The following is a 55301-nucleotide window of genomic DNA, read 5'->3' on the forward strand; positions in this document are numbered from 1 at the left end:
GATCCACGCCAAGCGCAGATGTATTGAAAATACAGCATGTGAGCCATGATTATATGTTTCCATGCTCCCAGCTTAACCTAAGTTCCGCTGAAGCTGCCACCTGAAGGTGGGGGTTTTAACCCTCCCAAGTGAGGACAATAACTCCACCCACTCCAGCGGCGGCGAGTGCCAGCGTAATGCGAAACACCATGTATTGAAAGGCGGTCGGCTTCGGAAACCATACGGCCAGTACCAGCATTATCACGGCAAAACACAGGCCAAAGAAAAAGGCAAGCAGCTTGGTATGGGCTTCTAAGACTGCCAGAAACTCTGCAACTCTGCCGCGTTCTGGCTGCTTTTTCGCCATTCTTTTGGGAGTCGCCATCTGTTATCCTCTCAAAACAAGAATCGCTGCTTCATTCTCTGCAGTGCCTTGCGCTTCTGCGGGCATTTTGCCAACGCCCAAGCATTGTAAAAGAAAAATCGTTCGCTGGCACCGTTAAAAAGCGTGGTTGCCAGGCGTTCTGCTGCGCAGGAGGCTGAGAATAGCACGTTTTGGGCTGAAAACGGGAAAAATGCGGCCTGCAATGCCTCATTGTAAGCCTGCAACGAGGCGTTGCTGACTTGCAACGAGGCAAAGTAAACTTACATCGTCTTTTTTAGGCTTGCATCGTGGCATTGTAAGCCTACGATGAGGAGTTGCTGACTCACAATGAGGCAAAGTAAACTTACATCGTCATGTTTCATGCTTGCATCGTGGCGTTGTAAGCCTACAACGATGCGTTGTTGACTTGCAACGAGGCAAAGTAAACTGACATCGTCACGTTTCAGGCTTGCATCGTGGCGTTGTAAGCCTACAATGAGGCGTTGTTGACTTGCAACGAGGCAAAGTAAACTTACATCGTTGCGTTTCAGGCTTACATCGTAGCGTTGTAAGTCTACAATGAGGTGTTGTTGACTTGCAACGAGGCAAAGTAAACTTACATCGTGGCGTTGCAAGCCTATAATGAGGTTATGCTGACTTAACACAGTGCTCTGAAAAAGGGAAGCGCAGTTTTTTCTGCTGAAAATTTGCTCGCTTCAGGATAATCTGGCCTAGGCAAGACTCGTTTTGCCCTGACACCCCATCCTCACCAGCTCCCAGTATTCTATGGAACAGCCTATTCAAGAAGCAATCAAACAGCGGCGAAGCATCCGGGAATTCACCGAACAACCTGTAGAGCGCGATCTGCTGGAACGCATCATCACCGCAGGCATCTGGGCACCATCTGGCCTGAACAACCAGCCCTGGCGATTCGTGCTCATTCGTGATCAGGACATCCGTACCCAGCTTGCGCAATTGACCCACTATGCGCATATTGTCAAAGCTGCATCTGCCCTTATTGCCGTTTACCTTGATCAGGAAAAGATGTATGATCGGGTAAAAGATCATCAGGCTGCCGGGGCTTGCATCCAGAATATGCTTCTTGCGGCGCATGAACTGGGTCTTGGTGCTGTTTGGCTCGGCCAGATTCTTGCCAACAAGGAAAAAGTGAATGAAGTGCTGCGGCTCGACAGCCATTACGAGCTTGCGGCCTTGCTTGCCTTGGGATATCCACAGCATCGGAATCAGCAGTCGCAGCGGCTGCCGCTGGAAACCTTTATTTTATACGAATTCGGAGGAACTAACTCATGAAACAAGGCACTTTGTCTGTGAAAACCGTGCTGTTTGCCCTGCTCCTTTCCCTTTCTGGCTGCGTTGTTCCTGGCACTTCTATGCGGAATGATTTCTACGGCCTGCCGCCCATCCCTAATTTCGCTGATGACATTCACGACATCATGATGCCTGCGGAAATGGAATGGGATCGGACAAAATCTATGGCAATTAAGACGGAATCCTTTCACGGCGGGGTTTGGCATTACACTGGCAAGGTTGAGGCAATGTCGCTCAAGGATTTTATGCTCAGTTCCATGCAGGATGCCAAATGGAAGCTGGTTGGCGAAGCAGCCTCAACAGATATTATGTTCGCTTTTGTTAAACCGCACAAGACCTGCATGATGATCATCTCCGAAGGAGATTTTGGTAAAGCGGGTCTAACGCTCTATGTGACCATTGATAAGAGTGCGGCTGTGAAACTGAATCCTTTTGGCGAACCAGCAACAGGCAGCAGGCAGCGGCAGGAAAAGATGCCATCCATGCCCCAGGTGCAGCAGCTCGATCAGGTTCAGCCCATGGAGCAGATGCCGCAGAACAATTTTGAGTACTAGAGCAGGCCGTCATGTGCGTTTCCCTGGGCAGTAGAAAAATTCTCTTTGGGGTTTGCGGTTCTATCGCTGCCTTTAAGGCCGCTGCTTGGGTTCATGCTTTGGCCAAGGAAGAGGCGCAGGTAACGGTAGTCATGACCACAAGCGCAACCCGTTTTGTCGCGCCGCTCACTTTTGCCTCACTGTCTGGAAATCTCGCCTACACAGACATGTTTGCCGAAGGCATGGCCCACATTGCCCTTTCTGCCACAGCCGATGTCGTCCTGATTGCCCCAGCTACTGCCCAGACCATTGCTCGTTTAGCGCATGGGATGGCTGATGATTTGCTTTCGGCTTCTGTGCTGGCGAGTGCTGCACCAGTATTGATCTGTCCGGCCATGAATTCGCGAATGCTGGCGCATCCAGCTACGCAACGCAATCTCGCAACCCTGCGCGGTTTCGGTTATAAAATCGTTGAGCCGGAATGCGGGCGATTAGCCTGCGGCGAAGAGGGTGCAGGCCGATTGGCAGAATGGGACACCGTGCGCGAAGCCCTGCTTGGTCTGCTGGCTAACCAAGATATGGCTGGGCAAGAGGTGCTCATTACGGCTGGGCCAACACGGGAGCCGCTTGATCCCGCCCGTTTCCTCAGTAATCGTTCCAGTGGCAAGATGGGTTACGCGCTTGCCCGCACTGCAAAACGACGAGGCGCAGCTGTTACCCTGATTTCTGGCCCTGTTGCCTTGGAGCCTCCGCCTGGTGTACATCTCGTGCAGGTAGAAACCGCTTTGGAAATGGCTGAAGCGGTCAGTCGTTCTGCTCAAGCTGCTTCGATTGTGGTGAAAGCCGCAGCCGTGGCAGATTTCCGGGCAGCAGCTTTTTCTGCTCAAAAAATCAAAAAAACAACAGCCGAACCATTGCTGGAATTAGCCGCCAACCCGGATATTCTTGCCTCATTGGGCCGCAATCGACGGCCTGATCAGTTGCTGATCGGCTTTGCCGCAGAAAGCGGTAATCATGAAGCAGAAGGCAAGCGCAAACTGCTAGCCAAAAAGGCTGACTTAATCGTGGTCAACGACATCCTGGGTAGCAACACCGGCTTTGACGCTGACACCAATCAAGTCACCCTCATCACCTTAGACAACGTGGAGACACTCGAGCTGCTCTCCAAAGAAGAAACTGCGAACCGGATTTGGGACAAAGCAATGTCCCTGCTGGTCGGTAAAAGGAGACAGCATGGAACTGAGCAGGTCTGAACAGAAGCGGAGAATCAAACAACTTGAAGAGCTAACCGAGGAGCTGGCAGTTCTTCCCCCTGCTCTGCTTGATCAGCTGCCTGCGCCTGAAGAGGTGCGGATGCTGCTGAAGGAAACCGCTGATCTAGGAAGAGATGGCGCGAGGAAGCGACAGATTAAGCACATCACCAAACTGTTGCGGGAGGAATCCAGCGACGCGCTCTACCAGTTTCTCACAAAACGCAAGGGCGCAACGCTGCTCAAAAAGAAGCAGCAGCACGAGCTTGAGCATCTGCGCGATGCCTTGATTGAGGAGGCGATTGCTGTCCGCCGCAAAGCGAAGGAGCAGCAGGAAGATCTCACCGAGAACTGGTCTTCTGCGGTGGCTGAGGAGATCGCAGCAACGCTGCCTGCGGCGGACAAAAAGGAGCTGGTCCGGCTGGCCTTTTTCTTTGCCGTGAGCCGTAATCCCCGCCACAGCCGCGAGCTGTTCAGGATGCTGCAAGCAGCGCAGGGCGAGGCAGACAGAGAGATCAGCAGGCAGCTGGAGCAATAAACCGAGTTATTATCCAACATTCCGCAGCTTGCGGAAGACATGTCTGGCTCGTTTATAGAGGAGTTTGGCTCGGCCAGAAAGGAGTTGTACTCGGCAGAAGAGGAGTTCAGCTTGGCCAAACTCCTTGCCAAGTAAGCCAGAAAGGAGTTTTGCCGACCAAAACTCCTTTCTTAGTCGGCCAGACTTCTTTGCAACCTAGCCGGACTCCTTTCCTACTCGGCAAAACTCCTTTCTGGCCGAGCAAGACTCCTTTGTGAGTCGGCAGAACTCCTCTCTTGCCAAGCCAAACTTCTTGCCAACCGAGTAGCATTCCTTGGCAACAAGGATGGAGAGGAGACGATGAGGGCAAGATAGCTCTTACACCTGCTTGTTAACGAAAAGAATACGCTGCAATTTGCCGAAAAGGTCTGCATTCTAAAGTAATACCGGTTGTGGTGCAAGTCATTGTTCCCTGTTCTCTCGTAATATGCACGGGTATTCTTTTTTCCTGCCAGAGAATTTGATTTGCCGCTGCGGGAAAATATTTCTGCCGGGCTGATCGTCCAGCTGAAACCACAATCAGATGCGGCTGCACTGCTGTGAGAAAATCTTCGCCCGTTGAGGTACGGCTGCCATGATGGGCAGCTAGCAGTATATCTGCCTTCAGCTCTATGCCTTGTTGCAACAAAATGTCCTCACTCTGCTTGCCAATGTCGCCTGGCAGGAGAAAAGCCCGTTTGCCGTGCTGATAGCGCAGCACCAGTGCCGCATCGTTCACTTCTCCTGAGTGCCCCAGCAAGCCAGTCATACCTAAAACGGTCAGGGCAAAGTTGGTGCCGTGTGCTAATCTGCGGCCATTTTCAGGAATCAACACCTGAACGCCCTGCCCTGCCGCTTGATCGAGAATCTGCTGATAATTTTCCTCTCGGTGCGGGTCGCCATTGATCCAGAGGATTTTTGGGCGAAAATGGCGAAGGATAAAATCCATGCCGCTGAAGTGGTCGCGGTGTGGATGGCTGATCAGCACCTGATCAAGCCGCCAGATGCGCTGGCTCCAGAGATAGGGCGCGATGACCTGCTCGCCGATGTTCTGTCTGCCGATGTTGCCTGCGTCCGCAAGGATGCGGGAGCCGTCGGGTAGATGCAGGAAAACGGACGAACCTTGGCCAATATCGAGAAAGGCGACGGTACTCTTGCCCGGCTGCGGCGGAAACCAGAGTCCCCAGGTGAAATGGAGCACCAGCAGCACGGCTCCGATGAGGGCTGTCTGCCGATATTTGAGGCTCCAGAGCAGAAGGAGCATTCCGTAAAAGATAATCTCCGCTGCATTCGGGCTGATCATCCAGACAGAGGCCCAGGGAATCAAGCTGGCTAGGGCATTACAGCGCAAACCCACCCAAATGCCGAGGCTGCCGATCTTCAGAAGCAATGCCGCTACTGGCGGATAAAGGAAAAGGCAGGGAATGGCGAGCAAACCCCACGGCAAAGCCCAGAGACAGAGCAGCGGCTCGACGATGAGGTTCAACACAGGGCCGAGCAGGGGCAGGCGGTGGAAATAGAAGAGCTGAAAAGGCAGCGTGCCCAAGGTCGCAACGACAGAAACTAGCAAAGCGGCGAGGAGAGAGCGGGCAATCTTGAGCAGCAGCTTGGGCGGCTCATCGCTTTCGGCAGTTGGCGGCATGATCTGCGGCAAGAAAAGGATCAGGGCGGCAGTCGCACTGAAAGAAAGCTGAAACGAGGCGGTGAACAGGGGCAGCGGATTGCAGGCTAGCACCAGCAAGGCGGCGGCAGCCAGCAGATGCAGCATATCGTGTCGCCTGCGCAGGATGAGCGCGGCCAAGACTGCGGTTGCCATGAGCATTGCCCGCAGTACTGGCGTGTTCAGTCCGGCGATAAAGCCGTAAACCAGCAGCAGCGGCAAGGTGCCGAGCAGAGCCAGCGTCGGCACATGCGTGTGCAGCAGCAGCCACTCTGACCGCCGGAGCAGCCAGTTGAGGAGCAGGCCGTTCATCAGGCCGAGTAGGCCCATGTGCAGACCGGAAACCGAGAGGATATGCAGTGTGCCTGCGTCCCGGAACTGTTCCAGAAGCTGCGGAGACACGGCGGCCTGGCTGCCAATGAGCAGGGCTTGATACACGCCCGCCAGCTCCGGGCTGAGATGCTGGCGAAGAAAGCGGCCTGCCTTCTGCCGCACCTGTTCAGGCAGCCAGCGCAGGTTGGGCTGGCGTTGGCGATCGAGCAGGAGCACGTCCGCCCGCCCGTCAATCCAGCCGCTCAGGTAAATGCCTTTTGCCGCCAAGTGACCCTGATAGTCAAACGCGCCCGGTGTGTTGAAACTCTCCGACGGGCCGACTTTGGCCAAGAGCATCAGCGACAGACCGGGCCGTAGGTCGTCCGCTTGGCCCGGCATAGCCAGCCGCACCCGCCCGCGCACCGCCTGCCACGTTTTGTCGAGCAGTACCTCTTCCGTCTCCAGCTCAAAACGGGAGATGATTTCGCCGTCCTGCTCGCTTTCCTCGATCATGCTCGCCAGCGTACCGACAAGAGTGACGCGCCGCTCCTCAGTGAGCAAGGCCGCGAGCTGCCCGGCGGTGTGCGGCTTTGCTAAATGATGGAGCAGGTTGATCTGTCCGACCAGGAAGAAGATGGGCAGGCTGAGAAAAAGGGCGGCGCGGGGCTGGCGGTGATGAAGGAGAAGGGCGGCTCCGATGAGCAGAACCAACGCGATGATGAGCACCTGCTCAGGCAGGAAATGCGAGCGACCCGCGCTGATGCCGAGGATGAAACAGATCGTGACTGGCAGGAGGATGTTGTATTCGCACCAGCGGAGGACGGCTGCTGCTGGGGTGGGCATTGATCACTGGAGATCGGAGAGCATCTTCTGGAGGGTTTCCGAAAGCGGCGGAATATGTTTTTCACAAACCCAGAAGATTTCCTCGGCATCCACATTGAAATACTGATGAGCAATAATATCCCGCAAGCCTTTTGTACCCTTCCAATCAATTTCAGGGTAGTTTTTCAAAAGTTCGCCCTTGGTTATTTTGTCTATATTCTTCAGGCTCTCGCCAATTGCTATCAGCAACATACAAATCGAATCCAGCCTCTCCATGCCGAATTCTGAGTTCGTGAAATCGGCAACGTTGTTAATTTTCTCAAAACGCCGGGTTATCTTTTCTGTTGCCTCCAAGGTTTGCTTCAGAATATCAAGAACAAGCTCCTTATCATACATACTGAACATCTCTGTCTATCCGTTTTTTCAGGTAAGGATTCATGGTAGCCCGGATGCGGACGAGATCAACAGGTTTATTAAAAATAGCTTCAAGTTCTTCTTTGATGTGAACTAATATATATAGATCAGGAAGTTGTGTTTCGAGAACAATATCAATATCACTCGCATCTGTTGCCTGTCCGGTGGAATAGGAGCCGAATATTCCTATATTGTTGATGCCGTATTTTGCAGAGTTCTCCCGTTTGTACTGCGCTAAGATTTTCAAGATTTCCGAGCGAGTCATATTTGTTTCCTTCAGAGTTGAGCGCGGCAGGAATGGACTGCATGTTGGTTTGAATGCGCTTTTAAAGGAAAGCGGCCTGGATGTCTGATGTTTTCGAGGCTTAAATCAACATCAAGATCAGGCCAGTAAAAATGTCCCGGTGATACCTCCTGCATCTTGAGGATTTTATTAAGAGTCGCTTCTTTAAACCAAGGAAATTCATCGTATGACATAAATAATTCTTGGTCGGATGTCAATAGCCATACGCCATGACTTGAAACGTGGGTAATCTCAGGTGTGAAAGTGCCTTTTCCAAGCATCTGAAAGCTGCTCATAATGCGCCTCGATATTTGCTCGATATATACCTGAGCGAGTCATAGTGGCTTTCTACAAGATGAACTCGGCAGGCAGTGAAACTAATATTTCGCTGCAATGCATAACGATCTATCTGCTATGAGCTTTGTTTATTGTATTAAGAACTATTTTGTATTCATCCTCTTCATGTTTCTGTCTCAGAATGAACTGTATTGCTTGGCGAACCAGAATGAAATTCTCTCTACATTCTTCTTCAGACAATTCATGTATTCCTTTGCTCAAGATACTATAGAGATTCGCAGAGCCTACGAGCCTTGCAGGAAGATAATTTTTTAATATTATTATCTTCTCATGCATTCTTGCTCGGTCAAACTCCTTGATATCTATGGCCGATTCACCTTCGGCTTGCGCCCGTGCTTCATCTACCAATTTTTCAAATATCCTACGAAGGTAAACAAAAGAACCAATTCCAACACCGTGAGCGAACAAGCCTATAGCAGTTCCTAATTCTTTGCGAAGTTCTGGCGAAAGTCTCTTGTAAGACTCATCGAGTTCACCAAAATCTGTATCTGCTTTCGATGGATATTGACCAATTTTTACCAAATTATCTTCTTTTCTGTCAAACAGAGCATAGAAATTATGATTACATAACATTGCCGGGTAAAGTTTTCTTTGCCTAGTACATTGACCTTGAACAACTACCAATCCGTACTTTTTTGTTTTCTTTGCTTCATCTGCCAACTGGTAAGCTGGAGGCCCAACTATACGAAATACGCTTTTTGATTCACACTCAGAACAATAAGCATCGATTGTTCCACTCTTCGTTAATCGAAAAAAAGTTGCATCATCTACCCCTGATAAATCGTATTCAGTATAAATAGGATCATCTACGAATACTTTCTGATTATTATCAAACTTTTTCGCCGCTGCTTTCATTCTGTCCCGTAAATAGAAAATACAAAAAGATCGAGAAACTCTCTCCAATTCCTCTCTATTAGAGAGAGAACATTACCCACGCCGCCCGTAAAAATCAAGTCCATTCAGCACCCCAGCAGCTCCCTCACCGCCTGCACATGCCGCTCCACGCCGCCGCGCTGCTGCTCGACCAGCGTCCGCGCTGCCTTTGACATCTCCTCATGTAGCGTGTCATCGCGGAGGATAGCGGCGGCGGTTTCAGCCAGAGTCTCCGCTGTGACCATCTTCGCTCCACCGCTGTCAGTTAAATTGTGAGCAATCTCGGCAAAATCCTCCATGTGCTGGCCAAAGAGCACCGGTACGCCCTGCGCCGCCGCCTCAATCGGGTTGTGGCCGCCCTCATCCACCAAACTGCCGCCGATAAAGGCTAATCGAGCGAGACCATAGCAAGAAGCCAGCTCACCGATGGTATCTAAGATAAGAACAGGGCTTTCTGGCTCTATGCTGCCGCTGCTGCGGAGAGTTGCACTCAAGCCAAAGCTGTGGGCTAGTCTGACCAATTCTTCTCCCCGCGCGATCTTGCGCGGTGCAAGGATCAAATGTAGGGGCGAACCCCTGTGTTCGCCCTCTTTGTCAGGGCAGACACGGGGGTCTGCCCCTACATTTTTGAATGCGGCGAAAATCAGCTCCTCCTCACCGGGATGGGTGGAGCCGCAGACCCAGATGCTTTTGCCGTTAAAGGCGGGATAGTCAAAGGGAACAGCGCGGCTAACTGATAGATCGTATTTCAAATTGCCGAAGCAGACGACCTGCTCTGCTGGGATGCCGAGCGCGAGCATTTTGTCCCTGTCCTGCCCGGTTTGCATGGAGAGCAAGCTGAAGCAGCGGAACATCGGCTGAAAGAAGAAGCTCAAGCGGTGATAGAATGCGAAGGACTGCTCGGAAATCCGGCCATTGACCAGCATGACCGGCACTTGCTGCCGCTTGAGTTGCTGGAGCCAGTTCGGCCAGAAGTCGGTCTCAACGAGAATGAAGCAATTCGGCCTGATGACAGCAAGATATCGCCGGATAGCAAACGGCACATCCAGCGGGCTGAACAGGACAAGATCAACATGCGGGGCCATCAGCTGTTCCGCCAGCTCCTTGCCACTGCGGGTTGTCGCGGTGAAGACGAGCGTAGCCGGGCGGATGCTCTCTCGGATGGCCTTAACTAAAGGCAGGGCGGAAGTAACTTCGCCAACAGAGAGGGCATGAAGCCAAATAACCGGCCCTGATTGAGTGGCAGATAAGTGCGCCTTAATCTGCTGCGTCTGGAAGCCCAGCCGTTGCAGAGTGCAGCCACGGTATTTTTTCTGGAACAGGATGACAGGCAGAATCAGCGGCAGCAGAAGCAGAATGAGAACAGCAAGCAGGGCATTGTAAACCAGGAACATGGACAGCTTTCAGATGGCAGTCTCTTAGACCTGTTGCATAAGGCCAATAAGGGCTTCGTACTTGCCCCTGGTGGCCGCAAGCAAGGCACGGGAAGCTCGCCTTGCCTGAACAAGCTCTGCGCGCCGCCTTTGGAAAGCATGCAGGCATAGCGTATTGCGGCATGCAGGCATAGCGTATTGTGGCATGCAGGCATAGCGTGTTGCGGCATGCAGGCATGGCGTATTGCGGCATGCAGGCATAGCGTATTGCGGCATGTAGGCATAGCGTATTGCGGCATGCAGGCATGGCGTGTTGCGGCATGCAGGCATGGCGTGTTGCGGCATGCAGGCATAGCGTGTTGCGACATGCAGGCATAGCGTGTTGCGGCATGCAGGCATGGCGTGCGACCCTTTCTTCATACCACCTCGATGCCCTCGCCCTCATCCGCAAAACTGGGCCGCTGTTCTGGGGAATAGGCCACTCTCCCCTTTTCGGCCAGCAGCTCCTCAAAGCGGAGCAGGTCATGTTCATCAGACAGTTCGTCTAACCCAAGCTGTTCAAAACGGCAATCACAATGAATGAGCTGGCCGCCACACCAAGGGCAAAGCTCCACAGGACAGCCGAGTTCGTGCAACTCACCGGTGCTGGCCTGACAAGCAGGGCAAAGATCCATATCTGTTTGCAGCGGCTGGTATTCAGGGAAATTGCTGATGCTCTCAGCAAGCGACTTGAACTCCTCAGCTGAGGCAAAACCGAAAAAGTCGAGCAGGTCGCGGTCAAGCCAGCCTTCCCGCAAGCTGCCATTGAATTCAATGCCCTCGCTGGAAACGAGATAGAGATAGGTATCCACTGCGGTCACAGCTGCTATAAGAAACACGCCCTGCTGCCTGCTGATGGTGCGCAGCTCCTTGATCCAATCGTTCTCTGCCTCAGGCAAGCGACTGTAAAACTCCTCGAAGACCAAGAGGGCAGTGCGGTCTTCGCCAAAAACCAGCAAGAGGTCTAGGGCTGCATCGAGTTCGTTGTCTGGCACAGCGTAGCGCATCAGCGTTTGAATGCGCCGCTGCTGCTTGTCTATCTCGTTTATCATTGCTTTGTCGTGCTCTAGGACGGAAGGGAGCCTTGATCTTTTCGGGGAAGTGCAGTAGACTTGCAGGCTGTATGATCTGATCGCCCGGAATTCCGTGCAGCTCTCCCGCAGCATTGTACCCGGCCAGAATGAACCGCGCATTATCTTTTCCGCCTAGCAGAGGTGCCTATCATGAACAGCAGCGACAATGCCCTCCTCACCATTGAGGGCAAAACCTACAGCCTGCCTATCGTCCACGGGACAGAAGGTGAACGAGCCATTGACATCAGCAAGCTGCTCCAGGAGACAGGCTGCACAACGCTAGACTTAGGTTACAAGAACACCGCCTCATGCACTAGCCGGATCACCTTTCTGAATGGCAACAAAGGTATCCTCAGCTACCGGGGTTACGGGATTGAAGAGCTGGCCGAAAAATGTCTGTTCATCGAGGTAGCCTATCTGCTGGTGCATGGTCATCTGCCCACAGCTACAGAATACGACCATTTCCGCAACTTACTCAACCGGTTCTCGCTGATTCATGAGGACATGATCCATTTCTTCGATCATTTCCCCCCCAGTGCGCCGCCAATGGCCATCCTTTCAGTGATGGTCAACAGCCTGTGCAGCTATTACCCGGAGATGAACGACGATTTGACCACGGACATTGATTTGACAGCGGCACGGTTGATCTCAAAGATTCGCACTATTGCCGCTTTCTCTTACAAGAAGAGCTTAGGTAAGCCGCTGATCTATCCACGCCCGGAGCTGCCCTACTGTGCCAACTTCCTTAACATGATGTTTGACAATCCGGTAGAGCCATATACGGTGCGCCCAGAGGCGGTTGCAGCTCTCAACAAGCTGCTCATCCTCCATGCCGACCATGAGCAGAATTGCTCAACTGCCACTGTGCGCTTGGTGGGTAGTGCTGGGGTGAATCTGTATGCCTCTATCGCCGCAGGCATTAATGCCCTCTGGGGGCCGCTGCACGGCGGGGCCAATGAAGCGGTGATTGCCATGCTGGAGGCCATCCATCAGGACGGCGGCAATTTCCAGAAATACATTGATAAGGCAAAAGACAAGTCCGATGCTTTCAAACTCTCCGGCTTTGGTCATCGGGTGTATAAGACCTTTGACCCACGCGGCAAGATCATTAAGAATGCCTGCGATGAGCTGCTGGCTGTGCTGAACGTGCATGATCCGCTGCTGGAGATCGCGCTCCGGCTCGAGGAAGTCGCGCTTAAGGATGCGTATTTTATCGAGCGCAACCTCTTCCCCAATGTCGATTTTTACTCCGGCATTATCTACCGCGCCTTGGGTATCCCGACCAACATGTTCACCGTGATGTTTGCCCTTGGTAGGCTACCCGGCTGGATTGCCCAATGGAAAGAGCAGCAGGAAGATCCCCGCTCTAAGATTGGACGACCTCGGCAGGTGTATATGGGTGAACCAGCCCGGCCTTTTGTGCCGATGTCGGAGCGGTGAACGATGCGGCTCTTTGTTGCCCTTGATTTGCCAGAAACCATCCAGGAGCAGCTTCAGCTGATCTCCTGTGGTTTGCCTGGCGCACGTTGGGTACAGAGTGAGCAACTCCATTTGACCCTGCGCTTTATTGGTGAGGCAGACGGAAGCGAGTTGCAGGAGATCAGGGAGAGTTTGGCCTTTGTCCGCTGCCGAGCTTTTTCTCTCTGCTTACAGGGTGTCGGTTTTTTTCCACCTCGGCAGGAGCCGCATACGCTCTGGGCAGGCGTGGAGCATTCTGAGTCGCTGCTCCAGCTCCACCGGCAGATTGAATCAGCCTTAAAACGCATTGGCCTGAAACCTGAGCAACGGAACTTCGCGCCCCATATTACCTTGGCCCGCTTGCATCACACCCAGCCAGGCAAAATAGGCAGCTTTCTCGAACAGCATAGCCTGCTGTTCAGCCCGCCCTTTCAGGTAAATACCTTTCAGTTGTATCGGAGCATTCTGGGATCAGAAGGCTCGCGGTATTATGTTGAGGAAGAATATCCGCTGGTCGTCGGATAAAAAAAAGGCTAGTGAATTGTTCTCATTCACCAGCCTTGGATCGTCTTTGGAGGCGACGAGCGGATTTGAACCGCTGAATAAAGGTTTTGCAGACCTCTGCCTTACCACTTGGCTACGTCGCCTTACTGTGCGGCATTTATACTCCATCTGAGGTAATCTTGACAAGGGGAAAATCAAAGGCGGCTTTTTTTTCAGCCGAGACACATGACCATCACGCTTGAAGAGCTGACCCAGCAGCATGGCGAGCAGCTCACTGGACTTCAGGGGAAGCTCGGCTATGCCTTTAAAAAGGTCAGTCTGCTCCAGCAGGCCCTGATTCACAGCTCTTTTGCCTTTGAGCGGCTTAACTGCGGCAGGCACAATGAGACACTCGAATTTCTCGGCGATGCGGTGCTGGATATGGCGATTGGCCATCTCCTCTTTCTCCGCTTTCCCAACCTGCGCGAGGGCAAACTGACCCGAATCCGGGCTGCTTTGGTCAACGAAAGCAGTTTGGCCGCTCTTGCTCGCAGTTTTGAGCTGGGCAAGTATCTCTTTCTCGGTCGGGGTGAAGACAGTTCCAGTGGCCGGGAAAAGCCCTCGATTCTCTGCGGCACTTATGAGGCGGTCATTGGGGCCATGTTTCTCGACAGCAGCTATGAGACCGTGCAGACGCATGTGCGGCAGAATTTCGGCTCGCTGATTGATCAGCAGGGCGAGCAACTTATCTCGGTTGATGCGAAAAGCAAGCTCCAGGAGCAGCTTCAGGAACAGCACAATGAGGGGCCGCAGTACGTGCTTGAGGCCGAGGAAGGCCCTGCCCATGCGCGTCTGTTCACCATCTCGGTCCGTTTCCACGATCAGACACTTGGTTCTGGCTGCGCCTCCAGTAAGAAGGAGGCCGAGCAGCGAGCCGCCGCCGCCGCCTTGGCTTTTCTCCAAGAGCAAAAGCAGGCCGTTTGCTGAATCCCTTGCCAGGTTGTGAGTCAGGATTCCTTTGCCGTATTTCGACAGGTTAATCTTTTTTGCATCTTTCTTATAGAGCATTATCAGCGGGAGACCCATGAATAGCATTCGCCAATCTACAGTAGCTACCTTCTTCACCTTGCTCCTCACGCTGGCTGTTACCAGCCCGCTCAAAGCGGAGAACAGTATCAAGTTCCTGGAAAAGGAGCTGATCAAAAAACTCAATCACAGCATTTACGAAGTAGTCACGCCAAAGCTGGAAAACAGCAAGATTGAGTATGATCGCAAGCTGCCCTTTGACAAATTAGACTTCAAAGAGCGAAACGAGAAATATAACAGCATCGGCACAGCCTTTTTCATCAACGACAAAGAACTGATGACCGCAGGCCATGTCTTTAGCCCCATGTATTTCTCCTTGCACAAGAACTATTTCATCCGGGATGGCGAAGGCAAAGTCTATCCGATCAGTCAAATCCGCAAATATTCCACCATGCGCGATATGCTGGTCTTTGATTTGGCGCAGTACCCAGCCCAAATCACGCCGTTGAAGTTCAGTGGCCCGCTCGAAATCGGGGATACAGTCTTTTCCGCAGGCAATGCTCTCGGTGAAGGGATCTCTTATCGGGCTGGGCAGGTAGCTTCCTTTACTGACGAACGCGAGTACGGGCTGTGGAAGGACATTCGCTTCTCCTCGCCTGCTTCACCAGGCAATAGCGGTGGCCCTTTACTCAATGTGACCGGTGAAGTTGCCGGTGTGATTGTCCAGCGAGCCAATGCTGGCGAGAATTACAACATCGCTGTGCCGATTGCCGAAGCCGCGAAGCTGACGGACAAGGCAGAGTTCCAGCTGCGCAACGTCGCGGTGGAGATTGCAGGCACCGATGAGACCGTAACCAAGGATTGGTCGTACAATCTGCCCCTGCCTGCGCCCGTAGCAGAGGTAGCAGAAAAAGCGCAGAACGCCTTGGACGAGTTTCACCAAAGCCTAGCTGCCGAGCTGATGGAAAAGGTCAAAGCAAAGAACTTTCCCGTCGGTGATCGCTTTCGCCACGCCCTGCGTAATCAACCTATCTTCCAGGGTTTCGCCTCTCTCATCCCAGATATTGATTTCAAAAAGTGGGAGATCGTTGGCTACACCTTAGACAAACTGCCGCTCTCTGCTGATCAGAACGTGTATCGCAGTGAATCCCTCCATTTTGCCTTTCAGTCCTTGATCGAGAAAGCCCCAGGAACCCCGCTCAAGACCTTTCTTGACTCGCCAAAACTGATGATGGACACTTTGCTGCAAGCCATTCCCTATTATCGCTATGTAGGCCAGGAAAAAGTCCGCATTACCAGCTTTGGCAAACCTGATCAGCAGAGCACCTGGCTGGATAAGCTCGGTAGAAAGTGGTCGTATTACCTCTGGTTCAGCGACCATAACAACACCTTCCTCACTAGCCACTGTCTGCCGCACCCAAAAGGTGTGCTCTGCAACATGACCGTGAAATCCGCAGGTGCTCTCAAGCTAAATTATTTAGGGACCATCAAGGACAACAGCGACGAAATAGCTGTTGGCTATGAAGGCGACGTGGATGACTGGGCTGAATATCTGTCCTTGGGCGATAACTATCTGCCCGCCTTTTTCCAGAACGCCGCAATTGCCCGGGAAGACAACAAGCTGAAGGTAAAACTCAAAGATTTCCAGTTTGCCTTTAGCAATCCCAAGATCAGCGGCAAATCCTCCCTGCACCTCCACCTTGGCTATGCCAACGACCAGCTCTTAGCTGAGGATTTGGTGCACTTAGAGCTATTTCCCCAAAAAGGCAACCCGACACAATACAGCATCCGCCCCCTGTTTGAGGCCAGTGCCTTTGATCAGGAGAGCTACAGCGCGAGTTGGGGCGAGGCCGCGCAAGGTAAAGGCGAATTTTCTGGCAAAGTGATCGACAAAGACAACCGCCACATTATCCAGAAGATTGCCCCACAGACCAAGAAAACCCTGACCACCTTTGACAACCAGAAAATCGACAAGGTGTATGCTGTTGGCTGCGCTTACAAAACAGCCGCAGAAGAGGAAAACGACATTGAGAAGGACTGCGACAGCTTCTTCAAAGGGATTGAGTTCTTCTGAGCAGAAACGCCGGGACTCAGCAGCGTTTTCTCGCAGGTAGCACTGAAAAGATACGCCGTGATCATCCCCATCTTCATCCCGCATGAAGGCTGCCCGCACCGTTGTCTGTTCTGCAATCAGCATCGCATCAGCGGCCAGGTCGGGAAACCGGTGACAGCAGAGGCTGTACAGGCAGAGATTCAAACGTGGCTGGAGAGAACCCCGCCCCACCAGAAGACGCAGGTGGCTTTTTATGGCGGCAGCTTCACGGCTCTGCCTCGCTTGCGGCAAAAAGAGCTGTTGAACGCCGCCGCACCTTTTCTGGAGTCAGGGCAGGTGCAGTCGCTCCGGCTTTCCACCCGGCCTGATTGCCTTGATGATGAGCAAGCCGCCTTTCTCAAGGCGCATCAGGTCGCGACAGTCGAGCTAGGCGTGCAGTCCATGAATGAGCAGGTGCTTGCTCTTGCTCGGCGGGGCCATTCTGTGGCTGCGGTGGAACAGGCAATGCTTGTGCTGCGACAAGCCAAGCTGGAAATTGGCATCCAACTGCTGCTTGGTCTGCCTGGCGACAAGCGCGCCTCGCTGCGGCACACGGTTGAGCAGGTAATTCTCCTGCGGCCTGACTTTGTGCGCATCTATCCGATCCTGGTGCTGCGTGGCAGCGGGCTGGCAGAGCTGTATGAGCAAGGCCGTTATCAGCCCTTCAGCCTGGATAAGGCGGTGCTCCTCGCGGCCTTCATGAAAAAGCGTTTTGCCCAAGCTGGCATCCCGGTTATCCGGCTTGGGTTGCAGGCCGGAGCGGAATTGGAGTCCTCGTTACTCGCTGGGCCGTGGCATCCCGCCTTTGGTGAGTTGGTTAGCTCGCGCTTGATGTTTCGACAAACGAAAAAGCTCCTGGCCCAAGCCAAGACCAACCAGGTTTGCCTGCAGATCAACCCGCGAGATCAGTCTGTGTTTCGAGGCATAAAGGCAGCAAATATCGCCAGACTCGAGCAGCTCGGCCTCTGGCAACGTATCAGCTTAGTTACCGATCCTGCGCAGGAAAGAGGCTTCATAAAAATGGTCGCCAGAGAGGAGTGCGGCTCGTTTACCCAGGAGTTTGGCTCGGTAAACAAGAGTTGTTGCCGAGCCACAACCTTCTCTGGCTTGGCAACAAAAGGTTCTGGTTAAGCAACAAAGAGTTCTGGCCGAGCCACCAAGAGTTGTTGTTAAGCAAGAACCTTCTTCTGTCGAGCAACAACATTCTCTTGCTCGGCCACAAAATGTTGTTGTTGAGCCACAAAGAGTTCTGGCCGAGCAAGAAAGAGTTGTGGTTAAGCAAGAACCTTCTTTTGCCGAGCCACAACCTTCTCTAGATCGGCAAGAAAAGGTTGTTACTAAGCCGCAAAGAGTTGTTATTGAGCAACCAAGGAGTTCGGCTCCTTGTTCTATCTAACACAGGTGGTTTCATTGCAGAACTGCCTTACCAACAAAAAGAAAAACATGAATCCAAAGAAATTGAAAGTATTGTCATTGGTCTTAGCCTCGCTGTTGTTCATCTCCTGCGATAAACCAGAGAAGCCAGCGGAGAAAAAAATCGAACTGCCCAAACCGGCATCCATGCTCACCTTGGTTCCAGACGACACCATCTTCTTTGCCGGGGGATTGGAACCTGTTCCATTGAAGGAATGGACACAATGGAGTATAACGCATTTCAATCTCAGCAAAGAAATGTTTAATCCGCAGGAAATCCAGAAGCTGCGCGAGGAAGCGAAGACGGATGGACAGCGTCTGGCTCTCCAGATCTGGGAGGACTACCTGGCCACCCTGCTTGCCTTGGACACCCAGTTTGCCAGCTGGGGATTTGCGGAAAAGCCACAGCTGGCCTCCTATGCCATTGGGCTGGCACCGGTTCTTTTGCGGATCAATTTGCAGGATGTGCAGCGATTCAACACGAAAATTGCGGAACTTGAAGAAAAGGCCAAGGTCAAGGCAAAGGTAGAAACCTTGGGCACCGCCACCTTTCGCCGCTATGCCCTGAATGAGCAGGAACCGCTCGCCCATTTGATCATCGGCGTAGATGGTAACGATGCGGTGTTCATGATTGATGTGGGGATTGAGAGCCAGCAAACGCTCGCGTTAGCCTTAGGCCAGAGCAAGCCAGAGAAGTCGCTGGCCCAGGGAAACCGGCTCAAGTCGCTGCAAGAGAACTACAAGCTGCTGGCTTCGTCACTGGTCTATCTTGATCATCAGCAAATCCTGACCGGACTGACCACCAAGGACGGCAACCGGATGGCCAAGATGGTGCAACAGCTAGCCAGCAAGCTCAAGGAAGAGAACAAAGGCTGGCTGAATGAATTGCACAGCGAAGGATGCCGCAAAGACCTACAAACTATGGGCGCAAACTGGCCGCAAACGGTGTTTGGCTACACTGCCTTTGATGTGAAGGCCAAGCCGTCCAAAGTAGATGCCCTGATGGTGGTAGAAAGCAAGGACAAGCCGCTCTTGGAAGGACTGAAATCGCTGCGCGGCTTTGTGCCTTACTATAGCAAAGAAGCTGTTTTTGCGCCTGCGGTCTTTTCCTTTGGCCTTGGCTTGAGCGTGGAGAATGTAGGGCCATTTCTGATGAAGCAATGGACAGAGATCACCCAGAAGCAGTACAGTTGCTCCTTCCTTAAGGAGATGCAAACGGACTTGCAGGCAAAAAATCCCGCAGCCGTGGGCTTCGCAACCAGTATGGCCTCAGGTGTACGGGGTTTATCCTTGTCTCTCCTGTCCTTGTCTTTAGAAAAAAAGGAAGGAATGGCCACACCCATGCCCAAAGAGCTGGAGGCAGTCGTCAGTCTCTCGGCAAAAGACCCTGCTGCCTTGGTGCAGACGGTTGCAGCAATGGTGCCGCAGCTGGCAACCTTACAAATTCCCGCTGATGGCACGCCAGTCCAACTGCCCTTGCCGATGCCTTTGCCTTTCACGCCAATGGCGGCCATCAATGGCTCGCATCTCACCGTCTATGCTGGGGCAAAAGCGGAACAACTGGCCAAAGAAATGGGCAAGATGTCGCTTGAATCCTCGCAGGGCTTCCTAGCCAGCTCTCTTGACTATGGCAAATACTATGGCCTCATCGGCGATGTCGTTGCCAGCGTGGATAAAAAAGAGGGGCAACAGCAAGCTACCCCTCAGATGCTCTCCATGTTCGAGGCCATGAAACAAGCCAAGGTGCGCGTTCAAACAAAACTGGATTTTACGGAGCGCGGCCTGGAAATGACGATGGACATGACCTCGCCTGAGTAAGTTGCAAACCAAGCCCCGGTAGCGTTTGTTCAGCAAAAGTTACGCTGCCTCTGCCAACAGGGGATAACCCATCGCTTCGCGTTGGGCTACATAATGTTGGGCCACCTGCCGGGCGATGTTGCGAATCCGGCCAATGTAGCGTGTCCGTTCGGCCACGCTGATTGCTTTGCGGGCATCAAGCAGATTGAAGCTATGCGAGCATTTCAGGCAGTAGTCATAGGCTGGCAGGATCAAATTCTTCTCTACCAGCTTCAGGGCATCGCGTTCATAGTTATTGAAGCTGGCGATTAGGTCGGCGACATTGGCCTCTTCAAAGTTGAAAGCGGAGAATTCCCGCTCGGCCTGGAGGAATATCTGGCCGTAGGTTACGTCGCGGTTCCACTGAATGTCATAAACTGACTCTTTTTTCTGGAGATACATAGCCAGTCGCTCTAAACCATAGGTGATCTCCACCGTGACTGGATACAGCTCCAGCGAGCCTGCCTGCTGGAAGTAGGTGAACTGCGTTACCTCCATGCCGTCGAGCCAGACCTCCCAGCCAAGGCCGGACGCGCCCAGTGTTGGCGATTCCCAATCGTCTTCAACAAAGCGGATGTCATGCTCAAGCAGGTTAAGGCCGAATTCCCGCAGGCTGCCAAGGTACAGCTCCTGGATGTTGCGCAACGAAGGTTTGATCACCACCTGATATTGGTAATAGTGCTGGAGACGATTGGGGTTCTCACCGTAGCGACCGTCTGTTGGCCGACGTGAAGGCTGGACGTAAGCGGCTTTCCACGGTTCTGGCCCCAAGGCTTTCAGCAGGGTAGCGGGGTGAAACGTGCCTGCGCCGACTTCCATGTCGTAGGGCTGCATGATAACGCAACCGACCGATGCCCAATATTGGTTCAAAGCGGCGATGATCTCTTGAAAATACATGGCGGGGGAACCTCCTGCTGGTTAAAGTTGACAGTCTGCGTAGCGTACCTCTATGCAGCACAGTATTTATGGTCTTTTTTCCCCTTTGTCAACGTATGATCCCATTGCTCTTGCCTTCTGCTCTTCAGCGCATACTCCAAGAAAGCCGCACCATCGCTGTGGTTGGCCTTTCCCTGAAACCAGAACGTCCCAGCTATCAGGTTGCTCGTTATCTGCAAGAAGTAGGTTATCAGATTATTCCGGTGAATCCTGGGCAGAGCGAAATTCTTGGTGAACGCTGTTATCCTGATCTGCGTTCAGTACCTGTCGCTGTTGATGTGGTTGATATCTTTCGCCGCGCTGAGGAGGTAGAACCCATTGTCTGTGAGGCCATAGCTATCAGGGCAAAGGTGATCTGGATGCAGCAGGGTATTGTCAATGAAGCGGCAGCTCGGCTAGCTGAACAAGCTGGACTGACCGTAGTTATGGATCGTTGTCTGAAAGTGGAGCTGGAATGGATGCGAGGCGCGCTTTCCCGTTGCCCAGTGCTGCCATCTAGCGTATAGTTTTTTTGCTCGGGGTCTTGTATTCTAGAAGCCGAGCAACACAAAGGAGCAGGTGCTGTTCCTGCCCTTGGCAGTTTTTTTCTTATAAAAATAGGGAGGCAGTAGGATGAAGGTCGTGGCATTCAACGGCAGCGCACGTAAAGGCGGCAACACCGAGACACTGATCCGCTATGTGTTTGAGGAACTGGAAAAGGAAGGCATAGAGACCGAGCTGGTCAATCTGGCTGGGATGCATCCGCACGGTTGCATCGCCTGCTACCAATGCTTTGCCAACAAAAACCGCCGCTGTGCCGTAACGACCGACTGTATCAACGACTGCATCGCCAAAATGGATGAGGCAGACGCTATTATCCTCGGTTCACCTACCTATTTCGCCGACATGAGTTCCGAACTCAAGGCCTTGATCGACCGGAGTGGCATGGTTTCCCGGGCTAACGGCGACATGTATCGCCGCAAAGTTGGGGCAGCGGTGGTTGCTTGCCGCCGTGGCGGCGCAATTCATGTCTTTGACTCGATCAACCACTTCTTCACCATCGGCCAGATGCTTATTGTCGGTTCTTCTTACTGGAACATCGGCATTGGTCGGGAAAAAGGAGAGGTCGCCGCTGATGCGGAAGGCGTAGCCACTATGCGCACCTTGGGCCAGAACATGGCCTGGCTCCTGCAAAAACTCAAGAGCTAATCCGGTCTTTCCGCCTCCCGCGCCCGCTATCGGTTAAATCTGCCAAAATAACAATTGACCGCAGGCTTTCCGGGCCGTTATAACTGAAGCAGGGTCTGGCTGCAGCTGCCGCCGGATATGATCGAGATTTGCCCCCTGTTCCTGCCCCAGGGCAGACAGGAAAGGAGCGTTTTCATGCTGGTGATCTGCGAGGACTGCGCCAAAAAATATCATATCGACGAAAGCCGGATCAAAGGGCAGCGGGCTAAGTTTGCCTGCAAAGCCTGTGGCCACATTATAGTGGTGGAGAAGCCAGAATCGTTGCCTGACAGTGCGGTACCCACAGCGAGTTCTGACCTAGCTCCGGTAGGTTCCCTCAATACCTTGCCTGAGTCGGACACTGACAAGGTTGTTATCCAGCCAGGCCGGAAGGCGGCGGAGGCTGCCGCTTTCTCTGCTACCACAGCCAGAGGTCGGGGCAACCCCTTGCTTCTGCCGCTGTTAGGCATAATGGTTGTCGGTTTTTTATTGTCAGGCGGAGCCTTCCTCTTTCTTTATCTCCGGCATGTCCCAGCTATGATTAGGCAGGAAAGCGAGCTACGCAGCCTTGCCTTAGCCGTCTCGCTGGAGCAGGCTGTCAAAACGCCTCTCCTGCGCAAAGATTATTTATTGGTCAACCAAGAGACCCAGCGGATGGCCAAGCTGCCGGGCGTAGCTTATGCGGCTGTGGTGAACGAAAAAGGCTTGGTAGTAGCCGGATTCTTCAATATCATGACCGGTTTTGACGACCGGTTTAGCCAAAAGGTCAAGGAAAAGGGCTTTCCAGTCGATGTTCTGGCCCAGAACGGCCTTAAGACCGGGGCTAAAGAGGGGAGTGTCCGCATCAATATGGGCGGCCTGCCAGTTGATGACCGGGTATTGGCACTCACTGAAGGCAACGGCGAGGTCCATGTCGGTCTGCCTGCGCTTGAATCTGGGCAAAGCCTCAGCCAAGTCCTCGTCTCGCCCTTGCTCCTGATTCCCGCAGGGCTGGCCTTGCTCTTTGCTGGCCTACTCCTTGTCACAATCGACTGGCTGGTCATCCGTCCAGCCCGGACTCTGACCAATACGGCTAACCGGATCAGTCTTGGCGAGCTGGATTTGGCCATTGCCGCTGTTGGCTCCCGCGAGATGCGGGATCTAGGCCTGGCCTTAGAGCGGATGCGCCATTCTGTCCGCATCGCTGTGGAGCGGATGATTGCCAAGCCATAATAACATATCATGAAGAAGATCGCGTTCGTTCTGCTTACCCTCCTCTGCTCCGCCTCTGTTCAGGCCGAGGAGCTGAGTCTCTCCATTCAGCCGGTCTTTCCGCCAGAAAAGCTCACCGCGATGCTCGCACCGTTGGCAGAAAAACTCAGCGTAGTGGCCAAACGTAACGTCCGGCCAATGCTGACCAAGAATTCTGCTGAATACGAGACCGAACTGCTCCGGGGTAAGATCGCCATTGGCTACCAAAGTCCGCTGCTCTACGTCAAGGCTGCTGACCGGCATGAGGTACTGGTCACAGCGGTAGAGGGAAAAAACGGCACTCAGCTCCGTGGGATCGTGATTAGCAGGCCAGAAACTGGGATTGCCAAAGCCTCTGATCTGAAAGGCAAGCGGATCATGATTGTCGGCAAAAACTCGGCAGGTGGCTATCTCTCCCAGAAACAGACGCTCAAGGAAGCAGGTCTCAAGGTGGAGCAGGATTGCCAGCTTATCGAGGCAACAGAGAACCGGGAGGAAAATGTTATCATTGCCGTCAGCCTCGGCGAGACCGATGCCGGATTCATCACGGAGTCAGCCCTGCATAAAGCCGACGACTATATCGTGCCTGGCTCAGTAACCGAGGTTATGAAGACCGCCCCCTTACCCAACTGGGCCTTGTCGGTCAATCGCGCCTTACCGCAGGATCTCAAGGAGAGCCTACAAGCTGCCCTGACCGGGTTACCAGAGAACGATCCCGCCTTGGCTGCCTTGGGGATCAGTGGCTTCAAGGCCGCCCAGGACGCAGACTACAATCCTGTCCGCAGCCTAGCCGAATGAGAAGAAAAACAGCCCTGGGACACGCCCATGCTTCTGCCACGCGAAAAGCCATTCCTGAGCGGTCTGAACAGCTACTATCTTGATGTTGAGAAGTTCATTCAGCATCTGCAAGGAGAAATCGGCACAGGCTGTTTGTACGGCAAAGGATCGGATCAGGAGCTGATGGTCTATTTTGACGAGTCGGATATTGTTCGCGGTCTGACCCAAAACAAGGGCGAGCACGCCTTGGCTTCGGAGCAGCTCGATCATATCCTTGCTGCGCTGACCCAACGCAACTTTCAGGTTGCGGTCTATTATCTTGATCCTGATTCCATCTTTTTTTGGGGCCAGCTTCCTGCCTTCCGTCGAGCTAAGTCGAAACTCTCTTCAAACAAAGTCAGCCTCCCAGATTTAGTTTTCCGGCTCAATCAGAAGAATTTCTCCGGCTTTATTGAGGTGGATGTGAAAGGCCGGAGCGATTGTGCCGTTCTCTTCTTTCATCAAGGCGAACGGCGGGGCGGTTCCTACTACTGGGGTACAGGCGGTCTTAGTCCTGCGGACGATGACTACAACACCCTCCTGGCCATGCTGCAAAAAAGCGGCGGCACTTATAGCTTAGGCTACTTTACCAGCGACCCAGTTGCCCCTGCGCCTGTCCCGGAACCACCGATAGTGGTTGCAGAGGAGGCTGTCCCTGTTCCTCCCGTCAAGCTCTCCCGCATCCCCACGGATATTGACCATGCGGTCAATGAATTCCTCGCTATTTTCCTGGAAACAGCCAGTTCCAAAAGCGGTTTAGATCCGCTGCTGGAGCTAAAGCTGAAGTTCATTGACTTCGTTTCCATCTATCCGGTGCTTGACCCCTATGGCAAAGCCTGCGTTCTCCATGCAGATGGCAGCGTCACGTTTGCCGACGACATTGCGGCCAAGGCAGGCGCAGAGGGGATTGTTGACTGCGCTTGGATGGTCGTTGAAGAACAAAAGCTGCACAAAAAATTCCGCGCGGGCCTCAAAAAAATGGCAAGTAAAGATGTCTTGCAGGCGCAGGGTATTGAGGTAGAACACTGATCAGGCCGCTCCACGTGCCCTTATCTCGAATGATACTCGGTTGGAAAGGAGTTCGGCTTGGCCGCAAAGGAGTTTTGCCGACTTGAAGAGGAGTTTGGCCAAGCAAGAAAGGAGTTCTACTCGGGAAGAAAGAAGTTTTGCCGAGTAGGAAAGGAGTTTAAGTCGGCAGAAAAGGAGTCTTGCCGACTCAGAAAGGAGTTCGGCTCGGCAGGAAAGAAGTTTGGCCGAGTAGGAAAGGAGTCCGGCTCAGTTCCAAAGGAGTTTGGCCGACTACAACTCCTTGCCAAGCGAGCAAAACTGGAGCATTTTGTCCGAGCCTTGCTTCCTTACCCCTGCGCTTTCCGTACCTATCTCGGTTTATTCAAGCACACCTGGCTGCGACAGGCGATTGCTTGTTTTCCCTGCGAGTAGGCCGCAGGCAGCGGAGATGTCTGCGCCCCGACTTTTGCGGATAAAGACGGTGTAATGCGCGTCCATCAGGATCTGTTGAAAGCGAAGCAGCCGCTCAAAGGGCGGGCTGGTGTAGGGCAGGTCGCCCCCCTCGTTCATCGAGAGCAGATTGATCTTGCAGGGCACCTCGCGCAGCAAAGCGGCCAGTTTGCGGGCATCGGCATCCGAGTCATTGATGCCGGCAAAGAGCGTATATTCAAACATGATCCGCTGCCGCTTCTTGTTGGAATAATTTTTGCAGGCAGTCAGCAGTTCTTCGATAGGCCAGCGGTCATTGACCGGCATGAGTTGGCTGCGGGTTTCGTTGTCTGCCGCATGGAGTGAGACCGCCAGATTGACTGTGGTTTTCTGACCCAGTTCCAGCATCTGCGGCACCAATCCGCAGGTGGAGACCGTGATCCGCCGGGCAGAAAAATCTAAGCCACGCTGCTCAGTGAGGATCGAGAGTGCGGCCAGCAGGTTGTCAAAATTGGCTAACGGCTCGCCCATGCCCATGAAGACCAGATTGGTCAGATTCTTCTCTGGGCCAGGCAGATGCCCTGCATTGGCCCGCATCCAGTCCTGCGTTGCACAGATTTGATTAACGATCTCGGCCCGGCTGAGATTGCGGCGAAAGCCCATCTGCCCGGTCAGACAGAAGCGGCATTTCATTGCACAGCCTGCCTGCGAGGAGACGCAGAGGGTGTTCCGGTCTTCCTCCGGGATCAGCACGGATTCAATCATCAGGCCATCCTCCAGTTGGAAGCCAAACTTCACGGCCCCGTCTGCCGAGACCTCTGTTACCGGCTCCGCAAAACTGCTCATAAAGGCCTGTTCAGCCAACACCGCCCGGAACTCCTTGGCCAAGTCAGTCATCTGGTTGAACGCTGTGATGCCAGGCCGATACAGCCAGGCTAAAAGCTGACGGCCTCGGAAGGCTGGCTGGCCGAGCGAGACGGCGTATTCCACAAGTTCGTCCTGAGTGAGATTTTTCAGGTCGGTTTTCTGTCTGTCTAAAGTCATTAACTCATCTCTCCAGGGGAAAGTTTTTGCCCCTGCTGTCTGGTGTTATAATCCCCGCAACCATTCCGGTTTAAGACGCGCAGTTCCGGCTAAGGCCTGATCAATTGTGGCGAGAAAGTGCTCCCTATCCTTGGGTAGGCGGCCAGCCAAGGCGAAATAGTTGGAAGCATGATTGGCCTGAAACTGGCAGCGGAAGTCCGCCAGTCTGGCCAGCATGGTGCGGAGTTCCTGAAACAACCCAATTTGATCTGGGAGCTGAAAACGCCCTTCATGGACGGCCCGGCCCAGCTCGGTGTTATCCAAGAGCATCAGGGTCAGCACAGCAATCTGATTGGGCTGCATCTGACTCAGGACAGCGGCGGTGTCTTCAGCGTGCTGCTGCGAATAAACCGTCCCGCCAATCCCCAGCAGGCAGGTCACGGAGAGAAAAATCTCGGCCTCTCGTACTCGACGGCCAGCGGCAAGCATCTCGGCAGCAGTCGCGCCTTTTTTGATCTCCAGCAACACCTGCTCACAGCCACTTTCTAGGCCCATATAGATGCGGCCCAAGCCAGCGGCCTTCAGTGCGGCAAGTTCGTTTGGAGAGCGTTTAAGGATACTGCGGCAGTTGGCGTAGAGACTGATGCGGCGCACCCAAGGGAGTTCTTTGCGGATCCTTCGGAAAAGATTGAGCAGCCTTTGCTGTGGGATGACCAAGGCATCGCCGTCAGCTAAAAAGACCGTTTTGAGCTTGCGGCAGTATTGGGTGGCAAATTCCAGATCAAGATCGATAATCCCTTCGTCCTTGATTTGGAATTTCTGCTCAGGATCGCGGTAGGCACCGCAGAAGGTGCAGCGGTTGTGCGAACAACCGACCGTCACCTGGAGAATGATGGAATCAGCCTCGCTCGGAGGTCGGATAATGTTGCCTTGATAGTGCAAGCGAGCTATTCAGCGTGGCAGATTATTGGCAGTTTGATTCAATATATTGAAATATTCTGCCCTGAATATTTGCTTGCACATTATATTCTCGACATGGATTGCCGAGACGAACCGGTGAGACGGTGTAAAAAATACCATTCAAGCCGCGCCAGGAAACAGGGCCGTGGTAATTAAGAGCCTTCATGAAGGCATCTTGATCGGTACTGCTCATTGAAGCCATAATCGCTGCTTTGTCGTTTTGCGGCGGTGGGATTGCTCTGCTGGCAGGCGGGAAGGCATTGGCGATATTTGCGCAGGCAGCATAACAGCGCAGGGACCTACCTTGGATATTTGCCTGGATGCTGTACTCTCGGCAATTCCCTTTGATCGAGGCTGGGATGACAACATAGGCACCACCCGGTCCTTTCCAAGGAGTGGCAACACCTGCCCCTTGTTTCATCGCCCGATGAAATATCTGAGAATCAGCATTGTCCATGTACATCTTTATTTCTGCACAGGCTACATTCTGGGCTACAGGCTGCGTTTGAACTGGCGATGGCGCAGGCAGAAACTGCTGAACTATTTTTTCCGGCAGTTGCTGAATTGGCATCTCCGGCATTGCCACTGGCTGCTGTACAGTAGAAGGTAGGCTGCTTCTGTTTTCCGGCATCAGTTCAGGGGCTGAAGGTGCTGCTTGAACAGGTGCCTGTTGCTGGACAGGAATCGCCTGCGGCGTAGGTGGTAGAACTGGAATCTGCGCTGCTTGCGAATTCTGATCAGGAAGTATTGATGCTATTCCTTCTGAAGATGCCACAATTTCCTGAACCGATATTGTTGTCTCGGCAGGAGGAATTGCACTTGGCGGAGCAAGCTGCTCTGCTTCAGGCTTTGGCGACAGATAGCGATCTTCTGTCCCTGAGATACCTTCAAGAAGAACATAGGACTGTTCCTGCCCAAAGAGCTGCCGCCGTTCAGCTGTTGCTTTGCTCTGCTGCTCTGCTGTTTCCGCAATCACTAGCTGCCGTTCAGTGCGGTCTTGTTCTGCTGCTATTTTTCCTTGTAGTACTTCTCCAGTTGGTAAAGTAGAGGCAGATAGCGCAAACGTTTCCTGAGACAAGAGAGACTTGACGACTTCTGCTGTTTGCGAAGCAAGAGCGAGGTAGGCGATCAATGCTATAAACAGATAAATGACAAAGAATGCTGCTGAGAGAATTCTGCTGATAGTCTTAGCTGAATCAGGCGGTATTTCTTTTTTACGAAGAATGCAGAATGCGGAGCGATTGGCAGCGAAATATATTGCGGCCAGAAAAATCAAGCCGAGAAAAACATAAAGGAGAGGCAAGTTCATCTAAACATTCTACCCAGTATTGCAGTAAAAACGCTTTTAAAGCTTGATTTACAGAACATCTGATGCGTTTAAACGCAAGGCTGGGATGTGAAATCATCGCTTATGCTCTTTCAGAAAGAGCATAAGCCTTCCTCGTTTTCACGGCAAGGTGTCCGGTAGAAAAGAATATTCAATATAAAAGGAAAACGCATGACCGTCAAGGGGACTTTCAACATACTTGGATTAGGGGTAGTTTTAAAAAACTCAGCAAACCGGTCATGCTTCTTCTTTTTCATCTGCGCTCAACATCAGCTTTGGCTAACTGGCCAAAAACTGTTCCCTACATTACACGTCTCCCTTGGATAACCCTGAGCAGCACTACGATAATAGCAACAACCAGTAGGAGATGAATAAGTCCTCCCAAGGTGTAGCTGCTCACCAATCCCAGTGCCCATAGGATCAACAGTATTGCTGCAACAGTCCACATATAACTCTCCTTTTATAGTTTGGTTAGCTGATGGTTGATTTTTCCTCATCTGCGTGGCATCTCCCGCAGGAATGCGCCGGAGCGAATTTCAAATTCTCCGATAGTAAACACAACACCCGGGTGCTTCGGCTCATACACCGTCACTTGCACATGGTGCGGACGGTCTTTGTGATGCTGAATGAGCCATGCTCCTGGAAGAGGTATCTGGCCGCACCTGACTGGAGGAGACTGACGGTCCGCAGGACGATCTGGGTACCAGATACGGCACTTGCCAGGCCGTGGATAGTGCCTTGTCGGGATGTTCAGGCGCGCATAGCCGTGTTCTTGGAAGTACGAGCCGCGACCTTCTTCATGCCGCTGCTCCTCACGAGGCGGATTTTGTTCCTTGTGAGGATTTTTTTTGAGGTAATGATACTTGTCTTCATTCCCTTTCGCTGATCCTTCATCAGCGCAAACAGCACTGAAGCAGCAACAGACTGCGGCCACAGAGCATATCTTCATAAGTCGTTGCGTATTCATGGCTCCTCAGCCTCCCTATGAAAAAAAGGAGCGTAATCCAGTTATAAACCTTGTTTCAAGATCGTCTTGTCTTAAAATCAGCTAGCTACTATAGCGCAGGTCGTAAATTGGGCTAAATACGTCCCGATAAAATCAGCACAATCAGAACTAAGACAACGAGTCCAAGCCCGCTGCTTGGATAGTACCCCCAACTTCTGCTGTGGGGCCATGTGGGCAAGGCACCGACGAAAAAAAGAATCAGCACAATCGCCAAGATCATTGTAATACTCATGCTGCCGCTCCTTTTAAACTGTCCGGTTTCGCCGCCGACGGCTGACCTTGAAACATGCGCCAGCCGTCAAGCTGCGCCGACAGGCTAATTAGTTTTGACCTCTTCAACTGTCATCAGATTATTGACGCTGACCACACCCTGAATACCAGCAACGAGTTTAGTGACTAAAGACTTTTCAGCATCGTTCTTCGCAATGCCGGTCAAGGTCACGTCGCCGTCCTTGGTTGCAATCTTGGTGGTGATGGAGCTGGTCGAGCGATGCGTCAGCAAGGCCATCTTGACCTGCGCAGTAACTGATGCGTCATCAATCTTCTCGGCCATCGTCTGCGTCTCCGGCTCAGGAGCCGCTGCTGTCGTCATCTCATTCTTCACTTCTTTCACGCCGTTAATATCCTTGGCATATTCAGCGGTAAGCTCCTTCTGCGCCTGACTGGCTGCTTCGCCTTTCAGGGTCACAATGCCATCTTTGACGCTGACTTCTGTCTTCATGGCGTTGACATTGCGATGATACATGAGAGAGCCTTTCACTTTCATGCTGATCCAGATGTCAGACTTCTCAGCAGGCCGCTCGCCGGTGATCTCAATCTGATTTTCCACGCTCTTGATATTGGGCAGGGCTTCGGCGATGTTCTGGGCCATCAGTCTGCCGCTTTCATCAGACACGCTGCCTGAGAGAATGACTGCGCCTTCTCTTGAGCTGATTTTGATTTTCTCATCCTTCAGATATCTTTTGTAAATGAAGCTCTGTGTGAATGAAGATTCAATGCGGTCATCTATCTCCGCCGACATCACAGGTGTGCTGGTCGCTGCCAGCACGACCGCAGCGGTAGCTACAGTCAAAACTGAAAAATACATAGTTTTCATTACTGTCCTTTTTTTCCTTGTCTTTCAGCTCATGCTGAGAGAGGCAGGTAACATACCTGTCTCTCTTGCTTTACCCTTTCACTCTCAATCAATTACACGTGATGCCCATACTCTTTAGCGGCTTTTTTGTCAGCTGATTTCTCGTGCTTTCCTTCTTTCTTCTTATGATCATCGTGTTTCGCGGCAGCAGAACCAGTTGCTGCTTTTGATTTTTGCTCGTCACTGCTCATCTTTTCGATATCGTCATTCATTGCGATTCTCCTCTGCTCAAGTTCTACGAATACGCTCATAGAGACAGGCGAGATTGCCCACCTCTCTTGCTTTATCCCTTCACGCTGAATCGGTCACGCCTGCTGTCCAGGTGCTTTTTCAGCTTTCTTGTCTGCTGAATCTTTATTCTTGCCCTCATCTTTCATCTTCTGGTGACCAGCGTGCTTCATGTCCTCATTATGCTTGTCCTTCGCTTTTTGCGGGACATTCTCCGGCTGGCAATTCGAGGGACAAGTGCTACTAGGATTGCTGTTAGGATAAGGTGTGTTCTCGTTCATTGCGATTTCTCCTTTGCTGCTCTTTTTACAGGCACGCTCTCAGAGACAAGCGGGATTGACTGCCTCTTTTGCTTTGTCCTTTCCGCGCTGACTTCATCCTGCTCACAGCTCCAGCGCGTCTTCAGCCTTGCCGCTGACTGTATCTTCTTCTCTCACTCTTGCCTTCATCCTTTGATGATCAGTACGCTTCCCGGCAGTGTAACAAATCCTGCCCGGCACTTGCTGAAATTCACCTGCGCTCTGACCCTTTCTTCTTGGTTTTTCACTCTTCATTACAACAACTCCTTTACTGCTCCCTGAAGGAAAGCCAAGCCAGTTTGCCTGCTTTTCTCTATTTATCCTTCCATCTCTACATGCCTAACACTTTCTCGGCTTGGCCGATCTTATCCTGAACTTTGCCTGACAAGTTCTCTCTCCTGCCCTCGGCTTCCAGCTCTTGATTGCCAATCAGCCTCCCAGCATCCTCCTTGATCTTTCCGTTCGCTTGATGGAATTTCCCTTCTGCGCGATCTTTCACGCTTGAGTGCTCATTCATTTCGATTTCTCCGGTGCTGCGATTTTTCAGAATCTGATTTCTTGCCATGCATACTGCTGGTGACGGCTTCGAGACCTCGCCGAACGCCGCCAAGGACTGCGGCTAACTGAAATAGAGTTTCCTCAATCCCAGGCTTGACCTCCGATTGAAATGCTTTCATCCAAGCAGCCACGTCATGAAAGGTTGCAATGCTGTCCTCGACCCGTTCTGTCTGCTCATGAATGGACAGAACAAGGCTTTTGACATCACTGGAAATTAAACTGACTTCACGGCTGACCGAAGCAAGCAGTTTCTCCGCTTCGCGGGCGGCCCGGCGAACCTGGACAAGGGCAAGAATTTCAAAAACAGCCCTTATCATCATGATTGCCGCAATGACCGTGACACTGACCGCCAGCAGTATTTCCATCGTCATTTCCCCGCGTTCAAACTTCCGCTGTACCGCCGGATGACTCAGTCTTTCTTTTCTTCGCCGCAGGCAAAAAGCTCTTTCACCTTCTTGCGGGCCTCTGCAAGATAGCGTTCCGCCTCTTTCTTCAGAGCCTCTGCCTGATGCTCGGCTTCCTCAATGATATCCTTTGCCTTGGCACTGACATCAGCGTACATTTCCTTGGTATCATCGACCGCCTCGCTGCCTTTGTTCCTGAAATCAGCCCTCAGTCTTTTTCCCGATTTCGGGGCGAGAAAAATGCCTGCCAATGCGCCCAGTACGCCACCCATCAAAAAAAACATCGCAAAATGGCTGGGGTGTTTTTCATATTCTGACATAATATTCCTCCTTTTCTTTCCTTTCCGCTGCCCGCTGAATCATCTGCGGTTCACAAGCTTGGTTTAATAATCACGGTAGCACCTGCGCCTCTGTTGCCAGTTGCTCCAGTGTTACCCGTATTTCCGGTTCTCCCTTGAGGCCCGGCTGCACCTGTGTAACCAGTATCTCCGGTGTTGCCTTGGTTTCCCTGTGCACCGTCAACTCCAGCTTCACCGGGGTTTCCCTGCGCTCCAGTTGCGCCTGTATAACCAGTGTCTCCAGTGTTGCCCTGGTTTCCTTGCGCACCATCAGCTCCAGCTTCACCTGTATAACCGGTGTTGCCAGTATTTCCGGTGTTGCCGGTCATGCCACGAGGGCCGGGAGGACCAGCGCAGGCACTCAGTAAAAGCACAAGAAACGATGCGACAAACAGGACGGCGCGTCCGGCTGCTTTCTTTGCAGCACTGGTGACAGGCGACGAGATGAGAGTATTCTTTTTCACGGCAGTTGCTCCCTTGGTGAATGCGATCAGCAATGCATTTCATTGCTGAGATTTTTCTCTCGAACAGGTTCTTCTTCTAAGGTTTTCTCCGGCAGTGGGCCGAATGAACGCAAGGATACAACCTCTGTTGCAAACTGCGGACCAGTTTGCCGAGAAAATAAAAAATTGTGGTATAAAAAGGACTTGCGTGCTGTGTGGCGGAAAAAAAACGGCGCAGCGGTGCTGCTGGCCTCAATATTTGGCCGAAAACCTCGGTATGTTGCGGGGCAAGGGGAGAAAGACGGGCGGCGCGGCGAAACGGCTGATCAGATTTGGGGGCGGCTGATGCCGAGCTTGTGCATTCGTGCGCGCAAGGTGCTGGCATTGATGCCAAGAATCAGGGCTGCGCCGTCCTTGCCCTCAATCCGCCATCTGGTTGCAAAGAGGATCTTGATGATGTGATTCCGCTCTGTCTCCTCTAAGGTCTGCGTGTCGGACGGCGAAGCAGGAGGGGCAAGAATCTTCAGCTCGTCGGTGAGATACAGCACTGGGCCGACGCAAAGAATCACTGCCCGCTCAATGACACCTTCCAGCTCCCGGATGTTGCCGGGCCAAGGATAGTCCTGCAAGGCCCTGATCGTCTCCTTGCGGACAGAGGTGATTGCTTTGCCGAGCTTTTTGGAGTACCGCTCGGCAAAGGCATGAACCATCAGCGGAATGTCTTCTTTCCGCTGCCGCAGGGGTGGCACGGTGAGCGGGAAGACGTTGAGCCGATAGTAGAGGTCTTGGCGGAACCGGCCCTTGCTGGCCTCTTCCTCAAGGTTGCGATTGGTGGTGGCCACGATCCGCACGTCCACTTTGACGGTGCGGGATGATCCCAGCCGCTCAAACTCGTTATGCTGAATGACCCGGAGCAGTTTTGCTTGGAGTTCAAGCGGCAGTTCGCCGATCTCATCCAAACAGAGGGTGGAGCCGTCCGCAATTTCAAAGCGACCTGCCTGCTTGGTGTCCGCTCCGGTGTAGGCACCTTTCTCACGTCCGAACAGTTCGCTTTCGATGAGATTGCCGGGCAGGGCCGCGCAGTTGACTGTGATCAGCGGCTGTTCCCGGCGCGGACTCATGTCGTGAATGGCAGCCGCAATCAGTTCTTTGCCAGTGCCAGTCTCGCCAAGGATAAGCACCGTGGTGTTGCCGGGCGCGACCTGCTCGGCCATGCGGAGGACATCTCTGAGGCCGCTGTCTTGGCCGATAATCCGGTTGAACTGATACTTCTGCCGCAGCTCTCTGCGGAAGAAAAGATTCTCAGCCTCAACCTGCTCCTGCAGCACATTGATTGCCGCCAGAGCTGTCTGCAATTCCGCTGTGCGCTCTTCGACGCGATGCTCCAGCTCCGCGCTGGCATTCAGCAAGGCCGCTTCAATCTGTTTCCGTTCGGTGATGTCGCGGATGTTACACTGAATCACTTCCTCCTGACCAGCCAGATATACATTGCTGACAAACTCCACCGCAATCAGGCGACCGTCTTTGGTCTTCAGCGGCAGATCGTTGTAGCGGACATATTTCTTCTGCTTCAGTTCCACGAACGCGGCCTTTGATGCCGCAACATCTTTGAACGCCCCTATCTCCCAAAGATTTTTCCCCAAAAAATCTGCATAGGAATAGCCCAGCATCTCTATCAGAAAGGGATTCACATCCGCAATCTTCCCTGTCTCGGCATCAAGGATCAAGATGCCGTCCCGTGCCGCTTCAAAAAGCCGACGATAACGGATTTCAGAAGATTTCATGCGTTGTTCGCTCTGTTCCATGCTGCCTTTGATGGAAGAAAGATGAAGGGCTGCGTGCGTCTTTTCACACGCCATGCGACCGAAGATGCGAATAATTTTGTTAAAAGTACAGCCTGTCTTTTCGCTAACACGTCTCCTCTCGTTAAACTGAGACCTCAATTTAAAAAACTACGCGCTCATTTTCTTTCTCGCGCTGCTCCATTCGTTAAAAGGACAGGCGAGAGGAAAAAAGTGAGGTCTTACTTTTTTCCACTAACAAGCCATAGAAAGAAAATGATCGCCCAGTTTCTTTCTATGACTGCCCATTTTATTAAACGGAGACCTCAGTTTAATAAAATGGCTCGTCATTTTTAAAAGATGACAGCCTCTTTCAAGAAAAGCAGAGGCCAGTATTTGCTCAGGGCAGGCCATTACCTGCCCCTGCTCGTGCATTATCCGTTCTTCTGGGCAAACTCCGCCATGAACTCAACCAACTTTTGCACACCCTCCAGCGGGAAGGCATTATAGATTGAAGCGCGGCAGCCACCGACATCGCGGTGGCCTTTCAGGCCATCCAAACCAACCGCAGCGGCCTCTTTAATGAACTTAGCCTCCAGCTCGGCAGTTGGCAGGTTAAAGGAGATGTTCATCAACGAGCGGCAGTCCTTCTCGGCATGGCCTCGGTAGAAATCAGTCGCGTCAATCGCTTGATACACTAAGGCCGCCTTTTCCTCATTGCGCTGCTCCATTGCCGCTAGTCCGCCTTGCTCTTTCAGCCAGCGCATGACCAGGCCGACGCAGTAAATGGCAAAGGTTGGCGGGGTGTTGTACATGGAACCCTTGTCCGCATGAGTCTTATATTTGAGCATCGCAGGCACGGTGGCCGGGCATCTGTCCAGTAGGTCTTCGCGGATGATGACAATAGTCACGCCCGCAGGCCCCATGTTCTTCTGCGCTCCAGCATAAATGATGCCGAACTTCGACACATCCACAGGCCGCGACATGATATCCGACGACATATCGCTGATCAACATGCAGCCTTTATCCGGGAAATTAGGAAAACGGGTGCCGTAGATGGTGTTATTCGAGCAAAGGTGCAGATATTCGGAATCATCGGCCACGCTGTATTCGTCATCGGTTGGCACATGCTTGAAGCGGTTTGGCTCGCCAGTGTAGGCCACTTCAACCTGGCCGAACGCCTTGGCCTCTTTGATCGCCTTGCCTGCCCAGACACCAGTATTCAGATAGGTAGCCTTCTTGCCCGGCCCCAGCAGGTTCATCGGCACCATGAAGAACTGCGAAGATGCACCGCCCTGCAAGAACAACACTTTGTAATTTGTCGGCACGACCAACAGCTCGCGGATCAGAGCATCAGCTTCATCAAGCACCGCCATGAAGTCCTTGGAGCGATGGCTCATCTCGATCAAGCCCATACCCTTGTTATTGAAATTGACGATGTCTTTGGCTGCCTGTTCCAGCACAGAATATGGCAGCACGGCTGGGCCTGGGCTGAAGTTGAAGATTCTCTCTGGCATGATATTAGGTTCTCCTTGAAGAAATTAAATAGATTGCTGGCGTAATGCCTCATACAGGACTATTCCGGCACTCATGGCCAGATTGAGGCTACGGATATGCGGATTGGTCATCGGAATGGTATAACAGCGGTCTGCGTAGAGTGCAAGGATTTCTTCAGGCAGCCCCTTGGTTTCCCGACCGAAAATCAAGTAGTCACCAGGAGTATAGCTAACCTGATGATAAGGCCGCTTAACCTTGGTAGTGAAGAGGAAAAGCCTGCGTTCGTCCTGTGCCTGAAGGAATTCGTCTAAGGTCTGCCAATGCTTGATATTGACGTGCGGCCAGTAGTCTAACCCAGCCCGCTTGAGATGCTTGTCTTCAGTGCTAAAGCCAAGTGGATGAACAAGATGGAGAACTGAGTCCGTGGCTCCGCAAAGCCGGGCTACGGAGCCGGTGTTTGGTGGTATCTCTGGCTCGACAAGAACGATGTTGAAGGGTTCTACAGGCATGGGATACAAAAAAATCAACTTGATTGAGAAAGTTCCTGCCAGAAGCATATACCCCACCTAGCAAGGAAAGGCAACTTTGCGGCAGATAAAAAAAGGGGCAGACCTTTTGGGCCTGCCCCTTCTGCGGCATTGAGAGAGCGAGTTAGACGTTATTCACCACAGGTACCTGCAAGAGCTGCGCCCCGCACAACAGCATGGGCAACAACATACACCTTTGGTGCATCAGCTTTGAGGGTAACAACGTAGCTATCAGAGCCAGAATGACCGTAAGTACCAGGAGCTGCTTTCGGCAGATATCTTGTTCCTACATACAGATGAGTCTCATCCAAGCTGAAACCGGAAAGCATCCTATAAGCAACTGCAACCTCTTTGCTTTCTTTGTAGGTGACATCCAATTCACCAACAAGAGTTCCTTTGCTGATGTCATTCTTTCCAGCAGCAGCGTAAATCGGCACCGTGAAACTGTCGCCCTTCTGCACGGCTAATTGCCATCCCCAGCGTTTGCTTCTAAGGAAATCATCCAGTTCTAAGTCACCTTTGTCTCTGTCAAGAAGGAGGTCGCCATTGCGATCACCAAAGGCAAATGCAGTTTCACAACCTTCTTCAACAACAGGGAGAGGCTGAGGGATGGGATCAGGAGGACAGATAAAGGAAACAGAAGAATACATCGCCCAACTACCGCCATTAATCGGCTGACCTTCAACCCAGCCGGTTTCGGTTTGATAACCACCATTGCCGTCAGGCTTACGCAGGGCTGCATGTGCTGCCAAATAACCCGTGAGATCACACAGCTCACCAGTACTTAAATCCTTCAGCGGTACATAGAAAGGATACGTTGTTGTTCCAGTAATATCACCTGATTTGTAGGGGAAATTTCCTATTTGGGGATTTCCTTGCTTACCCACAGGCATAAGAGCCAGATTCAGCCCTGTCCACAGTTGGGCTTCAGACAGCTCCCAACCATTGCTCATTTTGTAGGTAACGGTCATGAAGTCACCTACTACTTCGACGCAAACTTCACCAGCTTCGATAGACTGACCTGCCAGCATCCGCTGACATGTTCCTCCAGCAGGGGTATAAGCAACCTGCAACCCTGCTTGAGCAACGAAAGGAATGGAAGTCGCAAAAAATGCTGCCAGTCCGATCAGTCCATTGGTAAATACCGCTCCTGTGGTTTTCATAATATACCTCCCTGGTATATGAAGCAGGCAACCCGGCTGTCTCCCCTATTGGAGACCCGTGGCTTTCCGGCACCGCCTCGCGACGGTTGTGGCTTTGTCGGCTCCCTGGCACTGGATTACTTCATCCAGTTCCCCAGAAAGTCAGGCACCCGCAAGTAATAGCAAGCATTAACTGTGCATAGCCTTATGTCCTATTTAAGTGTACCCGACTCGTAGAAAATGTCAAATACATTCTTTCATAGTCGTCACCGTTAAATGAGGCCTTAGTAATACTCCTTTTTTACTCGCTGGCAAAGGAGTTGTACTCAGTAAAAGAGGAGTTCTGCCGACTTGGCAAGGAGTTATACTCGGCAGAAGAGAAGTTTGGCCGAGTAGGAAAGGAGTCTCGCCGAGTAAAAAAGGAATTTGGCTTGGCAAGAAAGAAATCTTGCCGACTAGGAAAGGAGTTTGAGTCGGCAAAACTCCTGTGTAACTCGGCAGGAAAGCAGTTTGGCCAAGGCGAACTCCTCTTTTGCCGAGTACAACTCCTTTCTGGCCGAGCCAAATTCCTTGGCAAACGAGTAGGACTCGTCCCTTGCTTATGCGAATTAGGAGTTGAACTGCTCGGATTTCACAAAAATAGCTGGTTACAGAAAGGTCTCCTAAAAAAGCACCTTTCCAGCACCTTTATTTTCCAGCGTATCCAAGAGGTCTATAAGGAAAAGCTCGGGCTGATTATCCCAAAAAAAACCAGCAAGGAGGGAAAAATGCTAAAAGCTGTTTTCAGTTACCGGTTTGAGCAGGTTGCTCTGTAGGGATTACCGTTGACTGCTGTGCTGAAACAGCAGCCTCAAGCTCAGGTGCTGGAGATAACTGCACTGCCGCTGGAGGAGGTGCTTGTATAAGATAAGAGAAGGGATTCCAGCCAGTGTATAAACAGAAGCCTGTGATGAACAGGGCGATCAGCAACAGAATGCAAACGGCTAAAGTAGCCGCCGAAACATGCGCAGGCTCGGCGAGTTTCTTGGCTGACATGGTACAGCTTTCTTGATTGAGCTTGCTGTTTTTCTGCGCAAGCAGCTGCTGGTGTTCTCGTTCAATAATGAATTTCTTTGCTGCTTCTGCACCGTCAATACCGAGGAGATTGGCATAGATCGCTACTTGACCACGGATAAAGGTAGTAGCAGGCAGATCAGCATAATTTTCATGCTCAATGGCCACTAAATTGGAGGCAGAGATATTTGTTTCTTTAGCAACATCCCGGATGCTTAGGCCTTTCTCTTTGCGGAGCTGCCGCAACATAGTACCAACGGTTGCATTATCCGTCTTTCGGGTTTCTTGCCGTTCGCCGCCCACAATTGCCTGCTTTTCTGTGCTGCTATGTTCTTGCTGGTTCATAATTTTTTGCTGAGGGTTGTGGTTGTTCTGCGGCTGCGCTGTCATAAAATCCTGATGTAAGCTCCGCTGCGGATTTCCTCAATCCACGTTTTGTAGCGCGCCTCCAGCTCCTGCTTACGCAGGATTTCGTGAATTTCGTTCCTGACTGACTCGTAAGGAGCCTTGGTTGTGTCCTGGCCAGAGGAGAGGAGCTTGAAGATTATAAAGCCGTCTGGAGTTTCTACCACTGGGCTAATACCACCAGGCTGAAGCGATGTCACCGCCTCCCGCATGGAGGGTGCCATTTCTTCAATCTTTAACACACCGATGTCGCCGCCGTCCGCAGCAGAGGGAAGCTCAGAACGCTGCCGGGCCAGTTCCTGGAAATCCTGACCTGATACGGCAAGATTACGCACTTCCTCGGCCTTCTTTTCAGCAGCCTGCTTTGAATCGCCAAAAGCAAAGCCGATTTGGAGCAAGTGATAACCCGAGGCTTTGGCCATGTAGTTTTCCTCGTAGTACGCCTTGATCTTTTCTTCCGGCACCACCACCTTAGAACGGACTGCGTAACCGACCAGCTTGGAGCTGAGGATCTGCTCCTTGAGGTTTTCGCGGTACTGCTGCTCGGTCAGTCCCATTTTCACCAACTCGGCCTTAAACTCCTCTTCGTTGACACCGCCGCGCTCCAAAATATCCTTCCGCGCGGCCTCAACTTCTGCGTCTGTGACCGAAATCTTCATCTGCTCGGCTTGCTGAAGGAGGAGATGTTTTTCGACCAACTTGGCAATCACGTTCTTCCTAGCCTGATGCAGGGCTTCGACCTGCTGGCTGGGTGAGACTTCTAGCTTGATCCGTTCAAAGACCGGTTTACCAGCCTCCTCGACTTCAGAAACAGTAATGACATCTTGATTGACCACAGCGGCACAGGAATCTATTACCTCGCCCGCCCTGGCCAAGGAGGCCAGCAGAAAGATAAACACGGCCAGACTACTGCATACGCTCTTCATCATATCTCACCCTGTGATCTGCACATCGAAGGAAGCAGAAAGGAAGCGGGCTGCCGCAAGCCCGCTTTCCTCAAACCCGGCAGCGGTGCGGCTCTTTAGGCTTTGCCTTCTTCCAACACCGCCTTGCGGCTCAGACGGATGCGGCCCCGACTATCAACATCCAGTACCTTAACCTTGATCCGATCTCCTTCCTTGAGAACATCTTCAACCTTGTTCACCCGCTGCACGGCCAGCTCAGAAATATGCACCATGCCGTCTGTACCTGGCAGGATTTCGACAAATGCACCGAAATCCTTGATCGTCTTAACCAGACCATCATATACCCTGCCGACCTCCGGCATGGCGGTCATCCCTTCAATCCGGGCGATCAGAGCAGCGGCGGATTCATTGGTCTTAGAGAAGATTTTGATTGTGCCATCATCATCCACGTCGATTTTGGCATCAAACTCGGCGGTCAGCTCACGAATGATCTTACCGCCTGGCCCGATGATATCGCGGATTTTGTCTTGGCTGATCTTCATGGTGACATAACGCGGCGCATGATCAGAAATTTCTGTGCGCGGAATGCCAAGTGCTTCTTCCATCTTGCCGAGGATATGCAGGCGACCCTCCTTGGCTTGAGCCAAGGCATTACCCATGATATCGCGACTCACACCATCGATTTTGATGTCCATCTGCAAAGAAGCGATACCAGAAGCCGTACCCACAACCTTGAAATCCATGTCGCCGAGATGATCTTCGTCGCCAAGGATATCGGTCAGCACCACGATTTTGTCGCCTTCTTTGATTAGCCCCATTGCCACACCAGAAACTGGGGCTTTAATCGGTACACCCGCATCCATCAGGGCTAAACTACCGCCGCAAACCGTGGCCATTGACGAAGAGCCGTTAGACTCCAGCACTTCTGAAGTCACTCGCATGGTGTAGGGAAAATGAGCAGGATCTGGTAATACAGCCTCAATGCCTCGGCGGGCTAAGGTGCCGTGGCCAATGTCACGGCGGCTCGGGCCACGCAGGGCACGTACCTCGCCCACACAGAACGGCTGGAAATTATAATGGAGCATGAAGCGGCGATAGACATCGCCGGTCAGTCCTTCAATGTGTAACTCATCCCGCTCAGAACCCAGCGTGGCAACCACCAGAGCCTGGGTTTCACCGCGCGTGAAGAGTGCCGAGCCATGTGCCTTGGGCAGCACCCCAACTTCACAGGTAATAGGACGCACCTGATCATGGCGGCGACCGTCTAAGCGGATGCCCTGATTGACGATGCGGTCGCGCATAATCTTTTTCCGGTATGCGTCGAGCATATCGGCAACTTCGTCTTCCTTTTTATACAGCTCTGGCTCAATGCCCGCCAGCACTTCCGCTTTGAGGGCATCGTAGCGACTGCTGCGCTCCATTTTCTCGGCTGTGGCAACGACGGCCTCTATCCCTGCGGCAGCCAGCTCTTCTACTTTGCTCTTCAGGGCTTCGTTGACCACCGGCGGGGTGACAGTCCGTTTGGGCTTGCCCGCTTCAGCCTGAAGTTGTTTCTGGGTCGCGATCAGCGACTGAAGTTCTTGATGCGCAAAGAAAATCGCATCTAGCACCACTTCCTCGCTTAACTCAGCGGTGCGACCTTCTACCATGATCACAGCGGCTTCGGAACAGGCCACTACCAGATTCATGGCTGACTGCGCGAGCTGGCTCTTGCTGGGATTAAGGACGTACTGCCCGTCAATATAACCGACTTTGGCTGCGGCAACCGGCCCGTTCCAAGGAATATCGGAAAGCATCAAGGCCGCTGAAGCGCCGTTCATGGCTAAAATATCGGGATCAATCTCCTGCTCTGCCGAAAAGACAGTGGCAATGAGCTGGGTTTCTGCCCGGTAGCCTTTGGGAAACAAAGGCCGCAGCGGTCGGTCGATCAAGCGGCTGGTCAAAATTTCCTTTTCGGAAGGCCGTCCGATTTCGCGACGGAAATAGTTGCCCGGAATCCGGCCTGCGGCATACAGCCGTTCCTGATATTCTATAGTCAAGGGCATGAAGCCCATGTCTTCTTTTTCTCTTTTCTCTGCCACCACCGTGACCAGCACCATCGTATCCCCGCAGGAAACCAACACGGAGCCGTCAGCCTGCTTGGCCATTTTGCCGGTCTCAAACACCATGTTACGACCGCCGATCTCAACTTCTGTTTTCTTGTACATGCAAACTCCTTTGCGTTCAGCTATCCCGGGCTGATGGCCGGGTCTTTTCTTCTGTGTTATTTGGTCAAATTATTTATTGGCATCCTCTTTTCCGCTGATAAACATCGAGGCTGCCACACCTGTGCAGAGGATGGTAGCAATGATACCTAGAGAAACTGTGGTCGGAATCGAATACGAATGCGATAGGATCATCTTTACGCCGACATAGGCCAGCACGAAAACCAGACTGAGTTTCAAATAGCGGAACTTGTCAATCAGTGCGGCCAAAGCAAAATACAACGAGCGGAGACCGAGAATGGCAAAAACATTCGAGGTGAAGACGATAAAGGGGTCGGTAGTGACGGCGAAAATTGCTGGAATGGAATCCACAGCAAATAAAACATCTGTGCTTTCAACAATCAGCAGCACCAAAAACAGCGGCGTGATGGCTTTTTTGCCGTTCATGGTCGTGAAAAACTTTTGCCCTTCAAAGGTCGGGGAGACGGGAAACAATCTTCTTGCCACTTTGATCAGAATGTTTTTCTCAGGCTCAATTTCTTCATCTCCCGCAAAAAGCATTTTAATTGCGGTAAGAATGAGAAAGCCACCAAAGACATAAATCATCCAGTCAAATTGTTGAATCAAGGCGGTTCCGGCAAGGATCATTGCGCCACGCATGACCAAGGCACCCAAGATGCCCCAGAACAAGACCCGGTGCTGATATTTCCCCTCCACTTTGAAATAGGAAAATATCATGGCAATAACAAAAATATTATCTAAGCTTAGAGACTTCTCAATGATATAACCAGTGAAAAACTTCAGGGCCGCATCTTTACCGGATTTTAGCGCATGTTCACCTATGCCGATGCCCAGCCAATTATGGCTGTAGGCATAATAAATGAAGACATTAAAGAGAAGGGCGAGAAAAACCCAGAAAATCGTCCACTGGATGGCTTCTTTGGCATTAATGACCTTATCCTGCTTATGAAATACGCCCAGATCAAGAAAGAGCAGGGAAAGAATGAGCAGGATGAAGAGAAGCCAAGGAAGAAGCATGGGAATATTTTGTCAATCTGTTGATAAAAACTACGTCTCCAGCCGAAACACGGCTGGAGACAAAAAACATAACTGCTGACTGCTACTTCCTAATACCCAAAGCCTGAATCACTGTGCGGTAGCGATTGATGTCCTTTTTTCGCAGGTATTGGAGCAGGCTGCGCCGCTGGCCAACCAATTTCAGCAGACCTCGGCGAGAATGATGGTCCTTGACATGCGTCTGGAAATGCTCGGTAAGATAGGTGATCCGGTCGGAAATCAGCGCGATCTGCACTTCTGGCGAACCGGTGTCGCCCTCATGGGCAGCGAATTTGCCGATGATTTCTTTTTTCTTTGTTGTGTCTTGTGCCATGATAAGCCTCCAAAGAAGGGTGTCCTTCTGCTGTCGGCAAAGCTTATTTTCCTCTGCCTCGCCGGAGTCTGGATACATAATTGCCTGCTGCTCCGCACCTGAGGAATGAGATGCGGGAGGCAATCCGCTGCTTCGCCCTTTGCGGAACAGCTGTTTTATTCACAAGAATGGTTGAGTTCATAGTACAACCAGCAGCCATCAGGTTGCAGCAAGAAACGAACCGTTTTCCTGAGTTGTCATGCGCTCTTCGACATCTTCCGTAGGTTGTGAAAGAGCTGTGCTACGATGCCAGGGAAGAGTATCGCTCGTTGGCCAAGAAGTTTAGCTCGGCCAAAGAGGAGTTCTACCGACTGGCAAAGGAGTTGTACTCGGCAGAAAAGGAATTCGGCTTGGCCAAACTGCTTTCCTGTTGAGCCACAAAGGAGTTTGGCCAAGTACAACTCCTTTCTAACTCGGCAAGATTCCTTTGTAGCTCAACAAAACTCCTTTCCAGGTCAGTACGACTCCTCTTTGGCTCAGTTCAACTCCTTTTCTAGTCGCTACAACTTCTCTGTTGCCAAGCCAAACTCCTTTGCCAACGAGCAAGAAAAGAATATTTTCTCAGCGTTACATAAAAAAACGCACCGCTTCTTCTTGACGTGTTGGCTTCTGGAAGATATCTATTGCGGCTCAGTCCGGGCCAACGCCTTCTCTACCGTCAGCATTCCAGCCTGGAGCAGGGCAAGTGCGTCTGAGCCAGAAAAAAGCTGTACCCCGTCAACCGCCTCCTCGACCGTAAAACCTCCGTTGTAGGTACGGCGCAAGGCGGTGAGATGTGCCCCACAGCCTAGTCTGCGGCCTATATCTGCTGCCAGCACTCGGATGTACGTGCCTCGGCTGCATGAGACAGTCACCGCAAGCTGGGCCGTCACCGTATCATAGTTGTGCAAGTCGAGGCTATAAATTTCAATGGGCTTGGCCTCTTTCTCGATCACAATGCCTTGACGGGCGTAGTGATAAAGCGGCTTACCCTGATATTTGGCCGCTGAATAGGCGGGCGGGGCCTGTAGCTGCGGACCGACAAATTCCGCCAGCAGGGTGGCTATGCCCTCGGCAGTCAGTTCTGGCACTGGCTTGACCGCTGTTACCCGACCTTCCAGGTCAAGGGTATCGGTCTCCTGACCAAGCTGGAGAACAGCGTGATACGTCTTCCGGCCTCCCATAAACTGGTCAATATGCCGGGTTGCCTCGCGGCCAACACAGAGAATCAGCAGGCCACTGGCAAACGGATCCAAGGTACCAGTGTGTCCAATCTTTTTAATACCCAACAGTCGCCGCAGCTTCTGCACGACGGCAAAAGAAGTCATGCCAACAGGCTTGTCAACCAGCACAACCCCAGCGGCAGATTCGATAGCGTCTCTCTTCAGTTCGACCAATCAAAGACTTCCTTGCCGCAGAGCCTGCTCTAACACCGGCAAGAGCATGTCCCGCACCTGCTCCATGCTGCTACCGTGGAGACGAAAGCCTGCCGCATTTTTATGGCCGCCGCCGCCAAACTGCGCCGCTGCCCAGGCCACATCGCAGTCACCCTTGGCCCGTATGCTGACCGAAACCTCGTCGTCCTTTCGCTCCTTGAGAAAAACTGCCGCTCGCACTCCTTTGATAGAACGCGGGAAGTTAATCAGGCCGTCGCAGTCCTCATAGTCAGTGCCAGTGGTTTCCAGCATTTTCCGGGAAACCTGAATAACCGCAACTTGGTCGTCGAAAAAAGTTTGGAGAGTGGACAGCACAAGCTGCATGAGCTGAAGGCTGCCAAAGGAGGCATTATCGTAAAGTCGCTCGCTGATCAGGGCAGGCTTGACTCCCCGGTTGAGCAGGCGGCTGGCAACGGCTAGAGTATGCGCTGAGGTACAGTTGTACTGAAATGAACCAGTATCGGTAACGATGGCGGTGTAGAGGCATTCGGCGGCTTCCAGTGACAGCTCCTCGGCTGCACCCAACTCAACCGCCAGATCATAGACCATCTCGCCAGTCGAGGAGCGATGCGGCTCAATCCAGTGCAGATCGCCAAAGCCACTGTTGCCTTGATGGTGGTCAATAACCAGAAAGGGCTTGATCTCGCGCAGGACGGCCCCATTTTTGCCCAACCTGGCCATGTCGCCGCAGTCCAAGCAGATGCCCATGATATCCTGGCCGCATTCTCCAGCAAACGTATGGATACGGTCAATATCCGTTTCTAACCGTAGCCCAGCAGCAAGGACACTGTGGACTTCTGTAGGCATCTCCTCAAGATAACAAACCGCTTGCTTGCCCATTTGGGTGAGAATTCTAGCCAAGCCAAACAGCGATCCCAGCGCGTCACCATCAGGACGGACATGGGTAGCTAACACGAAATTGTGAACTGCTTCTATGGCCTGCCGGGCTGCTTTTCTATTCACTTTCCCCGCTGTCTTCGGTTTTCTGTTCCTGGTTGATCTCTCTGAAGAGCCGTTCGATCCGCTCCATCTCCTCGTTCTGCCGATCATGAAAGAAGAGTAGCTCTGGCGTGCAGCGCATGTTCAGAGTGCGGGCCAAATGTGAGCGAAAAAAACCACCGGCCTTCCGCAATGCCTTAAGCACTTCAGTGGCATTGAAACCTTCTGGCACGGTGAACCAGACTTTCGCCTGCTTCAGGTCAGGCGTGACCTGTGCCCTGGAAAAGGCCACCCGCGCTAGCCGTGCATCCCGCGCCTCCTGGCGCAGTAGCACGGACAGCTCTTGGAGCACTGCCTCACCGATCCGTTCAGGACGGGTGCTTTTTGGTCTGCCCAGGCCGGGCAGGGTGAAGTTGAAATCCTGCCTGATCATAAGGGGCTGCCCTCCTTACAGCGTGGCGGCGATTTTATCGACATGGAAGGCTTCCAGAATGTCGCCTACCTTGACATCGTTGTATTTATCAATCCCGATGCCACACTCATAACCTGCTGCGACATCTTTCATGTCATCCTTGAAACGACGCAGCGAGACAATTTTACCAGTATAGATGACGACGGAATCGCGCAGCACCCGAACATGCGCACTTCGCTCGATCTTGCCCTCAACTACCTGACAACCGGCAATGGTACCCACTTTGGGTACAGAGAAGGTCTCACGTACTTCGGCAGAACCGATCACCCGTTCCCGCAACTCAGGATCGAGCATTCCAGCCATCGCCTTTTCAATGTCTTCAAGAGCATGGTAGATGACATCGTAGGTGCGAATATCAACATGCTCACGCTCGGCCAGCTCTTTCACCTTAGCTGAGGGCCGTACGTTGAAGCCAATGATCACCGCCTCTGAGGCCGAAGCCAGCAGAATGTCGTTCTCGGTGATCGCGCCCGCTCCCTCGTGCAATACCCGTACCCGGACTATATCGGTGGAGAGATTTTCTGCTGCCTGGCCAAAAGCCTGGAGAGTGCCCTGTACGTCGGCACGCAGCACCACGCGCAGCTCCTTCATACTCTGCTCGGCCATCTTCTCGAACAGATTGTTGAGCGAGACCTTAGAGGCAGCAGCCAGCTCCAACTCACGCAGCTTGAGCTGACGGGCATCGGAGACTGCTTTGGCCATTTTTTCGTCTTTGACGACCATGAACTCGTCGCCTGCTTGCGGCACGCCAGCCAGTCCCTGCACCTCGACCGGAATCGACGGCCCGGCTTCAGTGACCTGTTCACCGCGTTCGTTCATCAGGCTGCGTACTTTACCACTGAATTGACCGGCGATAAAGTAGTCGCCAGGTCGTAACGTACCTTCCTGCACCAACACTGTGGCTACTGGCCCACGACCTTTGTGGAGCTGGGCCTCAATGACCGTACCGCGTGCTTTTCGGGCAGGATCAGCAGTCAGTTCGAGAATTTCAGCCTGTAGCTGAATGCTCTCCAGCAACTCGGCAATGCCGAGGCCTTTCTTGGCTGAGGTCTCGCAGAAAATCGTACTGCCGCCCCAGGCCTCTGGGATGAGGCCAAAATCGCCCAGCTCACGGATAACCCGCGCTGGATCGGCATTGTCTTTGTCGATTTTATTGATCGCCACGACAATCGGCACCTCAGCGGCCTGAGCATGGGCTATAGCTTCCTTGGTCTGCTCCATCACGCCGTCATCCGCCGCTACTACCAGCACAACGATATCCGTGACTTTAGCACCACGGGCACGCATCTCGGTAAAGGCAGCATGGCCAGGAGTATCAACAAAGGTAATATCGCCAGACGGAGCCTGTACGTGATAAGCCCCAATGTGCTGAGTGATGCCACCTGCCTCGCCTGCGGCCACGTCCGTTCGACGTATCGCATCAAGAATTGAGGTTTTGCCATGATCAACATGGCCCATGACCGTGACCACTGGGAAGCGGAGTTTCCGCTCACCGCCTTTTTCTTCTTCGGCTTGGAGGGCTTCCACGCCCAGCTCTTCGGTCATCCCCTGGCCAACCTCGTAGCCAAAATCCGCAGCCACCAGTGCAGCGGTATCGACATCCAAAGCTTGGTTGAGAGTAGCCAGCACACCCAGCTTCATCAGCTTGGCAATGACCTCGCCTGCCTTGACACCCATTCGCTTGGCTAGATCACCAACACTGATAGTTTCAAAGACAGTGATCCGCCGCTTGATCGCTTTAGTTTCAGCGACTGGGACAGGCTGTGGTTTATTTTTGGCCCGCTTTTCCTTTTTACGCCGACCATGCAGAGGCATCAGCTCATCGCCGGTGCTGGAAATAGCCAGAGGCTGCCGTCCTCCCTTACCCCGGCTAATCTTGCCGCTTTTCTTAGCTCGACTATCCTCTTCCCCGCCCCCTGTCCCTACTCGCTTGCCGCCTTTCTTAGGTCGGCTGCTGCGATTTTTATCAGCAGCACCTGGAGCAGTAGTACCTGGAGATGCAGTGCTGGCCACCGCATCTCTTCGGGGAGGCCGTGGGGCAGCAGTAGCCGCGCCGCCGCCTTGTCCCTGCGGCCTAGCACTGCCGCTTGAACTGCCTGGACGACCTGATCTTCTTGGTTCCTCGGCAGCCACCGGAATTTCCACTTGACCGATAATTCGCGCCAAACCTTTAGCTCGTTTCGGCGGTTGAGGCCTGCCGTCACTCGCTTCTCTTTTCGGCCTATCAGCAGCAGAGACTACCTTGCCCTGTTCCGTTGGCACAGCCTCCTGCCCGGCAGCAACCTGCGCCTGCTGCTCTACCTCTGCCGCGCTTCGTTTTGCCGACTGCTCTGCAGCTGCTTTTGCCGCAGCCTCTTCTGCTTGCCGGGCAAGATATTCCTTCTGATCACGGGATCTGCGCCGGATCACCGACGCGCCTCTATCAGGCATGTCCGCACCTCTGTGTTTTACGCCGATGGGTTTGTCTGTCATCTCGGCAGTTGCCTTGCCCAGCACCTTGCGGCGGATATCGGCAGCCATGTCGTCATCCACTGTGGAACTGGGGCTTTTGATCGGATAGCCCATCTCCGCCAGCTTGTCTGCCAGTTCTTTACCTTTGAGACCGGCCTCTTTCGCCAAATCGTAAATGCGGATCCTGCTCATCAATTGCTCCCGTGACCTTTCTTGCCGTACGTAGTATAACTGCAATCTGTAGAGGCTTAAAGGCGAAACGCCCGCCGCAAGCCTTTTTTGTTCTTTTCTAGCCGGAGGCGACACTGGCCATTCTGGCAGCAATACACGCCCCGTCCCGGCAAGCATTTATCTTTGTCCTCGCGCAGACCATGATCATAAATCAACCGGATTAGCTCTGTGGTTGGCCGCTTTTGCCCGCAGCCCTTACAGGTGCGGATCGGGATATGCCCGCGCTTCAACTCAGTCTGCTAAGTCCTGTGGCATCCCGTTATCCACAGACTGCGACTCTAGCTCTGCTTTTGGCGGGGCAAAATCAGCGGCCTGGAGCTTTATCAGGGCGGCTTGATCTTCATCAACGCCGGTCAGCTCGGCAATTTCGCTCAGAGAGGCTGCTGCCAGCTTTGTTGCCGAGTCAATACCTGCCTCAGCCAGCTTATCAGCGGCTTCATCGTCGAGACCATCTATTTCCAGGAGAGTCTGATATCCAGGCCGGGTCATGTTCTCGTAATGCTGCTCGCTCTTCACATCAATCCGCCAGCTCAACAGGCGGGCCGCCAGGCGCACGTTTTGCCCTTGTCGGCCAATAGCCAAGGAGAGCTGGTCATCAGGTACGATGGCTAACAAGGAATGCCGATCTTCATCGACAATAACCATGCTGACCTCTGCTGGAGCCAAGGCATTGCTGACATATTTGGCTGGATCAGGACTCCAAGGAACTATATCGATGCGCTCACCTTGCAGTTCCTGCACCACATTCTGCACCCGCGCCCCTTTTACGCCGACACAGGCCCCAACAGGATCCACATCTGACTCAGAGGAGGTCACAGCGATTTTGGCTCGGAAACCTGGCTCGCGCGAAGCCCCCATAATCTTGACAATGCCTTCGGCGATTTCCGGCACTTCCAGCTCAAAGAGCTTGATCAGGAATTCATTGCAGGTACGGCTCAAGAGCAGCTGCGAGTCACGCGCATCATGGCGGACCTCCTGGAGATACGCCCGGATGCGGTCGCCCTGCTTGTAGGAACGTTTGGGAATTTGGCCCTCACGCGGCAGTACAGCATCGGTGCGGCCCAAGTTAACAATCATTTTACCCCGTTCAAACCGCTGAACTATGCCATCAACAATGGTGCCTTCCCGGTCGCGGAACATATCAAACACCACTTCCCGCTCTGCATCCCGCATCCGGTGGATGATCACCTGCTTGGCGGATTGCGCGGCAATCCGCCCCAGTTCAGCAACGTTGTCCAGTTTTTCGCCGAGATCTTCTTCTAACTCGATATCAGGAGCAAGTTTGCGGGCCTCATCAATGTGGATCTCCGACTCCTCATCCCAGACATCATCAACCACGGTGCGGTAACGGAAGACCTCGATCTCCCCCAGTTCCTCGTTGAACTGCACCTCCACATCGCGCTTGCCGCCGTATTTTTTCCGTACTGCCGAGCGCACTGCCTCTTCAATCGCCTCTACCATCAGAGTACGATCAATGCCTTTGTCGCGGCAGATCTGATCAAGTATTCTTTTTAATTCTGACATGCTCTTATCTCCCCTACTATCTGCTGCCTACTCTAGGCACAGACGGGCTTTCGCCATCGCTTCAAGATCAATCGTCATCTGTTCAGCATTGTCCAGAGCAAGCGTGATCTGTTTGTTGTCGATATCCGCTGCGGTTAAGATGCCAAAAAAGGCATACTCGCCACTTATCGGTTCATTGAGCTTAATTTTGACCCGGCGACCGACAAAGCGAACAAAATCCTCTGGCCGCTTGAGAGGTCGTTCTGCGCCAGGCGAGGAAATCTCCAGCATATAGGCATGACTGATGATATCCTCCACTTCTAAGCAGGCACTGAGCTGTCTGCTCACTGACGCGCAGATATCAACATTGATTCCGCCCTGTTCGCGGTCGATGAACAGCCGCAGTATCCAATGGCCAGACTCTTGCCGGAACTGCACCTCGAGCAGCTCCAGTCCCATTTCCTCGGTAATCGGGCGAGCCAAGCCCTCTACTGCTTTGATAATCCGGTCTGCTGCGCTCACAAGCTGCCTTCCTTTCTTCAGCTGGATTAATCCAGCGGCCATACCAATGCAAGAAACGCTTTCCTGCTCTGTAAAAAGACAATAAAAAAAGCGGGCATAGCCCACTTGCAAAAAACATCAAAATGCATTCCACTTTTCTACCCTATACAGCAGCAGAACCAGCGGGCTGATTGACAATTTCTCGGTACATGGAGCGGGTAACGGGGTTCGAACCCGTGGCCCCAAGCTTGGGAAGCTTGTGCTCTGCCAGCTGAGCTACACCCGCCCATCGCCGACCTTTTGTACAGCGGCAGCAAGCCAAAAAATTAGCTTACTGATGCGCTGCACCACTGTCAAGTCGTTTGGACAGTGCTTTATATAGCCAATATATTATTTCTTGTCAAGCAGCAATGCGCAAACATGGGCGAGCACAAGCGAAAAACCAAGCCTGGCCAGCAGTCACTTCACTGGCTCCCATTTTGCCTCTTCCCGCCAGTCCTGATCATCTTTTTTCATCAGGCGAAACTCGCAGCTCGCCACCTGGTCTTCCTTCAGGGTGACAATCACCATTTCCTGACTGGCAGGCGCAACCAGTTTGCCCATGAGAGGCAGGTTAGCCAGCTGGTTTTTCTGCTCCTCAGCGTACATATATTCCTCAACCCCTGGCGCAATAACGCGCCGACTGTCTGGCTCACCCAAATACCGCAACACATCTTTGCGGGTAGATTCCCCGGCCTTGATTAAAGCCGCATCTGAGGCCAAATGCCGGACTGGTTTATAGGAGCAAGCAACTGGCAGGACAAGGAAAAAAAGCGTCACGATAAGCATTCGCCACATAACAGGAACCTCCACGCAGGTTTTAAGGAAAAAAAGGCTGTACGGTTCACTTTACACGGTCTGGCTCTGATCTTCAATCTGGGTCTTTTTTGGGCGAGTTGCGCTGCATACCCGGTAAACAGGAAAAAACTGCGTGCTGCGCAGAAAATGCTCAAAATAATCTTCCTGATCTTGCTCAGGCAGTACCTTTCCAGCCAGTTGGCGCGGATAAGCAAGGAGTTTGGCTCGGTAAGAAAGGAGTTTTAGTCGGCAACAAAGGAGTTCTGCTTGGCCAAACTCCTTTGCAAGTCGGCAGAAGAGGAGTTTGGCCGACTACAACTCCTTTCCAAGTCGGCAAGACTCCTCTTTGGCCAAGCCAAACTCCTTTGTTACTCGGCCAGACTTCTTTCCTGCCAAGCCGAACTCCTTTGCTAGTCGGCAAAACTCCTTTCTGGCCGACTACAACTCCTTTGTTGCCGAGCCAAACTCCTTGGTGAGCGACTTAGATTCCTAAAGAACAAGCCTGGTTTGGCTGAATGCAGGCCAGGCAACAACATCGTGCTGGTTCTGTTCAACCTGATCTGAGTTGCAAAAAAAGGCAGCGCAAGCATATATGTTGCGTATCTGTTATGCAGGAGTTATGCTGTGCCAATACTGGCGCAAAAGAAGGCAACGCTCCGTATCTGCCCTGATAATTTTCCTATTGAGCTACTTTGCTTGTACCGAGAAACGGAGAGGTTACTCTGCGAGAGAGGTTGTATCTATTCAGCCATGCATCCTGCACCTGTTGACCTTGCCCTTTTTGATCGCCAGCACCTCTGGCACCCGTACACCTCGATGACCGAGCCAATGCCGGTGCATTGGGTGGAGTCAGCCCGTGGCGTGCGGCTCACATTGCAGGATGGCCGCGAGTTGATCGACGGGGTATCGTCGTGGTGGACGGCCATTCACGGCTACAGCCACCCAGTGCTGACTGCGGCCCTCTGTGCCCAAGCTGAGAAGATGGCCCATGTCATGTTTGGCGGCTTAACGCACGAACCAGCCGTGGAATTAGGCCGTCTCTTGGTTGAATTAACTCCTGCTGGGTTGGACAAGGTGTTCTTTTCCGATTCTGGCTCAGTGGCGGTTGAGGTTGCCTTGAAAATGGCCCTGCAATACCAGCAGGCCAGAGGGCTGCCAGAAAAACACCGCCTGCTCACGGTGCGCGGTGGCTATCATGGCGACACCTTTCATGCCATGTCAGTCTGTGATCCAGTGGCAGGAATGCATTCGTTGTTCCGTCGCATCCTGCCGCAGCAGTTTTTTGTCCCTCGTCCGCAAAGCCGCTTTGCTGACCACTGGCAGCCAGAAGAGCTGGCCGAGATCAGCGACCTGTTAGCCCAGCATCATGCGGAAATTGCCGCAATCATCATCGAGCCGATCTGCCAAGGTGCCGGTGGGATGTGGTTTTATCATCCCCAATATCTCCGTGAACTGCGCCAGCTCTGCACTCGCTACGATGTCTTGCTGATTTTTGACGAAATTGCCACCGGTTTTGGCCGTACTGGCAAGATGTTTGCCGCTGAACACAGCGATGGCATCAGTCCTGACCTCCTTTGTTTAGGTAAAGCCTTGACTGGCGGCTGCCTGACCTTGGCCGCAACCCTGTGCACCGAAAGCGTAGCGCAAACCATCTCCCAAGGTGAGCCAGGTGTCTTCATGCACGGGCCAACTTTTATGGCAAATCCCTTAGCCTGCGCCGTTGCAATCGCCTCCATCAAGCTGCTTCTGCACAGCAATTGGCAGGAAAAGATTGCCGCGATTGCGCAGCAGCTTCGCCAGGAACTCGAACCTGCCCGCAGCTTAGGAGATAAGGTCGCGGATGTGCGGGTCTTAGGAGCCATCGGCGTAATCGAGATGCGGCAGCCAGTAGATCTGGCTGCTCTCCAGCATTTTTTTGTCGAACAGGGGGTATGGCTGCGGCCTTTTGGCAGGCTGATTTATTTGATGCCGCCTTATATCATTTCCTCCAACGACTTAACTCAGCTCACTTCCGCTGCTGTCAAAGCGGCGCAGCTTCAACTCGTTTCTAACAAATCCCTGAGCAGGGCGCGGACATGGCAACTACCGTAGGCATACGCCGGTTTACTCGGATTAATTTCGAGCAAGATGTAAAGCTAGATTTCGGATCAACAAAATATGAGAAGAGTACTTGTAATCTTAGTATGGGTGGTCTGTGTGTAAAAGGCCATTTTGCGCAATTTGTAGGTGACGATTGCAAAATAGAGATGCGGCAAGCTGGGTCAGTTGGCCCAGTTGTAGATTTTCAGGCCAAAGGGAAAGTGGTCTGGATCAATGGCCAAAACATGGCTATCGAATTTACCGAGATGGAGTACGACAGTTTTCTCTTCCTGCAAACTGCCCTGCTGTATCAAGCAGAGGATCCATTGCTGGTTAGCAGTGAGTTTGGCCGGGATGTCAATTTTCAGGTACTTGAAGATGAAGAAGGATAAGGCGTTATTTTTTGACGACAACCGCCATGGCATCGCCGTAACTGAAGAAGCGATAGTTTTGGGCCACAGCCTCAGCGTAGGCAGCCAGCAGCCGTTCTCTCCCAACCAACGCTGAGACGAGAAAAAGCAAAGAGGACTGGGGCAGATGAAAGTTGGTGATCAGATTATCCACCACTTTAAACTGGTAGCCAGGATAGATATACAAGCCACAGAGGCCTGCAAACGGGGCAACCTGGCCAGTTGCATCAGCGGCGAACTCTAAGGTGCGGGCAGTGGTGGTGCCAACCACCCAAATTTTGCCGCCAGCGGCTCGTACTGAGTTGATTACCGCAGCGGTTTCCGCAGGAATGTGGACAAACTCCTTGTGCAGCTCATGTTGGCGGATGTCATCGCTGCGTACTGGCGCAAAGGTGCCATAACCCACATGGAGCGTGACCGCCGCCTGCTTTATTTCCTGTTTTTCCAGCTCGGCAAGCAGTCGGCGACTGAAATGCAGCCCAGCAGTCGGGGCTGCTACTGAGCCAACGTGGTAGGCATATTCGGTTTGGTAGCGGCAGGCATCAGCAGCGGTGCTGCCCTCTGGTCTTCTGATGTAGGGAGGAAGAGGAAGCTGGCCGTATTGCTCCAGTAATGCGGCAAGATCAGCAAGAGGCGAATGCAACAGGGT

The 55301-nt window shown here is 52.6% G+C and carries 63 protein-coding genes, 2 tRNA genes and 1 riboswitch (1 of these 66 running past the window's edge); of the genes, 21 read left to right on the top strand and 44 right to left on the bottom strand.

The window, feature by feature from the left end; genetic code table 11:
* Positions 1-115: 115 nt before the first annotated feature.
* Positions 116-364 (bottom strand): hypothetical protein, encoded by a 249-nt coding sequence (locus tag ACNKIB_RS05630; protein WP_417909569.1) that lies wholly within the window; start codon positions 362-364, stop codon positions 116-118.
* 11 nt (positions 365-375) lie between these two features.
* On the bottom strand, positions 376-588 hold the full coding sequence (locus ACNKIB_RS05635) for a hypothetical protein (RefSeq protein WP_417909570.1): 213 nt from the start codon (positions 586-588) through the stop codon (positions 376-378).
* A 541-nt stretch (positions 589-1129) separates the two neighbouring features.
* Here ACNKIB_RS05635 and ACNKIB_RS05640 point away from each other — a divergent pair.
* Genes ACNKIB_RS05640 through ACNKIB_RS05655 form a run of 4 tightly spaced genes read left to right on the top strand, consistent with a single transcriptional unit; the run spans position 1130 to position 3993 of the window.
* Positions 1130-1654, top strand: a complete 525-nt coding sequence (locus ACNKIB_RS05640; RefSeq protein ID WP_417909571.1) for a nitroreductase family protein — start codon at positions 1130-1132, stop codon at positions 1652-1654.
* Complete coding sequence (locus ACNKIB_RS05645) at positions 1651-2226, top strand: hypothetical protein (protein WP_417909572.1); 576 nt, start codon at positions 1651-1653, stop codon at positions 2224-2226. The genes ACNKIB_RS05640 and ACNKIB_RS05645 overlap by 4 nt, the downstream gene beginning before the upstream one ends.
* Before the next feature lie 11 nt (positions 2227-2237).
* Positions 2238-3458 (top strand): bifunctional phosphopantothenoylcysteine decarboxylase/phosphopantothenate--cysteine ligase CoaBC, encoded by a 1221-nt coding sequence (coaBC, locus tag ACNKIB_RS05650; RefSeq protein ID WP_417909573.1) that lies wholly within the window; start codon positions 2238-2240, stop codon positions 3456-3458.
* The gene (locus tag ACNKIB_RS05655; RefSeq protein WP_417909574.1) at positions 3439-3993 is read left to right on the top strand and encodes a DUF615 domain-containing protein; all 555 of its coding nucleotides are present in this window, start codon (positions 3439-3441) and stop codon (positions 3991-3993) included. The genes coaBC and ACNKIB_RS05655 overlap by 20 nt, the downstream gene beginning before the upstream one ends.
* A 370-nt stretch (positions 3994-4363) precedes the next feature.
* Here the strand turns inward: ACNKIB_RS05655 and ACNKIB_RS05660 are convergent, their stop codons facing one another.
* The 7 genes from ACNKIB_RS05660 to ACNKIB_RS05690 all read right to left on the bottom strand — a co-directional run bounded on the left by ACNKIB_RS05660 (position 4364) and on the right by ACNKIB_RS05690 (position 11196).
* Entirely contained in the window at positions 4364-6826 is a 2463-nt protein-coding gene (locus tag ACNKIB_RS05660; protein WP_417909575.1) for a DNA internalization-related competence protein ComEC/Rec2, read from the bottom strand.
* Positions 6827-6829: 3 nt separating this feature from the next.
* Positions 6830-7201 (bottom strand): DUF86 domain-containing protein, encoded by a 372-nt coding sequence (locus ACNKIB_RS05665; protein WP_417909576.1) that lies wholly within the window; start codon positions 7199-7201, stop codon positions 6830-6832.
* Positions 7194-7484 carry a nucleotidyltransferase family protein gene (locus ACNKIB_RS05670; RefSeq protein WP_417909577.1) on the bottom strand — a complete coding sequence of 97 codons (291 nt, stop codon included), beginning with the start codon at positions 7482-7484 and terminating at the stop codon, positions 7194-7196. Before ACNKIB_RS05670 ends, ACNKIB_RS05665 begins: the two co-directional genes overlap by 8 nt.
* A gap of 11 nt (positions 7485-7495) precedes the next feature.
* Positions 7496-7798, bottom strand: coding sequence for a DUF2442 domain-containing protein (locus ACNKIB_RS05675; RefSeq protein WP_417909578.1), 303 nt, complete (start codon positions 7796-7798; stop codon positions 7496-7498).
* Positions 7799-7907: 109 nt separating this feature from the next.
* Complete coding sequence (locus tag ACNKIB_RS05680) at positions 7908-8714, bottom strand: hypothetical protein (RefSeq protein ID WP_417909579.1); 807 nt, start codon at positions 8712-8714, stop codon at positions 7908-7910.
* 104 nt (positions 8715-8818) lie between these two features.
* Positions 8819-10126, bottom strand: coding sequence for a 3-deoxy-D-manno-octulosonic acid transferase (locus ACNKIB_RS05685; protein ID WP_417909580.1), 1308 nt, complete (start codon positions 10124-10126; stop codon positions 8819-8821).
* A 395-nt stretch (positions 10127-10521) separates the two neighbouring features.
* Positions 10522-11196 carry a hypothetical protein gene (locus ACNKIB_RS05690; protein ID WP_417909581.1) on the bottom strand — a complete coding sequence of 225 codons (675 nt, stop codon included), beginning with the start codon at positions 11194-11196 and terminating at the stop codon, positions 10522-10524.
* A 171-nt stretch (positions 11197-11367) separates the two neighbouring features.
* Here ACNKIB_RS05690 and ACNKIB_RS05695 point away from each other — a divergent pair, with 171 nt between their 5' ends.
* The gene (locus tag ACNKIB_RS05695) at positions 11368-12657 is read left to right on the top strand and encodes a citrate synthase (RefSeq protein WP_417909582.1); all 1290 of its coding nucleotides are present in this window, start codon (positions 11368-11370) and stop codon (positions 12655-12657) included.
* A gap of 3 nt (positions 12658-12660) precedes the next feature.
* On the top strand, positions 12661-13200 hold the full coding sequence (gene thpR / locus ACNKIB_RS05700) for an RNA 2',3'-cyclic phosphodiesterase (protein ID WP_417909583.1): 540 nt from the start codon (positions 12661-12663) through the stop codon (positions 13198-13200).
* 47 nt (positions 13201-13247) lie between these two features.
* Here the strand turns inward: thpR and ACNKIB_RS05705 are convergent.
* Positions 13248-13322 (bottom strand) — tRNA-Cys (locus ACNKIB_RS05705).
* 82 nt (positions 13323-13404) lie between these two features.
* On the opposite strand from ACNKIB_RS05705, the gene rnc reads away from it, so the two are divergent.
* The 4 genes from rnc to ACNKIB_RS05725 all read left to right on the top strand — a co-directional run bounded on the left by rnc (position 13405) and on the right by ACNKIB_RS05725 (position 19507).
* A complete protein-coding gene (gene rnc / locus ACNKIB_RS05710; RefSeq protein ID WP_417909584.1) occupies positions 13405-14145 on the top strand; it encodes a ribonuclease III in 741 nt (246 codons plus the stop codon).
* 97 nt (positions 14146-14242) lie between these two features.
* Positions 14243-16258: a S1 family peptidase gene (locus tag ACNKIB_RS05715; RefSeq protein ID WP_417909585.1), complete on the top strand. Its 2016-nt coding sequence runs from the start codon at positions 14243-14245 to the stop codon at positions 16256-16258.
* 57 nt (positions 16259-16315) lie between these two features.
* Complete coding sequence (locus ACNKIB_RS05720; RefSeq protein WP_417909586.1) at positions 16316-17407, top strand: elongator complex protein 3; 1092 nt, start codon at positions 16316-16318, stop codon at positions 17405-17407.
* Between the two features lie 312 nt (positions 17408-17719).
* Entirely contained in the window at positions 17720-19507 is a 1788-nt protein-coding gene (locus ACNKIB_RS05725; protein WP_417909587.1) for a hypothetical protein, read from the top strand.
* A gap of 39 nt (positions 19508-19546) precedes the next feature.
* On the opposite strand, the gene glyQ is transcribed toward ACNKIB_RS05725, so the two are convergent.
* On the bottom strand, positions 19547-20422 hold the full coding sequence (gene glyQ, locus ACNKIB_RS05730; protein ID WP_417909588.1) for a glycine--tRNA ligase subunit alpha: 876 nt from the start codon (positions 20420-20422) through the stop codon (positions 19547-19549).
* A gap of 68 nt (positions 20423-20490) precedes the next feature.
* Between glyQ and ACNKIB_RS05735 the strand changes: the two genes are divergently transcribed.
* The 6 genes from ACNKIB_RS05735 (at position 20491) to ACNKIB_RS05760 (ending at position 25153) form a co-directional block, all read left to right on the top strand.
* On the top strand, positions 20491-20967 hold the full coding sequence (locus tag ACNKIB_RS05735; protein ID WP_417909589.1) for a CoA-binding protein: 477 nt from the start codon (positions 20491-20493) through the stop codon (positions 20965-20967).
* A gap of 106 nt (positions 20968-21073) precedes the next feature.
* Positions 21074-21649, top strand: coding sequence for a flavodoxin family protein (locus tag ACNKIB_RS05740; protein WP_417909590.1), 576 nt, complete (start codon positions 21074-21076; stop codon positions 21647-21649).
* 174 nt (positions 21650-21823) lie between these two features.
* Positions 21824-22879, top strand: coding sequence for a zinc-ribbon domain-containing protein (locus ACNKIB_RS05745; RefSeq protein ID WP_417909591.1), 1056 nt, complete (start codon positions 21824-21826; stop codon positions 22877-22879).
* A 9-nt stretch (positions 22880-22888) separates the two neighbouring features.
* Complete coding sequence (locus ACNKIB_RS05750) at positions 22889-23695, top strand: phosphate/phosphite/phosphonate ABC transporter substrate-binding protein (RefSeq protein ID WP_417909592.1); 807 nt, start codon at positions 22889-22891, stop codon at positions 23693-23695.
* A gap of 27 nt (positions 23696-23722) precedes the next feature.
* Positions 23723-24742, top strand: a complete 1020-nt coding sequence (locus tag ACNKIB_RS05755; RefSeq protein WP_417909593.1) for a hypothetical protein — start codon at positions 23723-23725, stop codon at positions 24740-24742.
* A gap of 57 nt (positions 24743-24799) precedes the next feature.
* Positions 24800-25153: a hypothetical protein gene (locus ACNKIB_RS05760; protein ID WP_417909594.1), complete on the top strand. Its 354-nt coding sequence runs from the start codon at positions 24800-24802 to the stop codon at positions 25151-25153.
* Here the strand turns inward: ACNKIB_RS05760 and rlmN are convergent.
* The 18 genes from rlmN to ACNKIB_RS05850 form a co-directional block, all read right to left on the bottom strand.
* A complete protein-coding gene (rlmN, locus tag ACNKIB_RS05765; RefSeq protein ID WP_417909595.1) occupies positions 25100-26194 on the bottom strand; it encodes a 23S rRNA (adenine(2503)-C(2))-methyltransferase RlmN in 1095 nt (364 codons plus the stop codon). The genes ACNKIB_RS05760 and rlmN overlap by 54 nt on opposite strands.
* Before the next feature lie 45 nt (positions 26195-26239).
* A complete protein-coding gene (locus ACNKIB_RS05770; protein ID WP_417909596.1) occupies positions 26240-27115 on the bottom strand; it encodes a radical SAM protein in 876 nt (291 codons plus the stop codon).
* 22 nt (positions 27116-27137) lie between these two features.
* Complete coding sequence (locus ACNKIB_RS05775; RefSeq protein ID WP_417909597.1) at positions 27138-28442, bottom strand: hypothetical protein; 1305 nt, start codon at positions 28440-28442, stop codon at positions 27138-27140.
* A 319-nt stretch (positions 28443-28761) separates the two neighbouring features.
* Positions 28762-28908 (bottom strand): lmo0937 family membrane protein, encoded by a 147-nt coding sequence (locus tag ACNKIB_RS05780; RefSeq protein WP_417909598.1) that lies wholly within the window; start codon positions 28906-28908, stop codon positions 28762-28764.
* Between the two features lie 45 nt (positions 28909-28953).
* Positions 28954-29427 (bottom strand): hypothetical protein, encoded by a 474-nt coding sequence (locus ACNKIB_RS05785; protein WP_417909599.1) that lies wholly within the window; start codon positions 29425-29427, stop codon positions 28954-28956.
* 112 nt (positions 29428-29539) lie between these two features.
* Positions 29540-29698 carry a DUF3309 domain-containing protein gene (locus ACNKIB_RS05790; RefSeq protein WP_417909600.1) on the bottom strand — a complete coding sequence of 53 codons (159 nt, stop codon included), beginning with the start codon at positions 29696-29698 and terminating at the stop codon, positions 29540-29542.
* Positions 29699-29782: 84 nt separating this feature from the next.
* Positions 29783-30553 carry a BON domain-containing protein gene (locus ACNKIB_RS05795; RefSeq protein WP_417909601.1) on the bottom strand — a complete coding sequence of 257 codons (771 nt, stop codon included), beginning with the start codon at positions 30551-30553 and terminating at the stop codon, positions 29783-29785.
* A 101-nt stretch (positions 30554-30654) separates the two neighbouring features.
* Positions 30655-30813 carry a hypothetical protein gene (locus ACNKIB_RS05800; protein ID WP_417909602.1) on the bottom strand — a complete coding sequence of 53 codons (159 nt, stop codon included), beginning with the start codon at positions 30811-30813 and terminating at the stop codon, positions 30655-30657.
* 93 nt (positions 30814-30906) lie between these two features.
* Positions 30907-31110: a hypothetical protein gene (locus tag ACNKIB_RS05805; protein WP_417909603.1), complete on the bottom strand. Its 204-nt coding sequence runs from the start codon at positions 31108-31110 to the stop codon at positions 30907-30909.
* Between the two features lie 102 nt (positions 31111-31212).
* Entirely contained in the window at positions 31213-31383 is a 171-nt protein-coding gene (locus ACNKIB_RS05810) for a hypothetical protein (protein WP_417909604.1), read from the bottom strand.
* A 76-nt stretch (positions 31384-31459) separates the two neighbouring features.
* On the bottom strand, positions 31460-31645 hold the full coding sequence (locus ACNKIB_RS05815) for a CsbD family protein (protein WP_417909605.1): 186 nt from the start codon (positions 31643-31645) through the stop codon (positions 31460-31462).
* Positions 31638-32051: a hypothetical protein gene (locus ACNKIB_RS05820; protein ID WP_417909606.1), complete on the bottom strand. Its 414-nt coding sequence runs from the start codon at positions 32049-32051 to the stop codon at positions 31638-31640. Before ACNKIB_RS05820 ends, ACNKIB_RS05815 begins: the two co-directional genes overlap by 8 nt.
* Positions 32052-32095: 44 nt before the next feature.
* Positions 32096-32410 carry a YtxH domain-containing protein gene (locus tag ACNKIB_RS05825; protein WP_417909607.1) on the bottom strand — a complete coding sequence of 105 codons (315 nt, stop codon included), beginning with the start codon at positions 32408-32410 and terminating at the stop codon, positions 32096-32098.
* A gap of 70 nt (positions 32411-32480) precedes the next feature.
* Positions 32481-32714, bottom strand: a complete 234-nt coding sequence (locus tag ACNKIB_RS05830; RefSeq protein WP_417909608.1) for a hypothetical protein — start codon at positions 32712-32714, stop codon at positions 32481-32483.
* A 483-nt stretch (positions 32715-33197) separates the two neighbouring features.
* Positions 33198-34655: a sigma-54 interaction domain-containing protein gene (locus ACNKIB_RS05835; RefSeq protein WP_417909609.1), complete on the bottom strand. Its 1458-nt coding sequence runs from the start codon at positions 34653-34655 to the stop codon at positions 33198-33200.
* A gap of 431 nt (positions 34656-35086) precedes the next feature.
* Positions 35087-36169, bottom strand: a complete 1083-nt coding sequence (serC, locus tag ACNKIB_RS05840; RefSeq protein WP_417909610.1) for a 3-phosphoserine/phosphohydroxythreonine transaminase — start codon at positions 36167-36169, stop codon at positions 35087-35089.
* A gap of 24 nt (positions 36170-36193) precedes the next feature.
* Positions 36194-36658 carry a tRNA (cytidine(34)-2'-O)-methyltransferase gene (locus ACNKIB_RS05845; protein ID WP_417909642.1) on the bottom strand — a complete coding sequence of 155 codons (465 nt, stop codon included), beginning with the start codon at positions 36656-36658 and terminating at the stop codon, positions 36194-36196.
* A 149-nt stretch (positions 36659-36807) separates the two neighbouring features.
* Entirely contained in the window at positions 36808-37839 is a 1032-nt protein-coding gene (locus tag ACNKIB_RS05850; RefSeq protein ID WP_417909611.1) for a hypothetical protein, read from the bottom strand.
* A 23-nt stretch (positions 37840-37862) separates the two neighbouring features.
* A riboswitch (cyclic di-GMP riboswitch) is annotated at positions 37863-37942 on the bottom strand.
* A gap of 196 nt (positions 37943-38138) precedes the next feature.
* Between ACNKIB_RS05850 and ACNKIB_RS05855 the strand changes: the two genes are divergently transcribed.
* Positions 38139-38633 (top strand): hypothetical protein, encoded by a 495-nt coding sequence (locus ACNKIB_RS05855; RefSeq protein ID WP_417909612.1) that lies wholly within the window; start codon positions 38139-38141, stop codon positions 38631-38633.
* On the opposite strand, the gene ACNKIB_RS05860 is transcribed toward ACNKIB_RS05855, so the two are convergent.
* From ACNKIB_RS05860 to rpsO, 5 genes are all read right to left on the bottom strand, one after another.
* Positions 38602-39216 (bottom strand): helix-turn-helix domain-containing protein, encoded by a 615-nt coding sequence (locus tag ACNKIB_RS05860; protein WP_417909613.1) that lies wholly within the window; start codon positions 39214-39216, stop codon positions 38602-38604. The two genes, ACNKIB_RS05855 and ACNKIB_RS05860, sit on opposite strands and share 32 nt — an antisense overlap.
* A gap of 41 nt (positions 39217-39257) precedes the next feature.
* A complete protein-coding gene (locus ACNKIB_RS05865; RefSeq protein WP_417909614.1) occupies positions 39258-40205 on the bottom strand; it encodes a peptidylprolyl isomerase in 948 nt (315 codons plus the stop codon).
* 92 nt (positions 40206-40297) lie between these two features.
* Positions 40298-42388 carry a polyribonucleotide nucleotidyltransferase gene (gene pnp / locus ACNKIB_RS05870; RefSeq protein ID WP_417909615.1) on the bottom strand — a complete coding sequence of 697 codons (2091 nt, stop codon included), beginning with the start codon at positions 42386-42388 and terminating at the stop codon, positions 40298-40300.
* Between the two features lie 69 nt (positions 42389-42457).
* The gene (locus ACNKIB_RS05875; protein ID WP_417909616.1) at positions 42458-43423 is read right to left on the bottom strand and encodes a TerC family protein; all 966 of its coding nucleotides are present in this window, start codon (positions 43421-43423) and stop codon (positions 42458-42460) included.
* Positions 43424-43505: 82 nt separating this feature from the next.
* Entirely contained in the window at positions 43506-43775 is a 270-nt protein-coding gene (gene rpsO / locus ACNKIB_RS05880) for a 30S ribosomal protein S15 (protein ID WP_417909617.1), read from the bottom strand.
* 266 nt (positions 43776-44041) lie between these two features.
* Here rpsO and ACNKIB_RS05885 point away from each other — a divergent pair, with 266 nt between their 5' ends.
* Positions 44042-44188, top strand: coding sequence for a hypothetical protein (locus ACNKIB_RS05885; protein ID WP_417909618.1), 147 nt, complete (start codon positions 44042-44044; stop codon positions 44186-44188).
* Between the two features lie 246 nt (positions 44189-44434).
* Here ACNKIB_RS05885 and truB read toward each other — a convergent pair whose 3' ends face one another.
* From truB to ACNKIB_RS05930, 9 genes are all read right to left on the bottom strand, one after another.
* Positions 44435-45190 carry a tRNA pseudouridine(55) synthase TruB gene (gene truB / locus ACNKIB_RS05890; RefSeq protein ID WP_417909619.1) on the bottom strand — a complete coding sequence of 252 codons (756 nt, stop codon included), beginning with the start codon at positions 45188-45190 and terminating at the stop codon, positions 44435-44437.
* Entirely contained in the window at positions 45191-46192 is a 1002-nt protein-coding gene (locus ACNKIB_RS05895; RefSeq protein WP_417909620.1) for a DHH family phosphoesterase, read from the bottom strand. It lies immediately after the preceding gene.
* A complete protein-coding gene (gene rbfA / locus ACNKIB_RS05900) occupies positions 46185-46601 on the bottom strand; it encodes a 30S ribosome-binding factor RbfA (protein WP_417909621.1) in 417 nt (138 codons plus the stop codon). Before rbfA ends, ACNKIB_RS05895 begins: the two co-directional genes overlap by 8 nt.
* Positions 46602-46616: 15 nt before the next feature.
* Positions 46617-49283: a translation initiation factor IF-2 gene (infB, locus tag ACNKIB_RS05905; RefSeq protein WP_417909622.1), complete on the bottom strand. Its 2667-nt coding sequence runs from the start codon at positions 49281-49283 to the stop codon at positions 46617-46619.
* Positions 49284-49339: 56 nt separating this feature from the next.
* On the bottom strand, positions 49340-49552 hold the full coding sequence (locus ACNKIB_RS05910) for a YlxR family protein (protein WP_417909623.1): 213 nt from the start codon (positions 49550-49552) through the stop codon (positions 49340-49342).
* 1 nt (position 49553) lies between these two features.
* Positions 49554-50846: a transcription termination factor NusA gene (nusA, locus tag ACNKIB_RS05915; protein ID WP_417909624.1), complete on the bottom strand. Its 1293-nt coding sequence runs from the start codon at positions 50844-50846 to the stop codon at positions 49554-49556.
* Positions 50847-50873: 27 nt separating this feature from the next.
* Positions 50874-51347, bottom strand: coding sequence for a ribosome maturation factor RimP (gene rimP / locus ACNKIB_RS05920; protein ID WP_417909625.1), 474 nt, complete (start codon positions 51345-51347; stop codon positions 50874-50876).
* 189 nt (positions 51348-51536) lie between these two features.
* Positions 51537-51612 (bottom strand) — tRNA-Gly (locus tag ACNKIB_RS05925).
* Between the two features lie 173 nt (positions 51613-51785).
* A complete protein-coding gene (locus ACNKIB_RS05930; protein WP_417909626.1) occupies positions 51786-52163 on the bottom strand; it encodes a hypothetical protein in 378 nt (125 codons plus the stop codon).
* A gap of 267 nt (positions 52164-52430) precedes the next feature.
* On the opposite strand from ACNKIB_RS05930, the gene ACNKIB_RS05935 reads away from it, so the two are divergent.
* The 3 genes from ACNKIB_RS05935 to ACNKIB_RS05945 all read left to right on the top strand — a co-directional run bounded on the left by ACNKIB_RS05935 (position 52431) and on the right by ACNKIB_RS05945 (position 54634).
* Complete coding sequence (locus ACNKIB_RS05935; RefSeq protein ID WP_417909627.1) at positions 52431-52577, top strand: hypothetical protein; 147 nt, start codon at positions 52431-52433, stop codon at positions 52575-52577.
* Between the two features lie 336 nt (positions 52578-52913).
* A complete protein-coding gene (gene bioA, locus ACNKIB_RS05940; RefSeq protein ID WP_417909628.1) occupies positions 52914-54254 on the top strand; it encodes an adenosylmethionine--8-amino-7-oxononanoate transaminase in 1341 nt (446 codons plus the stop codon).
* On the top strand, positions 54239-54634 hold the full coding sequence (locus tag ACNKIB_RS05945) for a PilZ domain-containing protein (RefSeq protein ID WP_417909629.1): 396 nt from the start codon (positions 54239-54241) through the stop codon (positions 54632-54634). The genes bioA and ACNKIB_RS05945 overlap by 16 nt, the downstream gene beginning before the upstream one ends.
* Positions 54635-54638: 4 nt before the next feature.
* On the opposite strand, the gene queA is transcribed toward ACNKIB_RS05945, so the two are convergent.
* Positions 54639-55301, bottom strand: the 3' portion of a protein-coding gene (gene queA / locus ACNKIB_RS05950; protein ID WP_417909630.1) for a tRNA preQ1(34) S-adenosylmethionine ribosyltransferase-isomerase QueA. The gene runs 432 nt beyond the window's last position; the window shows 663 of its 1095 coding nt (coding positions 433-1095); its start codon lies off the right edge, out of view — the gene reads right to left on this strand; its stop codon occupies positions 54639-54641.

It is taken from the genome of Candidatus Electronema sp. PJ, assembly GCF_048287395.1.
Lineage (GTDB): Bacteria > Desulfobacterota > Desulfobulbia > Desulfobulbales > Desulfobulbaceae > Electronema.

Coding starts and splice junctions, on each gene's coding strand:
- ACNKIB_RS05630 (WP_417909569.1), bottom strand. CDS start 364: ATGGCGACTCCCAAAAGAATGGCGAAAAAGCAGCCAGAACGCGGCAGA.
- ACNKIB_RS05640 (WP_417909571.1), top strand. CDS start 1,130: ATGGAACAGCCTATTCAAGAAGCAATCAAACAGCGGCGAAGCATCCGG.
- ACNKIB_RS05645 (WP_417909572.1), top strand. CDS start 1,651: ATGAAACAAGGCACTTTGTCTGTGAAAACCGTGCTGTTTGCCCTGCTC.
- coaBC (WP_417909573.1), top strand. CDS start 2,238: ATGTGCGTTTCCCTGGGCAGTAGAAAAATTCTCTTTGGGGTTTGCGGT.
- ACNKIB_RS05655 (WP_417909574.1), top strand. CDS start 3,439: ATGGAACTGAGCAGGTCTGAACAGAAGCGGAGAATCAAACAACTTGAA.
- ACNKIB_RS05660 (WP_417909575.1), bottom strand. CDS start 6,826: ATGCCCACCCCAGCAGCAGCCGTCCTCCGCTGGTGCGAATACAACATC.
- ACNKIB_RS05665 (WP_417909576.1), bottom strand. CDS start 7,201: ATGTATGATAAGGAGCTTGTTCTTGATATTCTGAAGCAAACCTTGGAG.
- ACNKIB_RS05670 (WP_417909577.1), bottom strand. CDS start 7,484: ATGACTCGCTCGGAAATCTTGAAAATCTTAGCGCAGTACAAACGGGAG.
- ACNKIB_RS05675 (WP_417909578.1), bottom strand. CDS start 7,798: ATGAGCAGCTTTCAGATGCTTGGAAAAGGCACTTTCACACCTGAGATT.
- ACNKIB_RS05680 (WP_417909579.1), bottom strand. CDS start 8,714: ATGAAAGCAGCGGCGAAAAAGTTTGATAATAATCAGAAAGTATTCGTA.
- ACNKIB_RS05685 (WP_417909580.1), bottom strand. CDS start 10,126: ATGTTCCTGGTTTACAATGCCCTGCTTGCTGTTCTCATTCTGCTTCTG.
- ACNKIB_RS05690 (WP_417909581.1), bottom strand. CDS start 11,196: ATGATAAACGAGATAGACAAGCAGCAGCGGCGCATTCAAACGCTGATG.
- ACNKIB_RS05695 (WP_417909582.1), top strand. CDS start 11,368: ATGAACAGCAGCGACAATGCCCTCCTCACCATTGAGGGCAAAACCTAC.
- thpR (WP_417909583.1), top strand. CDS start 12,661: ATGCGGCTCTTTGTTGCCCTTGATTTGCCAGAAACCATCCAGGAGCAG.
- rnc (WP_417909584.1), top strand. CDS start 13,405: ATGACCATCACGCTTGAAGAGCTGACCCAGCAGCATGGCGAGCAGCTC.
- ACNKIB_RS05715 (WP_417909585.1), top strand. CDS start 14,243: ATGAATAGCATTCGCCAATCTACAGTAGCTACCTTCTTCACCTTGCTC.
- ACNKIB_RS05725 (WP_417909587.1), top strand. CDS start 17,720: ATGAATCCAAAGAAATTGAAAGTATTGTCATTGGTCTTAGCCTCGCTG.
- glyQ (WP_417909588.1), bottom strand. CDS start 20,422: ATGTATTTTCAAGAGATCATCGCCGCTTTGAACCAATATTGGGCATCG.
- ACNKIB_RS05735 (WP_417909589.1), top strand. CDS start 20,491: ATGGTCTTTTTTCCCCTTTGTCAACGTATGATCCCATTGCTCTTGCCT.
- ACNKIB_RS05740 (WP_417909590.1), top strand. CDS start 21,074: ATGAAGGTCGTGGCATTCAACGGCAGCGCACGTAAAGGCGGCAACACC.
- ACNKIB_RS05745 (WP_417909591.1), top strand. CDS start 21,824: ATGCTGGTGATCTGCGAGGACTGCGCCAAAAAATATCATATCGACGAA.
- ACNKIB_RS05750 (WP_417909592.1), top strand. CDS start 22,889: ATGAAGAAGATCGCGTTCGTTCTGCTTACCCTCCTCTGCTCCGCCTCT.
- ACNKIB_RS05755 (WP_417909593.1), top strand. CDS start 23,723: ATGCTTCTGCCACGCGAAAAGCCATTCCTGAGCGGTCTGAACAGCTAC.
- rlmN (WP_417909595.1), bottom strand. CDS start 26,194: ATGACTTTAGACAGACAGAAAACCGACCTGAAAAATCTCACTCAGGAC.
- ACNKIB_RS05775 (WP_417909597.1), bottom strand. CDS start 28,442: ATGAACTTGCCTCTCCTTTATGTTTTTCTCGGCTTGATTTTTCTGGCC.
- ACNKIB_RS05780 (WP_417909598.1), bottom strand. CDS start 28,908: ATGTGGACTGTTGCAGCAATACTGTTGATCCTATGGGCACTGGGATTG.
- ACNKIB_RS05785 (WP_417909599.1), bottom strand. CDS start 29,427: ATGAATACGCAACGACTTATGAAGATATGCTCTGTGGCCGCAGTCTGT.
- ACNKIB_RS05790 (WP_417909600.1), bottom strand. CDS start 29,698: ATGAGTATTACAATGATCTTGGCGATTGTGCTGATTCTTTTTTTCGTC.
- ACNKIB_RS05795 (WP_417909601.1), bottom strand. CDS start 30,553: ATGTATTTTTCAGTTTTGACTGTAGCTACCGCTGCGGTCGTGCTGGCA.
- ACNKIB_RS05800 (WP_417909602.1), bottom strand. CDS start 30,813: ATGAATGACGATATCGAAAAGATGAGCAGTGACGAGCAAAAATCAAAA.
- ACNKIB_RS05805 (WP_417909603.1), bottom strand. CDS start 31,110: ATGAACGAGAACACACCTTATCCTAACAGCAATCCTAGTAGCACTTGT.
- ACNKIB_RS05810 (WP_417909604.1), bottom strand. CDS start 31,383: ATGAAGAGTGAAAAACCAAGAAGAAAGGGTCAGAGCGCAGGTGAATTT.
- ACNKIB_RS05815 (WP_417909605.1), bottom strand. CDS start 31,645: ATGAATGAGCACTCAAGCGTGAAAGATCGCGCAGAAGGGAAATTCCAT.
- ACNKIB_RS05820 (WP_417909606.1), bottom strand. CDS start 32,051: ATGGAAATACTGCTGGCGGTCAGTGTCACGGTCATTGCGGCAATCATG.
- ACNKIB_RS05825 (WP_417909607.1), bottom strand. CDS start 32,410: ATGTCAGAATATGAAAAACACCCCAGCCATTTTGCGATGTTTTTTTTG.
- ACNKIB_RS05835 (WP_417909609.1), bottom strand. CDS start 34,655: ATGAAATCTTCTGAAATCCGTTATCGTCGGCTTTTTGAAGCGGCACGG.
- serC (WP_417909610.1), bottom strand. CDS start 36,169: ATGCCAGAGAGAATCTTCAACTTCAGCCCAGGCCCAGCCGTGCTGCCA.
- ACNKIB_RS05845 (WP_417909642.1), bottom strand. CDS start 36,658: ATGCCTGTAGAACCCTTCAACATCGTTCTTGTCGAGCCAGAGATACCA.
- ACNKIB_RS05850 (WP_417909611.1), bottom strand. CDS start 37,839: ATGAAAACCACAGGAGCGGTATTTACCAATGGACTGATCGGACTGGCA.
- ACNKIB_RS05860 (WP_417909613.1), bottom strand. CDS start 39,216: ATGAACCAGCAAGAACATAGCAGCACAGAAAAGCAGGCAATTGTGGGC.
- ACNKIB_RS05865 (WP_417909614.1), bottom strand. CDS start 40,205: ATGATGAAGAGCGTATGCAGTAGTCTGGCCGTGTTTATCTTTCTGCTG.
- pnp (WP_417909615.1), bottom strand. CDS start 42,388: ATGTACAAGAAAACAGAAGTTGAGATCGGCGGTCGTAACATGGTGTTT.
- ACNKIB_RS05875 (WP_417909616.1), bottom strand. CDS start 43,423: ATGCTTCTTCCTTGGCTTCTCTTCATCCTGCTCATTCTTTCCCTGCTC.
- rpsO (WP_417909617.1), bottom strand. CDS start 43,775: ATGGCACAAGACACAACAAAGAAAAAAGAAATCATCGGCAAATTCGCT.
- rbfA (WP_417909621.1), bottom strand. CDS start 46,601: ATGATCAGGCAGGATTTCAACTTCACCCTGCCCGGCCTGGGCAGACCA.
- infB (WP_417909622.1), bottom strand. CDS start 49,283: ATGAGCAGGATCCGCATTTACGATTTGGCGAAAGAGGCCGGTCTCAAA.
- nusA (WP_417909624.1), bottom strand. CDS start 50,846: ATGTCAGAATTAAAAAGAATACTTGATCAGATCTGCCGCGACAAAGGC.
- ACNKIB_RS05930 (WP_417909626.1), bottom strand. CDS start 52,163: ATGTGGCGAATGCTTATCGTGACGCTTTTTTTCCTTGTCCTGCCAGTT.
- bioA (WP_417909628.1), top strand. CDS start 52,914: ATGCATCCTGCACCTGTTGACCTTGCCCTTTTTGATCGCCAGCACCTC.
- ACNKIB_RS05945 (WP_417909629.1), top strand. CDS start 54,239: ATGGCAACTACCGTAGGCATACGCCGGTTTACTCGGATTAATTTCGAG.